We start from the raw sequence: 57,671 nt of genomic DNA on the forward strand, positions 1-57,671 counted from the left end.
ATGGTGATGGTGCCGCCGCGAACCAGGAAGCTGTCGAGGCCGCCGAAGGAATTGAACTGCGGCGTGCCTGTGGTCAAGGTGGCGCGGCTGGCGTTGATGAAACCGCCGCCGTCGACCGCGATGCCGGCCGGGTTGGCGATGATCACTTCGGCGCGTTGGCCGCCGACTTCGAGGTAACCGCGCAGGCGGCTGGCGTCGCCGCCGTTGACCTCGTTGAGGATGATCCGCGCCGGCCCGGTGGCCAGATTCGGATTGCCCTGCACCCAACCGCCGAGTTGGGTCTGGACGTTGCCGCGGCTGTTGTTGAGGATCGCGCCTTCGGGACCGACATTGAACTGCTGGTAGACGTTGCGGCTCACACCGGCCGCCGACGGTGTCTGGATGTTGACCAGGGGCACGCCGTTGGGCGCGGTCAGCAGCACCGGGCGCTGCGTCGCGGGCGCTTCCGGCGCCGCGATCATTTGTCCCTGGCTCGGCGAAGCCGATAGTGCGGCGACCAGGACCACCGCCGCAGTCAGCGGTGTGGTGGCGCGGTGCGCGCACGCGCCCTCGCCGTCCTTGGCGAGTGCCGGCTTCGTCCCGGAAGCCGACGCGTTCGGTTGCGTGCCGTGAGCACGCGCACGGGCGATGCGAGGCGGAAGGCGGGTCATGGTCTGTCGTCCTTGAAAGAATGGCGCGTCGCCGCCGTTGGCCTCGCACCCCGCAGGGCATGAGCTGGCGTTCGCCTATAGAGACGAGGCAACGGCGGCGATCCCTACCCCGCCCCCTGCAATCGCCGTGACGTGCGACTCAGGTCACACTATCGCGCCGGTAACGGCGTGGAGACGAAGGCCCATCGCACAGCCTTCGCGGCCGTTCGGCCCCTCCGAACAGGCCGAGAGCCGCAAGCGAACGAGCGCCGTCCGGCCGACGACTGTGCCGTTATCCGCATCCGGAGCGCGTAAGCGATGCAAGCCGCGTCGGCGCGCGGGTCCGACCATGGCCCGGGTCCTGTCCGGAGGCGCCATGCCCGTCGTCGAATTCGTCAGCCGCTCGCCCTCGCCGCTTGAGGCACTGTCGTGAATCGCCCGAACCTCGAGGTCGCCCTGCTCTGGTCGGCCCTGGCCTTGTTGGCGCTGGCCTATGCCTGGCGCTGGTACGCGCTGGAGCGCGCCCGCCGCCAACGGGATCGCGATGCGGACGCGGGTGTGTCGCCGTGGGCCAGTCCAGGCGATGGGCTGACCGGCTTCGTCGCCAACTTCTTCGACACCCTGGGCATCGGTTCTTTCGCCACCACCACTGCGATCTTCAAGTTGCGTGGCCGGGTCGCCGACGATCGCATTCCAGGCACCTTGAACGTCGGCCACGCGCTGCCGACCATCGCCCAGGCGCTGATCTTCATCGCCGTGGTCAGCGTCGACTTCGTCACTCTGGCCGGGATGATCGCCGCCGCGGTCGCCGGCGCCTGGGCCGGCGTGCGGGTGGTGGCGCGGCTGCCGAAACGCGCGATCCAGATCGGCATGGGCATCGCGTTGTTGGTCTCGGCGCTGTTGTTCCTTGCCACCAACCTGCAATGGCTGCCGGGCGGCGGCGACGCCTTGGGCCTGCACGGCGCGACGCTCGCCTTCGCCATTGCCGCCAGCTTCGTGCTCGGCGCATTGATGATGCTCGGCATCGGGCTGTACGCGCCGTGCCTGATCCTGGTCAGCCTGCTCGGCATGAACCCGCTCGCGGCGTTCCCGATCATGATGGGCGCCTGCGCGTTCCTGATGCCGGTCGGCGGCGCGGCCTTCGTGCGCAGCGGCCGCTACGACCTGCGCGCGGCCTTCGGTCTGACTTTGGGCGGCATTCCCGGGGTCTTGATCGCGGCCTTCCTGGTCAAGTCGCTGCCGTTGGAATGGCTGCGTTGGCTGGTGCTGGCGGTGACGCTGTACGCCGCTGTGCAGATGCTGCTGTCGGCACGGCGTGCGCGGGCGGAGGCATCGGGTTCGCTGAAAGCCGAACGTGCCTGAGCGGCGGAGGCCTCATTCCGCCAATAGCGCCACCACTCGCGCTTCAACTCGGATACGAACCCATCGCGAAAGACCTGCGTGCATGCACTTCAGTTAGCCGGCGAGATCTCGTGACGCCAACCCGGCGACCCGGCACGGGCCGGGTCGCGCAGGCCGCGCCGGCGGCTAGGGAACGTTGCACTGGAAGACAAAAGTGACTTGGTTGCTGCCGGGCGCCGCGGACAAGGTGCCGAGCGTCACCCCAGCCGACAGCATGCCGAAGGTCAACGGCCCTGCCGGGCACGCGCCCGGTGGTCCGCTGCAAGTGACTGCATTACCGGCCGGACAAACGATACCCGGCCCCGCCGCGTCGCTGACGAGTGCTCCCACCACCGGATCCGGGCCTACGTTGGTTACGACCACGGTATAGGTCGTCGGCGCTCCTCGCGTCACCGTATCGCCGACCTGGTCGACATCGCCGTTCACGCCTGGCGTATTGGTCTTGGTGATCCGCAGGTCCGCTTGCCGGCGGGTATTGGTGATGGTGCAGACGATCGCGGTGTCGTTGTCGCCGACGGTCAGCGTGTTGCCCGACAAGCCACTGGTGCCGGTGCAGGCCCAGGCGCTCGGGTTGTACAGGCCGACGTTGCCGGCACCCAGTATCTCGGACAAGGTGAATACAGTGCCGGTATCGACCACGACCGCCGTACCGGTGTCGGTCTCGTTCGCGCTGTTGGCGACCGACGTCAGCGTCGGGTTCACGATGCCGCCGGTGGCGCTGAGGCTGGCACTGTCGTTGACGACCGCGCCGCCCCAAGTCTTGGCCAGCGCCACCGACGCGGTCTTGCGCACGTTGGTGAAGCTGCAGGTGAAATCGGTGCCGGCCACCACGTCGGCGGAGGGAATGGTGAAGGTGGTGCCGCTCAAGCTGCCGACGTTGGCGATGCCGTTGCTGCAGGTCGCGCTGGCGAGCTGATAGATCGCCGGCAACGCGTTCTCCTGGATCGTGATCGCCGTGGCCGGCGCGACGATGCCGAACGGTTGGATGCCCGCGGCAGCATTGCCGTCGACTTGCGCCGTGCCCGATGCCGGCGTGCTCACCGTCGCGGCGGTCAGCGCGGTATTGGTCAGGGCGAAACCGAATGTCGCTGCCGCGGCCGGGCTGGTGGTCTTGCTCAGGGTCAGGCAACCCGGGTCCACCACCGCCGTCGCGGTGTTGTTGGCGGTGCCGCCTGGCGCGGGCGTGACGAACAAGGCCTGCGCGCTGGTGGCTTCCTGGATCGGCGCGACCACCGCGACCGTGCTGGTGTTGGTGGTCGCCGCGCACTGCGCCGGGTCGAGCGTGCCGGTGATCGTGTAGGTCAAAGTGCCGCCCGCGGCCGCATTACCGGCCGGCAAGGTCGCGGTCGCCGCGATAGCGCCGGTGCCGCTGGCAGCCGGACACACCGGCGTGGGCGTGCCGCTGGCAGCGCAGGTCCACGAGAACGCGGTGAAACCGGCCGGCAACGCATCGGCAATCGACACTTGCGCGTCGTGCGCAGCGAGATCGCTGCCCGTGCCCACGGTCGGACGCGCGGTGTTGTTCTGGTAGGTCACGGTGAACACCGTGCTGCCGCCGGCTGCGGGGCTGGCGTTGCCGACGGTCTTGGTGGTGCGCGTGTCGACGTCGTTGTCGAGGATGGTATAGGTCGAGGTCTGCACGAACGGCGGGCCGCAGGTGGACGTGCTGGCGATGGTGTAGACCGCGGGATTCGGCTGCACACTCATCGTGATGAATTCGTTGTTCTCGACGACGGTGTCGTTGACGATGACGATGCCGGTCGGGAACTGGCTGCCGACGTTGCCGTCGTAGTTGCCGGCCGGGATCGTCATGGTGAAGGTGTTGGTGCCCGACGGCGTGGTGTAGTCGCTGCCGAGCGTCGCGGTGCTGGCTGCCGTGACTTGGATGATCACGTTCACAGGCGCGGCGATGGTACCGGACACCGCAACGACCGGGCCGCTGCCGGTGGTGACGGATTCCGATCCCGAGTTGGTCGCGGTTTTGAACTCCAGGTACGGGGTCAGGAAGATCTGGATCTCATCGAGCAGATTGCCGACGCTGTTGTTGCCGGTGGAGGTGCTGATGGCTTCGAAGCCGAAATCGTGGATCGCGGACGTACCGGTCCAGGTGAAGGTGCCGGTGTAGTCGGCCCAGGTATTGGTCGTCGTCGGCGCAGCGCAGCTTGCGGTGCCGATCAGCCCGCCGCCGCAGGCCTGCACGGTGCCGGCACCGGTGGTGTTGGTCGCGAAGCGGCCGATCTGGTTGACCGTCGAATCGATGTTGAACGCCATCACGTCGAGGCCGGTGCCGCCAGGGTCTCTGGCCCGGTGGCTCAACTGCCACCGCACCTGCTCTCCGGTAACCAGGCACACGCGCTGAAACAGGCGTGAGGCCGTTTGCGCATTGAGCTCGGCGAGGTTACTGCCGGCGCGCGACGGCACCCCGAGGAAGCCGTTGCTCCACAGTTCGATCAGCGGGCCGGTCTCGCCGCTCGGAGGGCTGGTGCAGCCGCCCCCGCCGGTACCGACCGGATGGGTGGTCGTCCAGCCGGTCACCCGCGAATCGATGGTCTGGGTGGAGCAGCCCGCGGGCACCAGGATGGGCTCTTCGAAGCCGAGATTGATGAAGCTGCGCTGGATCTGCGCAGTCGCCGGAAACGCCAACAGCGGCAGCAATGCCAAGGCCACTGGACAGGCAAACAGGCGCCGGCCGCGCGTACTGGCGGACAGGCATCGACGACGATGGTTGAACAAACGGCACCCCCTCGTTGCACAGGCCAATCAGTGAGTCAGCGTCGAGCAACAACCGTGCAGCTCGATACGTGCGCTTCAGGACAGCGCTGCCACGGAGCCCCCAGGGGCGCAGCGACTCTCGATTGGTGACTTGCCCAGGCGTCCCGGTCACGGGCATTTCTGTGACTTATATCCCAGTTTTGCACCCCTCTCAATCACGAAGTGCCTTTCTTTAGTCGATTTACTTCATTCGGTGTGCTTTTTGCGCAAAGACACACGGAGTAAACGACCGGTCATCGCGGATGGACGGTCGTCCTTGCCTTGCTCCCGTCCGCCTCCCCGGTTTCGATCGAAGCCCGTCGCCGGCCCGAACGCCCGTGGAGGCCTGGCATATCGGCCCGAAATCACCGGCGACCCCATCTGTGTATCGATACCTGCTTCGACCGACGGTGCCACACCTGCCAGCTGAAGCCTGCACCGCCTGTCGGCGCCCGCTCCCCCGTCGACGCCAGCCGAGTCCTAGCGTTCCTGCGGGTCGGCCCACGGCGCCTTCTCGAACTTGCGCACCAGGTAATCGATCAGCACCTGCACGCGGGCCGGGCGGATGCGGCCCGGCGGCGTGACCACGTGCAGGGCGATCGGCGGCGGCGCCCATTCCGGCATCACCACTTCGAGCTTGCCGTTGCGCAGTTCGCGCCAGACCAGGAACTCGGGTTGCAGCGCCAGACCCTGCCCGGCGAGCAAGGCCGGATTCAAGGCTTCGGCATTGTTGACCCGCAACGGCGTGGCCACGCTGATCGAGAAATCGCCGTGACGCTTGTGGCTGAAACGCCAGGCGTTGCCGAAACGCGAATAGGTGTAGAACAGCGCGTCGTGATCGGCCAGTTGCCGCGGATGCTTCGGCCGTCCGCGTCGTTCCAGATAGGCCGGCGACCCCACCAACAGGATGCGCACGCCGCACAAACGCCGCGCCAGCAGGCTCGAATCGGCCAGGGTCGAAATCCGCAGGGCCAGGTCGTAGCCGCCGCCGATGAGGTCGGTGACGCCGTCGTCGAACACGATCTCCAGGGCGATGTCGGGATAGCGCGCCATGAACTCAGGCAGCAGCGGCGACAGGTGAGCGATGCCGAACGACATCGGCGCGGCGATGCGCACCTGCCCGCGCGGGCTCGCGGCCTGGGCGGTGATCTCGGCCTCGACCGCTTCGCCCTCGGCGAGGATGCGGCTAGCGCGTTCGAGCGCGCCGCGGCCGCTCTCGGTCAGCGACATCTTGCGCGAGGTGCGATGGAACAACACCGTCTTCAGCCGCGTCTCCAGGCGGGTGATCGCCTTGGACACGGTCGCCTGCGACAGGCCGAACTCGGCGGCCGTACGTGCGAACGAGCCGGTTTCGGCAACCTTGGCGAAGATCGCCCAGGCTTCCAGGTCGGGCAGTTTCTGCATGGCGGGCGTCCATATCAATTTTGGAAAGAATGACTTTCTATTGGTTCCATTCTAAACCTGATCGCATCGGCCTATCGTTCTCCTCAAGCCACACGGCACTCATCCACGAGGACACGGACATGATCGAACTTCGCCCCTACGACAGCCTCGGCGGCGCCGACCACGGCTGGCTCGACGCCAAGCATCACTTCTCGTTCTCCGGCTACCGCGACCCCGAGCGCATGGGCTGGGGCGCGCTGCGGGTCTGGAACGACGACACCATCCAGGCCAACACCGGCTTCCCGCCGCATTCGCACGCCGACATGGAGATCATCACCTACGTCCGCGACGGTGCGATCACCCACCAGGACAATCTCGGCAACCGCGGCCGCACCGAAGCCGGCGACGTCCAGGTGATGAGCGCCGGCACCGGCATCCAGCACGCCGAATACAACCTCGAATCCGACACCACCCGCATCTTCCAGATCTGGATCATTCCCGATCAGCGCGGCGGCGCGCCGACCTGGGGCAGCAAGCCCTTCCCCAAGGGCGACCGCGCCGGCCACTTCGTCACCCTGGCCAGCGGCATCGACGGCGACGAAGACACCTTGCCGATCCGTGCCGATGCGCGCGTGCTCGGCCTGACCCTCGCGGCCGGCGAATCGGCCGAATACGTTTTCGCCGACGACCGCTATGGTTATCTGGTGCCGGCCAAGGGCAGTGTCGAGGTCAACGGCGTGCGCCTGCAGGCTCGCGACGGCGCGGCGATCCGCAACGAAGGCGCGATCCGCGTCGTCGCCATCGACGACGCCGAGTTGGTCCTTGTCGACACCGCGCCCTGATCTCGGCTTTCGCAGTTGACGCTACGCGTTCAAAACGACTCCCTGCGACACCGGTCAACGCCGGTGTCGCCCGCATCGACCACACTCCCTTCTTCCCCACCGCACAGGAGCGACACCATGGGCACTTTCACCACTAAAGACGGCGTGCAGATCTATTACAAGGACTGGGGCCCGCGCGACGGCGAGCCGGTGGTCTTCAGTCACGGCTGGCCGCTCAGCGCCGACAGTTGGGAAGCGCAGATGCTGTTCCTGGCCGAGCACGGCTACCGCACCATCGCCCACGACCGCCGCGGCCACGGCCGCTCCAGCCAGCCCTGGGACGGCAACGACATGGACCACTACGCCGACGATCTGGCGCAATTGCTCGAGCATCTCGACCTCCAGGGCGCGACGCTGTTCGGCTTTTCCACCGGCGGCGGCGAAGTCGCGCGCTACATCGGCCGCCACGGCACCAAGCGGGTCAAGAAGGCCGGTTTGATCTCGGCGGTGCCGCCGCTGATGCTCAAGACCGACGCCAACCCCGGCGGCCTGCCGAAGGACGTGTTCGACGGCCTGCGCGCCGGCTCCATCGCCGACCGCTCGCAGTTGTACCAGGACCTCGCCGGCGGCCCGTTCTTCGGCTTCAATCGTCCCGGCGCGAAGAAGTCGCAGGGCATGATCGATTCGTTCTGGGTCCAGGGCATGCAGGGCGGCCACAAGAACACCTTCGACAGCATCAAGGCGTTCTCGGAAACCGACTTCACCGAAGACCTGAAGAAGTTCGACGTGCCCACCCTGATCCTGCACGGCGACGACGACCAGGTCGTGCCGATCGACGCGGCGGCGCGCGCCTCGGCCAAGCTGGTCAAGAACAGCAAGCTGGTGGTCTATCCCGGCGCTCCGCACGGTTTGACCGACACCCACAAGGAAAAACTCAACCAGGACCTGCTGGACTTCCTCAAGTCCTGATCGCAAGCGCCGCGCCGGGGTTCCGGCGCGGCTTTCTCTCGCCAGGCATGCGGATTGCAAGCCCGGCGCCCTGCTTCGCCTCAGGCCGCCGGCGCCGCCAACGCCGTCGCGATCCGCACTTCGCCCGACAGGACTTTGTGGATCGGGCAGGCATTGGCGACCTGCAGCAGGCGTTCGCGCTGCTCGTCGCTGAGTTCGCCGCTCAACGCAATGCGGCGGCGGATATCGGTGCCCTCGGCCGGCTTGCCGTCGGGGTTGAAGCTCAGTTCCACTTCGACCGCGCTCAGCGGCCACTGCTTGCGCGCGGCATACATGCGCAAGGTGATCGCGGTGCAGGCGCCGAGGCTGGACAACAACAAACGCTCCGGCGACGGGCCACTGTCGGCGCCGCCCTGTTCGGCGGGTTCGTCGGCGAGCCAGCGGTGGTCGAGGTCGTCGCTGAAACGGACCTGATACGGCGCGCCGTCGCTGGCGGCATGGACGGTGGCGATGGCGGGCATGCAGGGCTCCGGAACGATGGAAGATCGAGCGGTTATCGCACGCGCCCCGCGAAAGCAGAAGGGTTCGCGGTGGAACGCTGCATCGAGGCTCGAGGGCTTGGCAGGCGTGGCGTAAGGAAACCCGCTAGCGGAATCGAGCCTGCAACATCGAGTGCACGGTTCGGCGCGAACCGGCCGCTGGCGGGAACCGCCGGCATCGAGCTCGCCGGCGCAACTAGACGGGGCCGAAACGCCTCGGTTCTGGCCGTTCGCGCCGACCAATTGCGTACCCCTTCTTGGCGGCCGCGACGAGCGCGGCGAATCCGTGCGCCCGACCGGCGCGACACTCGGCTAAGAGGACAACGGCATGACCCAGGACAACAGCACGGGCAATTCCTTGATCGAGGATTTCGGAACGCGCGACATCGTGCTCGAAGTGGTCGCCGACACCGCGACCCAGGACGGAGCGCCCGAGGTCCAGGTGACCTTGCTGGTGGCCGGGGTGCTGATCTCGGGCACGATCGTCAGCTTCAAGCGCTACGCCCAGCATCACCCGATCACCGCGCGCATCCACGAAGCGGTCGAAGGCCTGGCCGCGAGAGCCTCCAACGAAGAAGGCACGGTCCGACCGGGGCCGCCGCTGTATCTGCATCTGAAGGATGCGATCTACTACACGCCCGGTGCGCCGCAGGCGTTTCCGTCGGACCGCGGCGTGTTCTGCCGTGTCGCCTTGAAAGACGTGTCGGCGTTCAACTTCGGCAATGTCGTCTGGCCCGAACCGAGCTGATCGGGCGGATCGACCGCGCCTTGCCCCGCGTCAAGCGATGAAGCGGCGATCGTGCCCCGGGCGTATCAGGGATTCAGCCACGGCGCCGACACCGTCCAGAAAATGATGTCCGCGCCGAGATAGTCCTGGGCAAAAGCGCTGAACTCCTCGCGGGTGAACGGCTTGCCGGTTTTATCGTTGTTGTAAGTCAGGGTCGGCTCCTGGACCGCCATCGCGACCAAGGACAGTTGCTCCCGATAACGATGAAAGAACGGATAGGCGTTCTTCATCTGTCCTTTCTTGTAGGGGACGATGTCCGGCCCACCGAGACCCACGCCGTGCTTGGCCGCGTACTCGAACAAGCGGCCCATGTAGTCGTGGTCGTTGTTCCACTCACAGGGCCAGAAGTTGACGTACTGAACCACATGCGATTGCTTGAACGCATGCCGCGCCGCGGCGAGGTTCTCCATCTCCGCAGCGAAATATTTGTCGCAGGTGAAGCTGGTCTTGTCGCGTTTGTAGTCGATGTCGATCGCGGTTTCAGGCAGATTGATGCCCTGGATACGGCCGTCGTAGCGGGCGGCCAGGGCTTGCAGGAGCTTCTGGAAGCGGGCCCTGACCTCCGGGTTCCATTGCTGCGTCGCCCAACCCGAAGCCGGCGGCTTGTTCTCGCCGGGGTTGTCGATCTGGGCCACGAGGCCGCCACCGAAAGCGGGATCGGTCAACAGATAGGCCGGGATGTTTCTGGCGCCCGGCTCGAAGAAGCGATCCTGGATCTGGATGAACAGTTTCTTGTGCAAGCGCTCGACCTGTTTCAGGTCGGCGTCGATGCGGCTGAAGTCGTACTCGCCCTGCCCTCGTTCCAACTGTTTCCAGTTATAGACGATCTGCACGCCCTCGATATCCGCACGCGCGAGGTAATGCTGGTGTTCGGCGAAATCGCCGGCGCTGGTATAGATGTAATCAGCCGGCGCCTGCGCCGCATGAGCGAGCGAGCCTGTGGCGATCAAGGCGAACGCCAGGGCTCCGGACCGGAACGGGTGTTGGGACATGCGCTGCGACCGGTTACGAACCATGCCACGATGGTACTAGGCGACCGGCCGGGCGAATGAATCGATGTTCACACGCGATGCGCCAGAGGTTTGTAGCGCCCGCGCCGCAGCACGCCGCTCAGAACGCCGGCGCGCTATGCCATTGCCACGCGCTGTCGATGATGTCTTCCAGGCGGGTATAACGCGGGGCCCAACCCAGTAGCGATCTCGCCGCATCGCTGGCCGCGACCAGCACCGGCGGGTCGCCGGCTCTGCGGGGCGCCAGCGAGTAAGGGATGCGGCGGCCGGCGATGGCCTCGGCCGCGCGTATCACCTGCAGCACGCTGAAGCCCTGGCCGTTGCCGAGATTGAAACGATGCGCGCCCGGCGTGCTGTCGAGCCAACGCAAGGCGCGGATGTGCGCGTCGGCGAGGTCGATCACGTGGATGTAGTCGCGCACGCAGGTACCGTCGACGGTGTCGTAGTCGTCGCCGAACACCTGCAGCGCCTGCGCTTCGCCGAGGGCCGCGCGCAACACGTTCGGGATCAGATGGGTTTCCGGATAATGCGATTCGCCGATGCCGGCATGGGCCGCGGCGCCGGCGGCGTTGAAGTAACGCAGCGACACCGAACGCAAGCCGTAGGCCTGCGCGGCGTCGGCGAGCATGCGCTCGACCATGAGCTTGCTGGCGCCGTAAGGATTGATCGGGTCGGTCCGATGCGCCTCGTCGATCGATACCGAGTCCGGCTCGCCATAGACCGCGGCTGTCGAGGAAAACACCAGGCGACCGACGCCATGACGCTGCATGGCCTGCAACAGATTGAGGCTGCCTACCACGTTGTGCCGGTAGTAGTCGTACGGCGCGGCGACCGATTCGCCGACCAGCGAGCGCGCGGCGAAATGCATCACCGCATCGACCGGACGCTCGAACGCGGCATCCAGCGTTTCGGGTTTGAGCAAGTCGGCGGTGATCCAGCGGCCCCAACGCAAGGCCTCGCGATGACCGGTGCTGAGGTTATCGAGCACGCTGACTTCGAAACCTTGATGAGCGAGCGCGTAAGCCGCGTGCGCACCGATATAACCGGCGCCGCCGCAGACCAGGACGTGACAGGAATCGTGTGAGGGAGCAGTGAACGGAACCGGTGCGACGCCTGGGGGATGAGTCACGAAAGCCTCTGGAAACTGAAGGTTTTTCCTGGCCTGCCCTTGTGGCTCCGAGCATGCCGTGGGAGTATGCGTCGGACTAAAACTGTGATGCAAATCACTTAATTATCTTCATATTTATGAATGAACTGGTCGGATAAGGAATCGAATCGGCCGGCTTCCAAGCTCGCGCGATTCCAGCGCGCGGCTCGTGTAGTTGCAGCCTGCAAGGACGCGTCGTGCTGATTCGCCAGACCCTGCTGTACCTGCCCGCACAACTGCTCGGCCCGCTCGCGCAGTTGGCGGCGATCGTGTTGTGGACGCATTGGCTCGATCCGAACGAGTTCGGCCTGTTCACCCTGGCCCTGGCGATGCAGGAAGCGGTGTATCTGCTGTTCCTGGCTTTCTGGTCGTATTTCCTGCTGCGTTTCCTGCCTGGCGCCGATGCGCTTCTGCGCGAACGCATGGACGTGATCGAGAGTTGGGTGTTCTTCGCCAACGGCGTGCTGCAGGCGGCGGTCCTGCTGATCCTGTTGCGTTATGTCTCGCACGATTGGCCGTCGCCGGCCCTGTGGACGACGTTGTTCGTGTTCACCTTGACTCGCTCCTACTGCACGCACCTGGCCGAGCGCGCCAAGGTCGCCGACGCCATCGGCGTCTACACCGCTTTGCAGAGCGTCGGCCCGGTCGCCGGCCTGGCGATCGGCTGGATCTGGGCCAGCCTGGCGGCGAAAGGCCCGGCTCAGATCGGCCCGCTCGAAGTGCTGGCCTCTTACGCGATCGCGCAAAGCCTGTCCTTGCTGTACGCGGTGTCGCGCCTGCGCATGCGCCTGCAACTGCGCAAGCCGGACCGGACCACCTGGCGCCGCATCTGCCTCTACGGTCTGCCGCTGGCGATCAGCGGCGTGCTCGCGTGGGTGCCCGGCAACGGCATTCGCTTCGTTGTCGAGCACGGCATGGGCCTCGCAGCGGTCGGCCTGTTCTCGGTCGGCTGGACATTGGGACAACGCGCCTGCGCGTTCGCGGCGATGCTGGTCACCGCCGCCGCGTTCCCGATCGCCTTGCGCCTGGAAGCCCAGGGCGAGAAGCATCGGGCGCTGGAACAGGTCGCCCTTAACGGCGCCCTGCTCTGCTCGGTGCTGGTGCCGACCGCAGCCGGCCTGATCCTGCTCGTCGAGCCGCTGTCGCGTGCCGCGGTCTCGGCGCCGTACATCGCGACCACCTTGAGCATCCTGCCGCTCGCGACCCTGGCCGGGCTGATCAAGAACCTGCGCAGCCACTTCGCCAACCAGCCCTTCCTGCTCGCGCAGAAGACAGCTTGGACGCTGGCGATCGACGTACTCGAAACCGCCCTGTTCCTCGCCGCCGCCGCCATCGGCCTGCGCACGATGGGCCTGGTCGGCGCCGCCGCTGGCGCGCTCGCCGCGGTGAGCGTCGGCGCGCTGGTCTCGTTCGTCATCGCCGTGCGCAAACTCGGCATGCCGATGCCCATCGCTCACCTGGCCCGCATCGCGCTGGCGAGCGCAGTCATGGCCGCAAGCCTGTCGGCCTTGCCGCCGCTCGCCGGCTGGACCGAACTCATCGCCACCGTCGCACTCGGTGCGACGGTGTATGCCGCAGCGCTCGCGCTGACCTATCGCGGTCAGCTCGGCCAGTTGCGCAGCGCGCTTCGTCCCAACTCCCCTTAGCGGAACGCCGTCATGCTCGAACCCACCACGCATCCCTTGAGCAATCTCGGCCCGCAGTCGCCGGCGCAATGGCAAGCCGCGCCGCTGCTGTTCGAGCACCGCCTGCACCTCGACCCGCGTTTCAGCCGCGAGGCCATCGCCCGCACCATCGAGCGTTATCCGCGCCGTCATTACTCGATCGTGCACATGGGCGAACAAGGCGCGAACGGCAAGCGGGTCTGGCGCGAAGGCGAGTTCGGCGGGCTCGACGGCGAGCGCGTACTGGAAGCGATCGAACGCGGCCGCCTGTGGCTGAACCTGCGCAACGGCCAGGACCTGGAACCGCACTGCCTCGAAGTGCTGATAGGCCTATTCGGCGAAGCCGGCACGCTGGCGCCGCCGCTGTCGAGTTACGACCACCGCATGGGCTTGCTGGTGTCCTCGCCCGGCGCGCAGGTGTATTACCACGCCGACCTGCCCGGCCAGGGCCTGTTGCAGTTGCACGGCCGCAAACGCATCTACGTCTATCCGCCGCGCCTGCCGTTCCTGAGTGCAGAAGGCCTGGAAAACATCGCCCTGAGCCAGCTCGAAGTCGGCCTGCACTACGACCCGGCCTTCGACGCGCAAGCCGCGGTGTTCGACCTGGAACCCGGGCAAGGCCTGTTCTGGCCGCTCAACTCGCCGCACCGGATCGAGAACCACGACTGCCTCAACATCTCCATGACCCTGGAGTACTGGACCGAGGAGATCCGCCGCAATCACATGATCAACCTCGCCAACGCCATCCTGCGCCGGCATCTGGGCTACACGCCGCATACGCGCAAACTCAGCGGGCCTTCGTTTTATGCCAAGGCCGCACTGCAGGCGGCGTGGCGCCGCAGCGGGCGCCTGGATGCCTTGCGGCGTACGGCGCGGCCGGTCGATTTCCGGCTCGATGCCGAAGTGCCCGGCCGCATCGTCGATCTGGCGGAGCCGGCACGGTGACGGCGAGTGCGCAGGCGATCGGTCGAGCGAGGCAAGACTATGTCGCGACGATCGAGACCGATGTGGCGACCGCCCTACAGCGCTGGCGCGAATGGATCGACGACGGCGCCTCGACCACCGTGTTCCAGAGCGAGCCTTGGCTGTCGGCCTGGTACGCCACCCTCGGTGCGCAGACCGGGCGCAAGCCCTTGCTGGCGAGCATCGCGCGGCGCCGCGACGGATGCGTGCTGATGGCCCTGCCCCTGGTCGCCGAACATCGCGGCGGCCTGCAGCGGATCGGGCTCGCCGATCTCGGCGTCAGCGACTATGCCGCACCGCTGCTGATGCCCGCTTGCCCCGACGATGCGTCGCAAGTCCGCGCGATGTTCGCCGCCCTGCGCAAGGCCTTGCCGCACGCCGATCTGCTGGCGATCGAGAAAATGCCCGAAACCGTCGGCGCGCGCGCCAACCCGTTGCTGCATCTGCCCGGCGTGCGCGCATCGGCCTTGTTCGGCAACCCGGCCACGGTCGGCGACGACTTCGACGCCTGGCGCTTCAGCCGCGAGAAAACCCATCGCAAGGAACTGGAACGCTCCTGGCGGGTGTTCACCCGTCATCCGGAGGCACGTTTCGAGCAAGTGTCCGACGCCGTCCAGGCGCAGCGGGTCATGGACGCATTGGAACAACAGCAACGCAGCGCGATCTCCGGCAAGGGCTGGGCCTATATCCTCGATGAGCCCGGCTATCGCGACTTCTACCGCAAGCTGGTCGACGACGGCCTCGCTTGCGGCGAGGTGGTGCTGACCGCGCTGATGGCCGGCGACGAAGTCGTGGCCGCCCTGCTCGGCCTGCGTCGCGGCGGCGAGTACGCGATGATCCGCATCGGCAGCGCCGCCGGCGAATGGCGCAGTTGCTCGCCCGGGCGCCTGATCATCGAACGCACCATGGCCGCCCTGCATGCGCAGGGCGTGCGCCGTTTCGATTTCACCATCGGCGACTACGCCTACAAGAAAGGCTTCATGCCCGAGCAACTGGACTTGTTCGATCTGGCCGTGCCGCTGTCATGGAAGGGCCGTCCGCATACCCTGTGGATCGGGCTTCGCCATCGCCTCAGGCAATGGTCGCACGCGCATCCGCGCCTGCACCGCGGGCTGGCGCAAGCGCGCGATGCCTGGACGCGCGCCCGCGCCGGGCGCAAGGCTGCGTCTTAAGCCGAACCGGTCGGGGCGATCCGCGCGAACAAGGCGAGGTATTCCTCGACGCTGCGTTCGACGGTGAACTCCAGGGCCCGCCGCGTCGCTTCGGCCTGATCGCCCGGGCGTTGCAAGCGGCTTTCGATGGCCGCGGTCATCGCCGAAACGTCGCCGACCGCGACCAGGGCGCCATAGCGGCCGTCGCCAAGAATCTCGCGCGGGCCGACCGGGCAGTCGCTGCTGATCACCGGCGTGCCGCAAGCCATCGCCTCGATCAATACGTTGCCGAAACCTTCGAACAACGAAGCCAGCACGAACACGCGCGCCTGCCGCATATAGGCATAGGGATTGGCGCGCTGGCCGAGCAGGCGCACCCGCTGGCCCAGCCCGAGTTCGTCGATCAAGGCCTGCAAGGCCGACCGCTCCGGTCCTTCGCCGATGATCGCCAGGCGTGTCTGCATCGGCATGCGCACGCCGGCGAAGGCGCGGATCAGGCCGGCGAAATTCTTCTCCGGGCTCAGGCGCCCGACCGACAGCACCAGCGGGGCGGCATCGACGCCGAACCAGGGGTCGTCGACCGCCTGATGGGCGAGCGAGTTCCAGTCGCGACGCAACACCGGGTTGGGAATGACTTCCAGCCGAGCCCGCGTGCCCTTGGCCAGGCGCGGCGCGAAGTCGTCGCGCACGCCCCGCGAGACCGCGACCACCGCGTCGGCGAGGCGATAAGCCCAGGGCATCAGGCGCAGGGTCGCGCGATAACGCGCAGAAGGATCGAGCTGCCGCATCGACGACACCGGCGCGTGCTCGGTGAGCACGACCCGGGTCGCCCCGTCCGCCCATCGCGCCGCGACCGCAGCGACGATATTGCTATGAGTCAGGGCGGATACCAGGACGTCGGGACGGCGCCGGCGCAACAGCCGAGCCAGCCGGGTCGCCGCCGACAAGGTGCGATCGGCGTCGAGCGAGATCAGCTCGATATCGCCGGCCAGCGCCCTCGCCTCGGTGTCGCCGCGATGGACGACGAAGGCCACCTCCATGCCGCGCGTGCGCAGGCCCTGGGCCAGGCGCAGCAGCGAGATCTCGGCGCCGCCGACCTTGAGCTGGGGCAGATACAGCAGCGCGGTGCGCATGCGCGAGGCGCCGGCAGCGTGCGGGCTCATTCGCCGGCTCCGCCCGGCGAGCGCCAACCGCGGCAGCGCAGCTTGCGGCCGAGCTCGTGCAGATTGAACACGTAACGTTTGCCGTCGACGAGCGTGCGTTCGCCCCAGGACGACACGGTGTGCAAGCCATGCGGATTCGGCCCGCGCGGATCGGGACGGCAACGGCGTACCACCTGTTCGCGATAGCGCCGCGGCGTACACACCTCGATGCGGTTGATCGCGATGGCCGCACCGTAGCCCGCGCTGCAGTCCTGCGCCGGCCGATACAGCGCGCCTTGGTGCAAGAACGGCGTGCCGGCCGGGCGCGAGCTGCAATGATCGAGCTTGACCGGATGCAGCGCATGCGGATGCCACGGCCCGCTCAGGTCTTCGGCGTAACTCAGGCACAGATTGTCGAAGGCGCCCAGGCCGAGATCGGTATAGGCCAGCCAGAACAGGCCCTCGTGCCGAAACAAGCTGGCATCGGCGGCGGCGACACCGTCCAGCAACACCGCCACCGGCCGCCATTCGCCGTCGGCCTCGATCCGGTACAGCTCGCAACGGCGGTTCGCCGAGGTTTCCGGGATCGCGTACAGGCCGCCGTCGTGCTCGAACAGATACGGATAGGACAGATGCATCGGCAACTGCAGCCGCGCCGGCCCGGCCCGGACGATGCGGTCGCCGCGATCGAGTTCGATCGCCTCGATGCGGCCGAGTCCATCGCGATAGTCGTAGACCTCGCAATACAGACGGTGGCGGTCGCCGGGAATGCCGAAAGGATCGGCGCGGTAGTGGGTCGAGCCGCGTCGGCCGAGCCAGCGGATCTTCGAGGCCAGCGGCGTCTGGATCAGCTCGTGGATCGGCGCATCGATCACCCCGATCATCCAGCTTTCGCTGAGCCAACGCGCCACCAGCCGGCGCCGCCAGGCCAAGGCCCTGCCGCGCAAGCCGCGCACCGCTCGCCGCAACGGCGTCGGCGCAGGCTGCGGTGCGAATGCCGCCGTCGTGGGCAGTGCCGCGCCGACGATCAGTTCCTGCACCGCGCCGCGCAGCAGGGTCGCCACTTCGCCATAGATGCGCTCGAACGAACGCGGATAGTCCGGGTCGGCGAAAAAGCGTACGGCATCGAGCACGCTGGCGCCGTCGCGCACCAGCAACAGTTCCCCGCCGAGACCGGCGCTGATCGCCGCGTGACAGGGCCAGGCCGCGGCGAGATGGATGCCCTGCGCATCCAGCGGCTGCCACACGCCATGCCGACTGGCGGCGCGCCAGGCCTGCCATTGATCGCCCGCAGCCGAATCGATGCCGGCCAGGTCGATCACCGCGTCCCAGCACGAATCGCCGGGCGATTGCAGGTCCGCCGACGGTGCCGGCGTCTCGGCGAGCATCGCGGTCGCGCGTTCGAGCCGGCTCCAATCGGGCCGATAAGAATCCGCCACGCGGACACGGCGCACGTCGACCTGCACGCCGGGAATGCTGCCGAGGGCGGCGCGCGCCAGCTTCTGCCAGGCGCGATGACGATCCGCCGGCAGCAGCACCGCGATCCGCAACCTTGCCGCAGCCTGGGCGGAGTCGGCTTCGAGCGGGTCCGGGCGCCGATTGACCGGACGGCCCGCCGACTCGCTCGCCGGCCTGGATTCAGAGTCGATCATGCAAGGCGCGTGGCAGATGAGAGCGATGTTTGTTGAGGATGGAGCCGAACACCTGGGCGTTGACCGCGGCGAGATCGTCGAGCAGCTTGCGGATCGCCGAAGCGCGCGTGACCTCGGCTTCGACCACCACGATCACGCCGCTGGCGCGGGCCGCTGCGACCAGGCCGAACGCCGGCTTGGCGTCGACCACGATCTCGTCGAAGCGCTCGCACAGACCGCTCCACACCGAGGCGTCTTCGATCGCCGCGTAATTGTCCTGATAGCCACGGGCGTCGCTGGACAGCCGGGCATGGGTGACATCGCCGTTCGCATCGTCGTCGTAAGCGGCCGTAATCGAAGCGCCGGCGCGATCCAGCGCTTCCTCGACCAGGCTGGGCCAGGCGCGCTCGCGGTCGAGGTCGTCGGACAACAGCAGGACCTTGCGCTTGCGCAGGCGTGCCGAGGCTTCGGCGTAGGCCCGTGCCAGCGAGCTGACGCCCTCGCCCGGGCGCGCGGCGATGAATTGCACGATGCGCCGGCCGCCGCCCGCCATCTGCGCATCGAGGCGCTGCACCAGGCCGGCCATGCGTTGCTGGGGCTGCGCAAACAAGGGCTCGGCATCGAAGGACATGGACGAGCACTCCCTGGGATTTCCATCGGTATCGACGCCGAGCGCAGCCGCGCCCAAGGTTTCGCGCTCGTCGCCGCTGTCGCAGGCCAGGCGCAGCACCCGCCACAGGAACCGACCGCCGCCGAGCACGTAGCGACGCCATAACCGGCGCGGCTCCTTGAGCAATCGGTACAGCCATTCCAGGCCGATGCGCCGCAGCCATCGCGGTGCGCGAGGGAAACGTCCGGCCATGAAATCGAGGATTGCGCCGCCATTGACGATCAGCGCCGGCTGTTCGAGTTCGCCGGCCAGGCGCGCGGCGATGCGTTCCTGGCGCGGCATGCCCATGCCGAGAATCACCAGGTCCGGACGCGCGGCGGCGATGGTCGCCACGCAACGGTCCTCGCCGCCGAAGCCGTCGATCGAGCAGACCACGTCCAGGCCCTGCTCGCGCAGTCGCTGCACGGCGCGTTCCAGATACGGCTGGTCGGTGCCCGCCACCGCGACGCGTCGGCCGGCAAAGGCCGCGACCAGTTGCGGAATCAGGTCGGTGCCGTTCATGTTCAAGCCCGGTGCGCGCGCGAGCAGGCGCAGGCAAGCGGCCATGCCGACCCCGTCGCGCAGCAACAGCTCGCTGCGCAGCAAATCCTCGCAAAAGGCCGGATCGGTCCAGGCCAGATTGAAGGCGTGCTGGTTGAGGAACGACACCACGGCGGTGCGCTTGGGCCGGCGCAGTTCGTCGATCAAGCGCCGCTGCCGACGCGAGTCGGCGACGATGTCGAGACGATCGAGCAATGCCCGGATGCGCGGCATCGCCGCGACGGAGTCGTGTTTGTCTGTCATGCGAAGGCGCCTTCCGCGCGTAATTCTTCATAGATCGCGGCGACCTCGCGGGCCATCGCCAGGTCGGAGTAGCGTTCGCGCTGGCGTTGCAGACCAACCCGCGCCATCGCCTGGGCGCGCCGCGGTTGCTCGATCAAGGTGGCCACGGCGTAGGCGAAAGCGCCGGCATCGCCTGGCTCCACCAACAGGCCGGCGCGGCCGTTGCCCAACACTTCCGGAATGCCTTCGTTGTCGGTGGCGACCACCGGCAGCCCGACCGCGAGCGCTTCGATCAAGACCATCGGCAGGCCTTCGCCGTACAGGCTCGGCAAGGCGAACAGATCGATCCGCGCCAGCTCGGCGCCGATGTCGCGGGTAAAACCGGTCCAGACGATGTGCTCGGCCACGCCCTGGGCCTTGGCGTACGCCAGCACCTGCTGCCGGTAGGCCTCGCTCTCGAAACCGCCGACCGCGCGCAAGCTCACCGGCCGGCCGGCGGCGCGCAAACTCGCCAAGGCCTCGATCAAGACCTCGATGCCCTTGCGCGGGCGGAACAAGGCGACCATGCCGAGTACCCATTGCGACTGCGGCGGCCGCCACTCGCGCACCTCGGCGACCGCCGGCACGCCGTTGGCGACGGTGCGAATCAGACCGTCCTCGTAACCGATCCGGCGCAAATAGTCGCGGGTGCTGTCGGAGACCGCGATCAAACGGTCGGCGCGCCGCAGGCTGAAGTGCTGGATCGCGCTGTTGATGCGGTTGCGCACGGCGCTCTCGGTGTCGCGGTCGGTGCGGCTGTGGACGTGGTGCACCATCGGCTTGGAGGCGCGGTGGGCGGCGAAACGGCCGATCAGCGCCGAGCGCGCGGTATGCGTATGCAGCAGGTCGTAGCCGCCCTCGCGCAACAGCCGCGCCACCTCGCGGGCCGGCTTGAAATCCAGGCGCGAACGCATCGGCACGGTCGTCAACGCGCTGCCGCTCGATTCGCGCACCCGTTCGAAGGCGCCGGCCTTTAGGCAGGCGAAATCGACCTGCCAGCCGAACCTGGGCAATTGCTGGGCGAGCAGATCCTGCACGCGTTCGGCGCCGGCGTAATGCTCGCCATTGATCAAGTACAAGGCCCGGCCCGGGCGCGGCGTTGCGTTGACGATGCCGCTCATGCGCGGGCTCCGATACGTGAGAATGCTTGCCGCGGCGCGATGCGGCGTTCGGCTGCGGCAGCGTGTGCGCCGAGCGCGCGATAACCGGCGACGCCGCACAGCACCGCGAACAACAAGGTCAGGGCGCTGGTCTTGGAGGCCAACGAGTTGGTGGTCGAGGCGGTGACGAGAAACACCAGCAAGGTCCAGCGGCCCCCGCTGCCGGCGCGTCGCCACAGCAGCCAGAGCGCGCAGAGCAGGCCGAGCGCGAACACGGCGAAACCGAACACGCCCAGTTGCAGCAGCATGAACAGCCAGAAATTCTCGATCGCCTCCAGGTTGGCGCTGAGACCGACCCGCGCCGAGACCGCGTGGATCTGCGCTGGCGAGATGCCGAACAAGACATCGAAGCGGTCGAGATGATCGAAGACGCTGAAGATGCGCAGACGCACCGTGGCGCTGTCGTCCAGGTACAGCCCCTCGAAGATGCGTGCACCCAACCCGCTGCGCCAGACCAGGGCCATCGCCATCGGCAAGGCCAACAGCACCGCGATCGACGCGCCGACGATGTGCAGATAGCCATAGCGCCCGGCACGCAGCCCGTGCAACGCACCCCAAGCGGTATAAGCCAGCAAGGCCAGCGTGGTCAGCACGAAACTGGTGCGTCCGCCGAAGGCGAGCAAGGCCAGCACCAGGAACACAATCAGCGAGGCGCGCCACAGCGGCGACATCGGCCGGTCGAGCGAGGCCAACAGGACGATGCTGGTGATCAGCGCGTTCTCGAGCGGATGGCCCAGCAACGCGGTGGCGCGGAATTTGTCCTCGATGACCGGTACGCCGCCGGCGACCGTATACGGCACCAGGTGATGTTGCACGACGGCTTCGACCAGGCCGAGCGCGGCATTGGCGGTCACCATGATCAGGATCAGGCGGAACAGGCCGCGCAGTTGCGCAGCGTCCAGGCGCAGCAGGATCAGGGCGATCGCCGCCGGCATCATCAAGGTGTCGATGAAGAAGGCCGAACCGGATGCGCCGTAACGCAGTAGCGAATAGACGAAGCCCGACAGCATCGCAAGCAGGTACAGGCCCAGCAGAGGCTGCCCGGCGAGGCGGCGCAGCAAGGCGACGAGCGGATTGCCCTGCCCGGCCAGCGACAAGGCCAGCGCGATCGTCAGCAGATAGCTGCCGGGATGCAGCTTGAACACGAAGCTGCCATAGGGCGCGTCGTAAGGAATGCCGATCACCGTCAACAAGGCCGGCGACAGGCACAGGTAGGCCAGCAGGCTCAGGACCAGGAACACGCAGCTGGCACGGTCGAAGGCGCTTCCTTGGCCGTCGTACGCCTTCATCGTGCGCGCCGGCCCTGCTCCAACCGGCCCTGCTCCAGCCTGCCCAGTCCCAGTGCGCGCAACGCCGGTGCCTCGAGCTCGCCGCGCTCGCGGCCTTCGGTGTTGCTGCCGCTGGCGATGCCGAAATCGTCGGCATAGTTCCACAGCGACCAGCCCCAGCCGTTGCTCTCGGCGAGGGCCCGCACGTCGCCGATCCAGGCATAGCGCGACGCCGGGTCGACGCCGTCGCGGATCACCCCGAACTCGCCGCAATGCACGCGCACGCCGTGCTCGCGCGCCCAGGCCGTCAGCGGCCGCCATTGCGCGGCGATGCGCCGGCGGTTCCAACCGCTCCGGAAATACTCGGCGAGCTCGTCGGTGGCGCGTTCGGCCGCGACCTTGCCGTCGCTGCGCGGCAGCTTGAGCCGCGCCTGCAGCGCCGGATAGCGCACGCCGCGCCAGTGTCCGGCGGTGGTCCAACGGTCGCCTTGCATCCAGCTCGCGCCCTGGTGGGTGAAGATGTAAGGCAGGTAGTAATGGAAGCTGTAGATCAGGTTCGGATCGTCGAGCGGATCGAGTTCGACCAGGCCTTCCAGGCTGCCGCCCTTGCGGCCGCTGACGATCAGCGCATGCGCCGGCAACACCTCGCGCACCGCGCCGACCAGGCGCTGCTGATATCGGCTCCACAGATAGCCGCCGGCGATGCCGTAATAGCCCGGTTCGTTGAACAACTCGAAAACGACCCGTTTGGTCGGCGTGCGCTTGAACTCGCCGGCCAAGGTTCGCCACATCGCGATATAGCCGTCCGACCACTGCGACTCGGCTTCGATCGCCTGCTTGGTCTGCTCGTTAGGATGCAGGTCGACGATCACGTCGAGCCTCGCCTCCAGCGCCGCGTCGACCGCGCTGCGCAAGCGCGCCAGTCCGCTCAGCTGGGGCCCGCGCTGCGGCGCCCAACCCAGCGCGACCGGATCGACCGGCAGGCGCACGTGGTCGAAGCCGGCCTCGTGCAGCTTGCGCAGCTCCTGCGCCGTCACCGGCGGCCCGCCGCTGGCTTCGAGCCAACGGCTCAGGTTGACACCGCGTTGCAGCGACTGAGCATTCGTCGCCGTGGCGATCATCAGCCCGACCATCAGACATGCGAGACGGAACGCCCGTCCCGGGGCCGTATGGCGGTGTCGATGCCGCGTCGGCGCGCTCGCCGCGCTCATCCGCGTTCCACCATGGGCACGGTCGCCAGCACCGGCAGGCCGAAGCTGCGTTCCAGCTTCTCCGGCGAAAGGAAGCTCGAACGCAGCGCTTCCGACAGGAAGGCGACGATCAGGGCCACGCCGAGGCTGAGAAAGAAGCCGATCGCCAGGATCGGCAAGCGCACGCTCTTGGGTTTGAGCGGCCAGCTCGCGGCCTGCAACACGCTGACGCTGGTGCGCTGTTTCCGGTCGCGCGCCTCGGCGATGCGCGCGCTTTCGAGCTTGCGCGCGTAGTTGGCGTAGCTGTCTTCGAGCAGTTTCTGCTCGCGGGCGAGGCCGGCGAATTCGGATTGCTGGCGGGTCAGTTCGGCGGCGCGGCGTTTGAGCTGGTCCAGGCGTTCCTGCAAGGCTTTGCGGCTGCCGGCGAGCGCGGACTCGTCCGAGGTCGCGCGCAGCAGATCCAGCTCGGCGGCTTCGCGCACCGGGTTGCGCCCGGTGCGTACCGTGGTCGGCGGCGTGCGGCGTTGCTGTTGGATGAAGGACTCGGCCTTGGACACGTCCTTGCGCGCATTCACCACCAGCGGGTTGTCGTCGAGATAGCGCGAACTCAGCCCCTGCTCTTTCAACTGCAGGTCGAGCAACTGGCGCGGGATCTGCGGGTCGCCGAGGGTTTCGCTGAACTGGACCAGGTTGGCCGGGGTCTTGCTGGCGATCTGCTTGAGGGTCTTGGCGCGCGCATTGGCGATGCCGGCCTGCTGGCTGGTCTCGTTGAGGCGGGTTTCCAGGTCGTTGCCCTGCTGCACCATCAAGCCGAGCTGCTGCTCGTAATTGACGATGCCGTGCGCCTGCTTGAACTCGGCCAGGCGCTTCTCCGCATCTTTCAAGCGCAGCTCGACCCCGGCGACCTGGCCTTCGAGGAAACGCACCTGGTCGTCGGAGAAGATCGCGCGGCGGCGGTCGAGATAAGTCGCGACCAGGGTACGCAGCGCCGACTGGGCGATGGCCGGGTCGGGATGGGTGAAGCGCAACTGGATCACCGTCGCGCCCTTGAGCAATTGCGCGTCGAGGTTCTCGCGGAACAGTTCGACTGCCTGGTCGAGCTTCGGCCGGCGCGCGTCGTCTTTCTGCTGGGCGATCGAGGGATACAAGCGTCCCATCCCGATCCGCACGACCACTTCGCGGATCAGATCGCGGCTGGCCAGGATTTCGTTCTCGGCGCTCAGCGCTTCGCTGCGGTCGAACATCAGCGGCGTGGCGCCGCCGCTGCCGTTGCCTTCGGAGGTGTCGGCGACGTAGACGTATTCATGCCCGAGCCGGACCAGGAGGCTGGCATCGGAGACGTAACGCGTGGTCGGCAGCAAGGAGGCGATCAGCACCAGGGCGAAGCTGATCGCGAACGCGAGCCCGATCCGGCGCCGGTCCCTGAAGGCGGTGCCGAGCAACTCGCGCAGCGAAAACGCCGAGGAAGGTCGCGAATGGGATGGGACTGTGAAGGCGTCCTGCGATGCGCTGTCCATTCAGTAGCCCGAGCGATTGTCGTTGAGGTCGTAGGAGAAGCCGACGTTCACCGGCAGGTTCCGGCGGATGTACTGGTCGATCCACTTGTTCAGGCGCGACACGTGCGAGGGCACCGCCAACACCACGTCGAAGGGCTGCAGCAGCGGGTCGTTGGCGGCGTCGGCGCCTTGGCGGGACTGCGAGGCGACATCGACCCGGATCACTTGGGCGCGGCCGTCGTCGCCGCGGCGCAGGATCACCACGCGGTTCGCTGCGGCGGTGTCGCGCAGGCCCTGGGCGACGATCAAGGCCCGCATCACCGTCAGCGACGGCAACAGCGGCTGTGCACCGGGACGCCCGACTTCGCCGCCGACGAAGACCTGCTGGCGGGCGAAGCCCTTCTCCACTTCCACCGATACCTCCGGCTGGCGCAGGCTGCCGGCATAGGCCCGTTTGAGCGCCACGGCGAGTTCGGCCGGAGTGAGTTCGGCGGCCGGCACTTCGCCGACCAGTTGCAGGTGGATGCGGCCGTCGGGCCGCACCGTCACGTTCTCGTTGAGCTCGGGCACATAGAAGAACTTGAGCGCGAGTTCGTCGCCCGGCGCGATGCGGTAGGCGGTCGAGTTCGATGCGGCACCTGGCGTGGACACGGTGCCGGGCGCGGCGTGCTCGGCGATTTGCGCCGCCGCGGACAGCGGCAGGATGAGCAACAACAACGCAAGACACACCCGATGAAACCCAGACACCGGTCGCGATAGTGTGTAACGAAGCACATCTGCATACGCCGCGACGGCCTGCATCCCTGCCCTGTTTCCGTGTTCGATCGGCGCTGGTCGGCCGGTCTTCCGGAAGCGTTTGCTCATGCCTTCAATCCTGACCTGACAACATACATTGCGAACGTCCAGTAACATACTGATTAATAACTAGTATATGCCGCCATCCGTCGCGATGCGGAACTTCATCGCGGAATGCATTATGTGACGTACATCACGAATATGCGGACCTTAGCATCCCCGTGTCGAGATCGGGCGAAGACCGTCTGGCGCGATGCTCGATCGCCGATCAGGCTGCTGAACGAGCAACCGTTCGATGCCCGATCTTCGGTGCAGGGTTTCAATAAGCCGCTTCGGCCGAGAGCACCGCCGGCACGGTGCGCAGCAGGATCGACAGGTCCAGCCACAGAGACCAGTTCTCGATGTATTCCAGGTCGTACTCGACGCGCTTCTGGATCTTTTCGAGGGTGTCGGTTTCGCCGCGATAGCCGTTGATCTGGGCCAGACCGGTGATGCCGGGCTTGACCCGATGGCGAGCGACGTACTCCTCCACCGCGTCCTCGAACAGCACGTTCGCCGCCTTGGTCGCGGTGGCGTGCGGGCGCGGCCCGACCAGGGACATGCTGCCGCCGAGCACGTTGAACAGCTGCGGCAGTTCGTCGAGGCTGGTCTTACGGATGAAACGGCCGACCCGGGTCACGCGCGGATCGTCGCGACCGGTCTGGCGCTCGGCGTGCGCGTCGCGCAGGTGGTGATGCATCGAACGGAACTTGTAGACCTCGATCAGGCGCTGGTTGTAGCCGTAGCGCTTCTGTCGGAACAGCACCGGCCCAGGCGAATCGAGCTTGACCGCGACCGCGACCAACAGCAGCAAGGGCGACAAGGCGAGCAACGCCAGCGAGGACAGGATCAGGTCTTCGCACCGCTTATAGACCGGCGACCAACCCTGCAGCGGCGGCTCGGCGACGACGAACATCGGCACCCCGCCGACCGGCACCATGCTGCGATGGGCGAAGCGGAAGGTGCTCATGTCGGGGATCAGCAGCACCTGCACCGACAAGCGGCGCAGACGCTGGGCCAGGGCCTCGTTGCGGCCCTGCGCACCGGCCGGCAAGGCCACCAGGATCTGGTCGACGCGGCCGTCCCGGACCAGGCCTTCCAGCGCATCCAGGCCGCCCAGGTGCGGCAGCGACGGCGGCGGCGCTTCGCGCAGGCGATGCACGGCGCGATCGTCGATGTAGCCGATCAGGCCCGAGACCACGTCCGGGCGGTGATGGACATGATCGGCCAGACGCATGGCGTTGTCGGTCATGCCCAGGATCACCGAGCGCTGGATGAAATGGCCCTGGCGAATGCGCCGCTGGAAGAAGGCCAGCATCGCCATCCGGCTCAACACGAAGCCGGCCAGGCTGAGCCCGTACCACAGCGACAGCAGCTCCAGCGGCACCGCGGCGATGAAGCGGAACAGCAGGTGCAGCAGCACCATCAGGCCGAACGAAGCGCTCCAGGCGATGAAGGTGCGGCGGATCAGCAACAGGTTGCTGAACATGTCGCGGCCATACATGTCGAAGCTGTTGAACACCAGCAGGCACAACAGCCCGGAGAGCATCGACATCGCCAGATAACTGCGCACCGCGACGGCCTGATCGACCTGCAGCAAGGCCACCACCAGCACGCTGGGCGCCGCGGCGACGACGAAATGGATCAGGCGCGCCATCGCTACCGTGTAGCGGATCGCCGTCGGCTTGGCGAAGGCGAATATGGCGTTGGAAAACGGAAGTCGCATCTTGAATCGCAATGCCCACTGCAGACGGGAACAGGGGCATACGGCGGTCGACGTCCCTGCCAATGTGCTCCAGGCTCGGATTCTGTGGGGCCAATGTGTGACGAGATCGCGAAGAAATTGCCGAGATTCGTCACGTTCTAATGTGCTTCGAAATACATTGATCGATGCAGCACGCGCCCGATACGGCGCGGCCTCGCCGATGAATACGCTGAACTCGCCGCGAGTGTTCGCGTCGTCGCCGAGCGCATCGCGATGCGGATGTGCTTAGCCACACGCCTGCCATATGCGGACGTTAGGGTTTCGCCACCTCGTGCCGAGCCAGCGCCATGCACGCCAACGATCCGCATCGTCGTCGTTTCCTCGTCCGTTCCGGCAACGCCCTCGGGCTCGCCGCCGCCAGTTGGGCCCTGCCCGCCGGCGCCGCGCCGGCCATCCTCACCGCCGAGTCGGCGCGTCCGCGCCTCGACTACGGCATCCAGTTCGGCGACGTCGGCGCACGCCAAGCGACGGTCTGGGCGCGCAGCGACCGCGCCTCGCGCATGTGGGTGGAAGTCGCCGACAACGAAGCTTTCCGTCGCGCCCGTTCGCTGCGCGGTCCGCTCGCGAGCGCCGCCTCCGACTACACCGCCCGCCTCGATCTGCCGTTGCCCCACGGGCCCGCGCAACGCTTCGTGCGGGTCGCCTTCGAGGACGCACGCAGCGGCATACGCAGCGCCTGGACCGAAGGCCGCCTGCGCAACGCGCCGCAGGGGCGCGCCGATGCGCGCCAGATCCGCTTCGTCTGGGGCGGCGACGTCGCCGGCCAGGGCTGGGGCATCAACCGCGAATTCGGCGGCATGCGCATCTTCGAAGCGATGCGCCTGCGCGACCCCGACTTCTTCCTGAACTCGGGCGACACGGTCTATGCCGACGGCCCGATCCAGGCCGAAGTCGCGGCCGAGGACGGCCGCGTGTGGCGCAACCTGGTCGCCGAAGGCGTGCACAAGGTCGCCGAGACGCTCGACGAATACCGCGGCCGCTATCGCTACAACCTGCACGACGACAACCTGCGCCGCTTCGCCGCGCAGGTGCCGCAGCTGTGGCAGTGGGACGACCACGAAGTCGTCAACAACTGGTCGGCGTCGAAGGACCTTAGCGCCGACGCCCGCTACACGGTCAAGGACGTCGCGGTGCTGGCGCGCCGCGCCCGCCAGGCCTTCCTGGAGTATTCGCCGCTGCGCCTGGACTGCGGCAGCGAACGCACGCGTATCGACCGCGTGGTCCGTTACGGCCCGCAGCTCGACGTGTTCATGCTCGACATGCGCAGCTATCGCGGGCCCAACACCGCCAACCTGCAGCCCGGGCCGGACGCCGACACCGCCTTCCTCGGCCGGCGCCAGTTGCGCGAGCTCGCCCAGGGCCTGCGCCAATCGCGCGCGACCTGGAAGATCGTCGCCGCCGACATGCCGCTGGGCTTGCTGGTGCCCGACGGCGTCGACGCGCAGGGACGTGCGCGCTGGGAAGCCGTGGCCAACGGCGACGACGGCCTGCCGCGCGGACGCGAACTCGAATTCGCCGAACTGCTGCGCGCCATTCGCGAGGTGCGCAACGTGGTCTGGCTGACCGCCGACGTCCACTACTGCGCCGCGCACTACTACGACCCGGGTCGCGCCGCGTTTCAGGACTTCTCGCCGTTCTGGGAGTTCGTCGCCGGCCCGCTCAATGCCGGCTCGTTCGGCCCCAATGGATTGGACGGCACGTTCGGCCCGCAGGTGGTGTTCCAACGCGCCGCCCCTAAGGCGAACGCCTCGCCTTTCGCCGGCTACCAGTTCTTCGGCGAAGTGAACATCGATGCCGATAGCTCGGCATTGACCGTGGACCTGCGCGGGCTCGACGGCGTCAGCGTGTTCAGCAAGCGCCTGCAGGCGCAGTGACCGGCGCCCGCACGGCTTAGGCGCCGCTCGCACGCGCGAGCGCGCGCCCGGATGCGGCGGCCGCGGGTTGGAACGCAGCGATGCGCCGGCCGCCGTGGCGGCGGAGGAAGGCTGCGCTTAGGATGCTTGGCCAGCTTCCGGAGCCGAGCCCGCCATGACCGACTTGCGTGTGTACCAGATCGACGCCTTCACCCGGCAGCGCTACCAAGGCAACCCGGCCGGCGTGGTCGCCAACGCCGAAGGGCTCAGCGACGAACACATGCAGTTGATCGCGCGCGAACTCAACAACTCCGAGACCGCCTTCATCCTGCCGGCCGAAGCCGCCGACCACGACCTGCGCGTGCGTTTCTTCACGCCGACCACCGAAGTGCCGGTCTGCGGCCATGCCACCGTCGCCGCCCACTTCGTCCTCGCCCTCGAACGCGGCCTGCCGGCGAAGCCCTGTCGGCAACTGACCGGCGCCGGCATCCAGGTCATCGAGACCCTGCGCAGCGACGACGGCTTTCGCATCGCCATCGAACAGAACCGGCCGAGCTTCGAGCCGAAACTGTCGCGCACGCTCGCCGCCGAAGTCGCGGCGGCCCTCGGCGTCGACGCCCGCGCCCTCGACCCGCGTTGCCCGGTGCAGTTCGTCTCCACCGGCCACGGCAAGTTGCTGATCGGCCTGCGCGAGCTCCGGCAATTGCAGGCGCTGGTACCGGACGCCGCGCAGTTGATCGCGCTCGGCCCCAAGGTCGGCGCCAAGGGTTTTTTCGTCTTCAGTTTGGACAGTGAAGACGATGCCCTGACTCATGGCCGCATGTTCGCGCCGGCGATCGGCATCGCCGAAGACCCGGTCACCGGCAATGCCAACGGCCCGCTCGGCGCCTATCTGGTCAAGCACGGTTTGCTCGAAGCCCGCGACGGCGTCGCCCGGTTCCGCGCACGCCAACAAGCCGGCAACGGCCGCGGCGGCCAGATGGACGTGACCGTCCGGGTCGAACGCGGCGAGCCGAGCGGCGTGCGCATCGAGGGCGATGCGGTGACCTGCTTCTGGGCGACCTTGCCGCGCACGTTCTGAGGCGCGTCGATAGCGTCTTTCGGGTTGCTCCGCCATAGCCGGCGGCGAAAGAACCCGGCAAAGCAAATCCCCCCAGCCCCCTCTTTCAAAGGGGGGAGCAGTCATGCAGCTTGGACCAGACCGGATATCGCCCCTCTCGCCGAATTACCCCCGTTTGGAAAAGGGGGGCTGGGGGGATTTGCTCTTGTCGCCATAAAGTCGCCCTGGAGCAGATCGCCTCAGCTTTCATCGGCGAGCGGATCGATGCCCCGCCAATCGATGGTCGCGCAGGACCTCGATAGCCTACGCCGCAAACCGCGATGGTTTCGACATATCGAGCGATCCGAAATCGACTGATCCGAATTGGCGCTGCCGCCGCCGAAACGATTCGGCGTGCACTTGCAATCGGAAACTGAGACGCAGCGCGTGAAGGCCGTCGCTTCTCGACCATCGCGCTTCGCGATTTTCCATATCCTTATTGCCGACGTCGGTCACGGATCGATAATTGGCGAATTTCCCCGGTAAAAAAGCAATTTCCGCATACTCGATAAAGCCGTCGAAAGGCATTCACGCGGCAATCACGATCCGGATTCTGTGACCATGCACGAACGATAATGCGATATGCATCGCTACTTCGATCGACAAACTCGCTGAGTCGTTGACCGCCCTGACAACAGGACGTAACACTGTCTGGGCAAGATGCAATCCAAGGTTTCGTCGAACAACGCCTCGCGCACTAAAAACAACAACAGCGAGCCGTTCCATTCCGATCCGTCCGCACTCCGCCGCATGGAATGCGCGACGATATTATTCGTGACACGGAGCAAGTCGATTGAAAAACCCCAGCGCTATCGCCGCGGGATCGGTCCTACCCACGATCCCATCGATTCGGATCCTTCCACCGCAGGCGCCCATGCGCTCGGCCCGGTCGAACGGCACCGTGCCCGAACCTTGTCCGGGATGATCTGTCCGGAATGATCTGTCCGGAATGATCGGCAGGCCATAGCGCGGCGGCAGCGTCGATTCGCATCGAATCCGCTGCCGATCAAACCCTGAGCAACACAACGTGCCGATCGGCATGCGTTATGCGCGTGCCGCAAGAGTTCATCGCGCCGATTCGGTGCGCGATCGTCTGTGGCCGCAGTCCGGCCGGGCGAAGAAGACCAGCCGAAGAAAAACCAGTGCAGTCACCTCACCGCCGTCCTTTCGTGGAGTTCGCATGAGCAGTTCCTACAGCGACTTGTGGCGCCTGATCCGCACCGGCAAACCGTCCCTCGCGCTGCTGTCGCTGGCGGCGCTGACGGCGATGGCCTCGGTCGCCGGCACGCTCTGGTTTCCGATCCAGACCAAGCAACTGATCGACGATTTCGGCAACGGCGGCATCGACCCGAGCCGCATCGCGATCCTCGCCGGGATCCTGATCGCGGCCAACCTGGTCGGCGCGATTTCCGCCTATCTGCTGGCGCGGGTCGGGTACCAACTCGTCGCGCGCCTGCGCGCATCGTTGGTCGACAAACTGCTGAGGCTGCCGATCGCGTCCTTCGACAGCGAAAGCAGCGGCGAGCGGGTCAGCCGGGTGGTCCGCGATTGCGAGTCGATCTCCGAGCTGACCACGCGCCAGGCGATCAATCTGCTGACCGGCGTGCTGCTGCTCGGCGGCTCCATCGTGGTCCTGCTGCTGCTCGACGTGCGCCTCACCCTGACCTTGCTCGGCTCGATCGGCGCGGCCTTCGTGGTGATGATCCCGATCGCCTTCCTGCTCGACGGCCTGTCGCGCCGCATCCAGGACCGCACCGCGCGGCTCAGCGGCATCCTCACTCACGTGTTCCAGGAGATCCGCCTGGTCAAGGCCTTCACCGCCGAACCGCGCGAACGCGAGCGCAGCGAAGAAGAGATCGAAGGCCTCAAGCAACTCGGCTGGCGCGTGGCGCGGGTCAACGCCGCGCTGGAACCGCTTATGAGCCTGGCGATGACCCTGGCGATCATCGTGATCCTGGTCTACGGCGCTTCGCGCGTCGCCGCCGGCGAGATCACCATGGGCACGCTGACCGCCTTCATCCTGTACATCTTCAACGTCGCCAACCCGCTGGTCCAACTGACCAACTTCACCGCCGAGCTGCAGAAGGCGAAAGGCGCGTCGGGGCGGATCAGCGCGATCCTCGCCGAGCCCGAGGAAGAACCCCGCCCCGGCCGCGCCGAGCGCCGCAGCGGCGGCATGCTGGAATTCCGCAACGTCTCCTTCGGCTACGCCGGCCGCGACACCACCGTGCTGCACGGCATCGACCTGCAGTTCGCGCCGGGCACCACCACCGCCCTGGTCGGTACCAGCGGCAGCGGCAAGACCACGATCCTGTCGCTGATCGAACGCTTCTACGAGCCCAGCGGCGGCGAGATCCTCTACGACGGCCAGCCGATCTCCGGCTTCCCGCTGGTCGACTGGCGCGGCAGCATCGGCTACGTCGCCCAGAACGCGCCGATCATGCCCGGCAGCGTGCGCGACAACATCGCCTACGGCCTGGCCGGCGAATTCTCCGACGAAGCCATGCGTTCGGCCGCCGAGCGCGCCGGTGCGCTCGACTTCATCGAACGCATGCCGCTGGGCTTCGACACCGTGTTGATCGAACAGGGCAACAACCTGTCCGGCGGTCAACGCCAGCGCATCGCCATCGCACGCATGTTCCTGCGCGACCCGGACTTGCTGATTCTCGACGAGGCCACCTCCAACCTCGACAGCGAAACCGAACACCAGGTCAAGTTGGCCCTGGAATCGCTGATGCAGGGGCGCACCAACATCATCGTCGCCCATCGCCTGTCCACGGTCATGCACGCCGACCGCATCTGCTTCCTCGACAGCGGCCGGATCTCCGGCGTCGGCAGCCACGGCGAACTGATCGCCACCCACCCCTATTACGCCCGCCTGGTCGAGCGCCAGTTCCAGCGGGCGCCGGAGCCGGCCTTACTCGAAGCCGACTGACCCGAGCCGTACGACTCCGCCGACGGCCCTCGCGCCGTGCGGCTATGCCGCGCCCGGCCCGCCGGTGCGGCGCACCGAACGAAACGACATCCAGCGCTCCATCTTCAGCCCATCGGTGAGTTCATGAGCAAGGCAAATCCGCGTCCCCTGTCGGCACCGCAGTCGGAAATGTGGTTCGCTCAGGCGTTCGACCCGGACAACGCGTACTACGACACGCGCGGTTACGTCGACATTCGCGGTCCGCTCGACGTCGAGGCCTTGAATCGCGCGGTAGACGCCTTCGCCGCCGAGGCCGACACCTTGCGGCTGCGTTTCGAGCACCGCGTCGACGGGCCGGTGCAATGGCTCGGCGAGAGCCGAGCGTCGATCCTGCAGATCGTCGACCTGTCGATGCACGCCGACCCGATTGCCGAGGCGCATACGCGGATGCTCGCGGACGCCGGCCAGGTCTACGACCTCGCCGCGACACCGTTCAACCAGATCCTGTTCACCCAAATCCTGTTCAAGCTGGGCCCGGCGCATCACCAGTGGTACCAGCGTTATCACCACATCGTCATGGACGGCTACGGCTATTCGCTGGCGACCGCGCGCATCTGCGAGCGCTACAACGCCCTGCGCCAGGGCCTCGAACCGGCCGGCGAACTCGCCAGCGTCATGGAGCTGGTCGACGACGACCTGCGCTATCGGCAATCCGAACGTCACGCCAAGGACGCGCAGCACTGGCAGGACTATCTGCTCGACGCCCCGGAGCGGGTCGGCCTGGACGGCCGCACGCCGCGGCCGTCGGCACGCTTCTATCGCCGCAGCGCGCCGATCCCGCAAGCCTTGGTCGACCGCTTGTTCGAAGCCGAGCAACGCACCGGCGTCAAATGGCCGCAGTTGATGACCGCCGCGGTCGCCGCGTATCTGCAGCGGATCGCCGGCCGCGACGAGATGCTGTTCGATTTCCCGGTGGCCGGACGTTCCAAGGCCGCTCGCGGCATTCCCGGCACCGTCGCCAATGTCCTGCCGCTGCGCCTGTCGTTCGCCAAGACCGCAACTTTGCATGAACTGGCGAGCGCGACCGGCCGCGAGATCGGCAAGGGGCTGCGTCACCAGAACTACCGCGGCAAGGACATCCTGCAAGCGCTCGCCGACGGCGGCCAACAGCGCTGCTTCGGCCCGCGCATTAACATCATCCCCTTCGACTACGCCTTCGATTTCGACGGCCAGACCGGCATCCTGCATTCGCTGGCCAACGGCGTGGTCAACGATGTCGCGGTGAACCTGGAAGGCCAGATCGGCCGCGACGGTTGCCTGCTGCATTTCGACGGCAATGCCGAGAGCTACGACGAAGACGAGATCGCCGCGCATCTGCGGCGCCTGCTGGCCTTCGTCGCCGCGGCGGCGGCCGATCCGCAGCGGCCGCTCGCCGCGATCGAGCTGCTCGATGCGGCCGAGCGCCAGCGCCTGCTGCTGGACTGGAACGACACCGCGCATGAGGTCGAGCCCGAATCGGTCGCAGCCGCGTTCGAGCGCCAGGCCCTGGCGACGCCGGATGCCATCGCCGTGGTCGGCGAGCACGGCGCGCTCAGCTATGCCGAACTCGACCGCCGCGCCGACGCGCTCGCCCACGAACTGCTGCAACGCGGCGCCGTGGCCGAGCGCGGCATCGCCCTGTTGCTGCGCCGTTCGCCCGACTTGGTCGTCGCGGTGCTCGCCGTGCTCAAGACCGGCGCGTATTACGTGCCGCTGCACGAGCAGCATCCCGATGAGCGCCTGGCCCAGGTGCTGGCCGAGACCGACGCGACGATACTGATCGCCGATGCCAGCCTCGATGCGCGCGCTCTGTCGCATCCGAACCTGCTGCGGCTGGATCTGATGGGGCCGGATCTGATGGGGCCGGATCGTTTCGATTCCGTCGAACGCGCCGAGCGCATCGATCGCCGCCTGATCAAGACCGGGATCCATCCCGAACAGCTCGCCTACACGATGTTCACCTCGGGCTCGACCGGCGTGCCCAAGGGTGTCGCCGTGCGCCAACGCGACATCGTCGAGTTCGCCCGCGACCGTCGTTTCGGCGACGGCCACGAGGTCGTGTTGCTGCATTCGACCCACGCCTTCGATGCATCGACCTACGAGTTGTGGGTGCCGTTGTTGAACGGCGGGCGCATCGTCGTGGCGCCGACCGAGGCCGCCGACGGCCGCGATTTCCAACGCCTGATCGAGCGCTTCGCGGTGCGCAGCCTGTGGCTGACCGCGGGCCTGTTCCATGAATTCGCCGAGTCCACGCCGGAACTGTTCGCCTCGCTGCGGCAAGTCTGGGCCGGCGGCGACGTGCTGTCGGCCGATGCGATCCGCCGTTTGCAGGCGCGCCATCCGCGGTTGCGCATCGTCAACGGCTATGGCCCGACCGAGACGACGACCTTTGCCCTGACCTGCGAAGTACCGGTGCTGGCGGTCGACGCCGAACGCGTGCCGATCGGCGCACCGCTCGACAACATGCGCGCGTACGTGCTCGACGCCTCGTTGCGGCCGGTGCCGGTGGGCGTACCGGGCGAGCTGTATATCGCCGGCGCCGGCGTCGCCCGTGGCTATCTCAAGCGACCGGCCCTGAGCGCCGAGCGCTTCGTCGCCAACCCGTTCGAGCACGGCGGCCGCATGTACCGATCCGGCGACCGAGTGCGTTGGCGCGGCGACGGCCGCATCGATTACCTCGGCCGCGCCGACCAACAGATCAAGCTGCGCGGCTTCCGCATCGAGCTGGGCGAGATCGAAGCCGCCCTGGCCCGCGCCGGCCATGCGCAGAGCGCGGCGATCCTGCGCGAGGACCGGCCCGGCCAACCGCAACTGGTCGCCTACGTGGTCGGCGACGCCGTTGACGGCGACGCCCTGCGCGACGCCCTCGCCGCCCGCCTGCCCGAGTACATGCTGCCGAGCGCCTTCGTCGCCGTGCCGGCCTTGCCGCTGACCGGCAACGGCAAGCTCGATCGCAAGGCCTTGCCCGCGCCGCAAGTCGAAGGTCGCAGCCATCGCGAACCGCGCGACGAGCGCGAGCGCGTGCTGTGCGAGTTGTTCGCGCAGGTACTGGGCGTGGAACGCGTCGGTATCGACGATCATTTCTTCGCTCTCGGCGGCCATTCGCTGCTCGCGACCCGGCTGATCGGCCGGGTCCGCGCCGCGCTCGAGGTCGAGCTCAGCCTGCGCATGGTGTTCGAGGCTCCGACGGTCGAAGCCCTGGCCCGTCGCTTGAACGAAAGCGCACCGGCGCGACCGGCACTGACCCGGCGGACGCGTCCGCTGCAGTTGCCGCTGTCGTTCGCCCAACAGCGCCTGTGGTTCCTGCACCAAATCGAGGGGCCGAGCCCGACCTACAACATTCCGCTGGCCCTGCGCCTGGACGGCGAGCTCGATCGCGAAGCCTTGCGCCTGGCGATCGCCGATCTGCTCGAACGCCACGAGAGCCTGCGCACCGTGTTCCCGGACGGCGACACGCCGCAGCAGCGCGTGCTCGATGCGGCGGTAGCGCCGTTCGAGGTCGTCGACTGCGACGAGGCCGAGCTCGACGAGGCGCTAGCCCGTGCGGCGAGTCACGGCTTCGACCTGAGCCGCGAGATTCCCTTGCGCGCCAGCCTGTTCCAACTTGGGCCGCAACGTCAGGCCGTGTTGTTGCTGATGCATCACATCGCCGCCGACGGCGCATCGCTGGCGCCGCTGGCCGACGACCTCGCTCAGGCCTATACCGCCCGTTGCGAGGGCCGCGCGCCGACTTGGTTGCCGCTCCCGGTGCAGTACGCCGATTACAGCCTGTGGCAGCGCCGATTGCTCGGCGACTTGGACGATGCCGCTAGCCTCGCCGCACGCCAACTCGCCTACTGGAGCGAGGCCCTGGCCGAACTGCCCGAACGCATCGAACTGCCGACCGACCGGCAACCGCCGCAGACCCCGAGCCACCGCGGCCATACCCTGCGTTTCGCCATCGCTGACGAAACCTGCGCGGCCCTGCAGGCCTTGGCACGGCGCCACGGCGTCAGCTTGTTCATGCTGTTGCAGAGCGCGCTCGCCGCGACCCTGAGCCGGCTCGGCGCCGGCAGCGACATCGCCATCGGCACCCCGGCCATCGGCCGCGACGATCCGGCGCTGGAGCGCCTGGTCGGCATGTTCGTCAACACCCTAGTGCTGCGCACCGACACCTCCGGCAACCCGAGTTTCGCCGAGTTGATCGAGCGCGTGCGCCGCTTCGACCTGGCCGCCTACGCACAGCAGGACCTGCCGTTCGAGCAATTGGTCGATGCTCTCAACCCGGTCCGCAGCCTCGGCCGTCATCCGCTGTTCCAGGTGATGCTGTCGCTGCAAACGGCCGCACCCGCGTTGCCGGCCCTGCCCGGCCTGCGCAGCGAACTGCTGGCTTTCGACGCGCCGGTCGCCAAGTTCGATCTCAGCTTCGATTTCACCGAGCACCACGCCGACGGCGCCTCGCGCCTGAGCGGCCTGCTGGAATACGCAACCGACCTGTTCGACGAAGCCACGGCGCGATCGATCGGCGACGGCCTGATCCAGGTTCTCGCGGCGATGGCCGCCGATCCGCAACAGCGCATCGGCGACGCGGGCCTGTTCGATGCTGCACAGCGACAACGTTTGCTCGAAGCCTCGCGCGGCGACAGCGTCGAAGTGGAAGCGACCGCCTTGCCGCAGTGGTTCGAACGTCAGGCCGCGGCCACGCCGGACGCGATCGCCCTGGTCTGCGGCGACGACGAACTCGACTACGCCACCCTCGAACGGCGCGCGAACCGTCTCGCCCATCTGCTGATCGGCGAAGGCGTCGGCGCCGAAAACATCGTCGCCCTGGCCCTGAACCGTTCCGCCGACAGCGTCGTGGCGATGCTGGCCGTGCTCAAGGCCGGTGCCGCCTATCTGCCGCTCGACCTCGAACATCTCGGCCCGCGCCAGCGCGAGATGCTGCTGGATGCGGCGCCGACGCGCGTGCTCGCCCATGCCGACATCGCCGCCCGCCTCGGCTCCGATCTGCCGCTGCTGGTGCTCGACGAGGCCGCGTTCGAGGCGCGTCTGCAGTCCATGCCCACGCAGGCACCGACCGATCTCGAACGAGTACGGCCGCTGCACCCGCAACACCCGGCCTATCTGATCTACACCTCGGGCTCGACCGGCAAGCCCAAGGGCGTGCTGGTGGCCCACGCCACGCTGTCGCATCTGTTCCAGCACCAACGCAGCACCCTCTACAGTGCGGTCGCGGGCGACAACGACACCACGCGGGTGCGTTTCGCCCTGACCGCGACCTTCGCCTTCGACACCGCCGTCGAAGGCCTGCTGTGGCTGTGCGCCGGCCATCAGTTGGAATTGATCGACGACGACACCCGCCGCGACGGCGAACTGTTGATCGCACGCCTGCGCGAGCGCCGCATCCATGCCGTCGACCTGACCCCGTCGCACTTCGAACCGCTTCGCCAGCGCGGCTTGCTCGATCCCGCACATTGGCACCCGCGCAGCGTGATCCTCGGCGGCGAAGCCATCGCCGCGGCGCAATGGCAGGCCTTTGCCGAACGCGACGACGTGCGCGGCTACAACGCCTACGGCCCCACCGAGTACGGCGTCGATGCCGCGTTCACCGCGATCGAGCGCGAGGCCACGGCGCCCTCGGTCGGCCGTGCGATCTGGAACACCCGCGCCTACGTGCTGGATGCCTGGCTGCAGCCGGCGCCCGAGGGCGTGGCCGGCGAGTTGTACCTGGCCGGCCCCGGCCTGGCGCGCGGCTATCTCGAGCGCGCCGCACTCACCGCCGAACGCTTCGTCGCCGACCCCTTCCATGCCGGCGAACGCATGTACCGCAGCGGCGACCGCGCACGGCGCCGTCGCGATGGCCGCCTGGAAGTGCTCGGCCGCGCCGACGATCAAGTCAAGATCCGCGGCTTCCGCATCGAACTCGGCGAAGTGCAGGCCGCGCTCGCCGAACTCGGCTACGCCGGCAACGCGGTGATCGCACGCGAGGACAGCCCCGGCCATAAGCGCCTGGTCGCCTATGTGGTCGGCGACGCCATCGATACCCAGGCCGTGCTGCGGCAACTGGGCGAGCGTCTGCCCGACTATCTGCGCCCGGCCGCAGTGATCGCCCTCGACGCCCTGCCGCTCACCCGCAACGGCAAACTCGATCGCCGCGCCTTGCCGGCGCCGAGCATCGAGACAGTGCGCGGCGCGGCGCCGGAATCGGCGCAGGAGCGTTTGCTCGCGCGCTTGTTCGCGCAGGTGCTCGGCCTGGCCGAGGTCGGCGTCGACGACGGTTTCTTCGCCCTCGGCGGCGACAGCATCAGTTCGATCCAGTTGGTCGGCCGTGCCCGTCAGGCCGGCCTGCGCCTGAGCGCCCGCGACGTGTTCCAGCACCAGAGCGTGCGCTCGCTGGCCGCGGTCGCGACGCCGCTCGACCCGGCGGCGACGCCGGCGCAGCCGACGGTCGACCCGGTCGGCGAGCTGCCGGCCACCCCGATCGTGCGCGACCTGTTCGAGCAGGACGGCCCGTTCGGGCAGTTCCAGCAGTCGATGCTGCTGCGCGTGCCGGCCCTGCGCGAGGCGCCCTTGCTGAGCGCGCTGCAGCGCCTGATCGATCATCACGATGCGCTGCGTCTGCGCCTCGATGCCGGCTTAACCTTGCACGTCGGCGCCGCCGGCAGTGTCCAGGCGCGCGAGTTGCTGCGACGCATCGACATCGATATCGACGGGTTCGATGCCGCCGCGCGCAAGCGGCTCATCGAAACCGAGGCCCAGGCTGCGCAGGCCCGGCTCGATCCTCGCGACGGCCGCATCCTGCAGGCAGTCTGGTTCGACGGCGGCGACGATTCGCATCTGCTGTTGACCGTCCACCACCTCGCCGTCGACGGCGTGTCCTGGCGCATCCTGGTGCCCGACCTGCGTGCGGCCTGGGAGGCCTGCGCCGAGGACCGTGCCGCGTCGCTGGCGCCGGTGCCGACCTCGTTGCGGCAATGGGCACTGGCCTTGCCGCAGCTCGCCGAACAGCGGCGCGCGGAGTTGCCGTTCTGGCGCGCGATGCTCGACGGCGATGCCGGCGCGGTCGCCGCGCGTCCGCTCGACCCGCAACGCGACACCCTAGCCGGCCAACGCAGCCTGAGCCTACACCTGGACAGCGAGAGCACGCGCTTGTTGTTGACCCGCGCGCCCGAGCTGATCCATGGCCGCATCAACGACGTCCTGCTGACCGCGTTCGCGCTGGCCCTGTCGGCTTGGCGCGGTGCGAGCCACGGCAACGGCGGCGAGGCTTCGGTGCTGTTCGACCTCGAAGGCCACGGTCGCGAAGCCGGCCTGCTCGACGGCGCCGATCTGTCGCGCACGGTCGGCTGGTTCACCAGCCTGTTCCCGCTGCGCCTGCACCTGCCCGAAAGCGGTGCGCAGGCCGCGCTGCGCGGCGGCAAGCCGCTGGAACGCGCACTCAAGTCGATCAAGGAGCAACTGCGTGCGCTGCCGGACAACGGCATCGGCTACGGCCTGTTGCGCCATCTGGACGACGAGGGCCGCTACGCACTGGCCGGTTGGCCGTCGCCGCAGGTCGGCTTCAACTATCTGGGCCGCTTCGATCTCGACGCCGGCAGCGACGCTCTGTGGAGCGCCGCCGAGCCGAGCCTCGCGCTCGGCAGCGGCGGCGATGCGGCAATGCCGCTCGCGCATGCGCTCGAACTCAATGCCCTGACCCTGGCCGGCGACCACGGCCCGGAGCTGTGCGCGAACTGGAGCTGGGCCGGCGAACTGCTGCGGCAAGACGAAGTCGAAGCCTTGGCGGAGCATTGGTTCGCGGCGCTGCGCGCGATCGCCGTCCATGCCGCCGCCAGCGACATGCGCCGGCTGACGCCGTCGGACCTGGAGCTGGTCGCGCTCGACCAGGACACGATCGAACGCCTGGAGTCGAGCCAGGCCCTGGCCGAGGTGCTGCCGCTGTCGCCGCTGCAACAGGGCCTGCTGTTCCACACTTTGTACGATCGCTCCGCGCCCGACGCCTATCTGACCCAGATGGTGTTCGAGCTCGACGGCACCCTCGACGGCGATCGCCTGGAACGCGCCGCACGCGACCTGCTCGCCCGCCATCCGCATCTGCGTGCGGCCTTCGTCCACGACGGCCTCGACCAGCCCTTGCAGCTGATCCCGCGCGACAGCCTGCTGCCGTGGGAAGTGATCGACCTGACCCCGCTGACCGCGGAACGCCGCGACAGCGAACTCGAACGGCTGCTCGCCGACGACGCCCAGCGCAACTTCGACCCGGCGCAGTCGCCGCTGCTGCGCTTCACCCTGCTGCGTTGCGCCCGCGACCGCCACCTGTTGGCGTTCACCAGCCACCACCTGCTGCTCGACGGCTGGTCCTCGCCGATCCTGATGCGCGAGCTGTTCGCGCTGTATCGCGACGGTGCCGAGGCCGCGCTGCCGCGGGTCACGCCTTATCGCGACTACCTGCGCTGGCTCGCCGGCCGCGATGCCGCCGGCGCCCGCGAAGCCTGGCAGGCGGCATTTGCGGGCTTCGACGAACCCACCCGCATCGCCGCGGCCACGACCTCCACAGCGACCGCAGCGGAAGTGCGCCGCTACTTCGCCGATGCCGCGCTTACTGCGCGCCTTGAAACGCAGTCCCGCAAGCTCGGCGTGACCCTGGCCAGCTTCGTCCAGGCCGCCTGGGGCCTGGTGCTGGCACAGCTCGCCCATCGCGACGACGTCGTGTTCGGCGCCACCGTGTCCGGACGCCCGCCCGAACTGGCCGGCGTCGAGGACATGATCGGTCTGTTCATCAATACCCTGCCGCTGCGCCTGCGCCTGCAGCGCGACGAAACCGTCGGCGCCCTGTTGCAGCGCCTGCAGCAGGAACAATCGGCGCTGCTCGACCACCAACACCTCAGCCTGACCGAGATCCAGCAGTCGGCCGGTCATGCCGAATTGTTCGACACCCTGGTGGTGTTCGAGAACTTCCCGATCGGCGCCGACGCCACCGGCACGCTCGAAGTCGGCCCGCAATTGAGTGTGCGTTTCCATGGTCACCGGGGCGGCGATGCTTCGCATTACCCGCTCGGCCTGGTCGCCGTGCCCGGGCGCGAACTCGCGCTCAAACTGAGCTATCGCCCGGATCTGTTCGACGCCGCGACCATCGACCGCATCGCCTCGCGCTGCCTGCTTGCGCTCGACGCGCTGGCCGGCGATCCACAGGCGCGGGTCGGCGCCATCGAGCTGTTGCCGAGCGAGGAACGCCGGCAAGTCCTGCAGCAGTGGAACGACACCACCCATGCCTTCCCGGCACTGCCGCTGCCGGCCCTATTCGAGCAACAGGTCGCGCGTACGCCCGACGCTGTCGCCGTGGTGTTCGAGGGCGAGCGCCTGAGCTATGCCGAACTCGATGCCCGCGCCAACCGCCTCGCCCACCGCCTGATCGCCGACGGCATCGGCCCGGAGAGCATCGTCGGCGTGGCCCTGCCGCGTTCGGTCGAGCTGATCGTCGCCCTGTACGCGGTCAGCAAGGCCGGCGCGGCCTATCTGCCCCTGGATACCGATTATCCGGTCGAGCGCCTGGCCTACATGATCGGCCACGCCGCACCGGTGCGCGTGCTGACGCGTTCGGACGTCGCCGCGAAACTGCCGGCGCAGGCCGCGCTGTTGTCGCTCGACGATGCCGCGCTGCTCGCCGCCCTCGCGCAGACCAGCGACCGCGCGCCGACCGATGCCGAACGGGTCCGCCCGCTCGAACTCGATCACCCGGCCTACGTGATCTACACCTCCGGCTCGACCGGACGCCCCAAGGGCGTGGTCAACTCGCACCGCGGCATCGTCAACCGCCTGGCCTGGATGCAGGCCGAGTACGGCTTGCGCGGCGACGATGCGGTGCTGCAGAAGACCCCGTCGAGCTTCGACGTGTCGGTATGGGAGTTCTTCTGGCCGCTGCTGGAAGGCGCGCGCCTGGTGGTCGCCCGACCCGACGGCCATCGCGACCCGGCCTACCTGGCCGAACTGATCGAGCGCGAAGCCATCACCACCGTGCACTTCGTGCCGTCGATGCTCGACGTGTTCCTGTCGGAACTGGCCATGCGCGGCGCCGATGGTGCGGCCGGCTGCGCCGGCTTGCGCCGCATCCTGTGCAGCGGCGAAGCCTTGTCGGGCGAGCTGCGCAACCGCGTGCGCGAGCAACTGGCGCGGCCGCTGCACAACCTCTACGGCCCGACCGAAGCTGCGGTCGACGTCAGCGCCTGGGCCTGCCGCGCCGACGAGACCGGCGCGCAGGTGCCGATCGGCGCGCCGATCTGGAACACCCGGCTGTACGTGCTCGATGCCGCGCTGCGGCCGGTGCCGGTCGGCGTCGCCGGCGAGCTGTACCTGGCCGGCGTCGGCCTCGCCCGCGGTTATCTGGCCAATCCGGCGCTCACCGCCGAACGCTTCGTCGCCGATCCGCATGCGGCCGACGGTTCGCGCCTGTACCGCACCGGCGATCTGGCGCGCTGGCGCGCGGACGGCCAGGTCGAGTACCTCGGCCGCGTCGACCATCAGGTCAAGCTGCGCGGCCTGCGCATCGAACTCGGCGAGATCGAAGCGGCGCTGGCCCAACTCGGCCATGCCCAGCACGCGGTGATCGCGCGCGAGGACCGGCCCGGCGACAAGCAACTGGTCGCCTATGTCGCGGCCGAGTCGATCGACGTCGAAGCGTTGCGCCAAGGCCTGGCTGCGCGCCTGCCCGAGTACATGCTGCCGAGCGCTTTCGTGCGCCTGGACATCCTGCCGCTATCGCCGAACGGCAAGCTCGACCGCAAGGCGCTGCCGGCGCCGGACTATGCCCCGCATGCGCATTCTCGCGGGCCGCGCGACGCCACCGAAGCCCTGCTGTGCGCGCTGTTCGCACAAGTGTTGGGACGCGAGCGCGTCGGCATCGACGACAGTTTCTTCGCCCTCGGCGGGCATTCGCTGCTGGCCACGCGCCTGATCGGCCGGGTCCGCGCCACCTTCGACGTCGAACTGCCGATCCGCGCCTTGTTCGAGGCGCCGAGCGTGGAAGCCTTCGCCCGCCGCCTCGGCGAAGGCGGGCGTGCGCGCCTGCCGCTGTCGGTGCAGGAGCGTCCGCAACCGCTGCCGCTGTCGTTCGCCCAGCAGCGCCTGTGGTTCCTGCATCAGTACGAAGGCGCCAGCGCCCTCTACAACCTGCCGCTGGCGCTGCGCCTGCACGGCGAGTTGGATGCGGCCGCCCTGCATGCGGCAATCGCCGACCTGGTGGAACGCCACGAAAGCCTGCGCACCGTGTTCCCCGGCGGCGACACGCCGCAGCAACAGGTGTTGACGAAGGTCGCAGTCGAACTGCATGCGTTCGACTGCAGCGAAGCCGACTTGCCCGAACGTCTGAGCGCGGCCGCGGCCCATGCCTTCGATCTCGAACGCGAGATTCCGTTGCGCGCGAGCCTGTTCAAACTGGGCACGCAGGATCACGTGCTGCTGCTGTTGCTGCACCACATCGCCGCCGACGGTGCCTCGCTGGTACCGCTGAGCGAGGACCTGGCCGAAGCCTACGCCGCACGTCTGCAAGGGCTGACGCCGGCCTGGGCGCCGCTGCCGGTGCAGTACGCCGACTACAGCCTGTGGCAACGGCGCGTGCTCGGCGCCGGCCCGGCCTCAGGCGCCACCGACGACGACAGCGTGTACGCGCGCCAGCTCGCCTGGTGGACCCGTCGTCTCGCCGCCCTGCCCGATCAGTTGAGTCTGCCGAGCGAGCGCCCGCGTCCGCAGGTCGCGAGCTACCGCGGCGCATCGCTGTCCCTCGCGATCCCGGTCGATCTGCATCGCAGCCTCGCCACACTCGCCCAGCGCCGCGGCGCGACCTTGTTCATGGTGCTGCAATCGGCGCTGGCTACGATGTTGACCCGCCTCGGCGCCGGCACCGACATCCCGATCGGCAGCCCGGTCGCGGGCCGTACCGATGCCGCGCTCGACGACCTGGTCGGGCTGTTCCTCAACACCCTGGTGCTGCGCACCGACACCTCCGGCAACCCGGCCTTCGAGCAGTTGCTCGAACGCGTGCGCGACGCCGACCTGGCCGCCTACGAACACCAGGACCTGCCGTTCGAGCAACTGGTCGAAGCGCTGAACCCGGTGCGCTCGCTGGCCCATCACCCGCTGTTCCAAGTGATGCTGGTGCTTCAGAACAACCCGCCGCCGCAAGCGGCGCTGGCCGGCCTGCGTTGCACGCCGCAGCCGATGGCGCTGGCCTCGTCGAAGTTCGACCTGAGCTTCGATTTCAACGAATGCTTCGATGGCGACGGCGCCCCCGCCGGCATCGACGGCACCCTCGAATACGCCCTCGATCTGTTCGACGAGGACGGCGCGCAAGCGCTGGCGCAGCGCCTGCTGCGCGTGTTGGCCGCGGTCGCGGCCGATCCGTCGCTGCCCTTGGACCGCATCGAGCTGCTCGATACCGCCGAGCATCGGCGCTTGCTGGTCGAGGCCAACGCCACCGCACGCACGCAGCCGGGTCTGACCCTGCCGGCGCTGTTCGAGGCCCAGGTCGAACGCACCCCGGATGCGACCGCCGCGGTTTGCGCCGAGGCCCGCCTCAGTTACGCCGAACTCGACGCGCGCGCCAATCGCCTCGCCCACCTGTTGATCGCGCAAGGCATCGGCCCGGAGGACATCGTGGCGATCGCCCTGCCGCGTTCGCTCGACATGCTGGTGGCCTTGCTGGCCACACTGAAGGCCGGCGCCGCTTATTTGCCGCTGGACCCGGACTATCCGGCCGAACGCCTGGCCTATATGGTCGAAGACGCCGGCCCGGCCTGTCTGATCGGCGACGACGACACGCTCTCGTTGCTCGCCGAGGCCGAGGTCGCCTTGCGCTGGTCGCTCGACGCGGCCGACCTGCGCGAGCGTCTCGCCGGCGCCCCGGCGCACGGCCCGCGCCAGCACGAACGTGTGCGCGCCCTGCATCCGCGCCACCCGGCCTACGTGATCTACACCTCCGGCTCGACCGGCCGTCCCAAGGGCGTGGCGATCGAACACCGCGCGCTCGAGAACTTCCTGTGCGCAATGCAGCACGAGCCCGGCCTCGACGCCGGCGACCGCCTGCTGGCGCTGACCCCGATCTCGTTCGACATCGCCGGGCTCGAGCTGTACCTGCCCTTGCTGTGCGGCGCCGAACTGCACATCGCCCCGCGCGAGATCGCGACCGACGGCGAGCGCCTGCGCGAGCACATCGCCGCGATCGCGCCGAGCGCGATCCAGGCCACCCCGGCGACCTGGCAGATGCTGCGCGCCGCCTTGTGGACGCCGGCCGCCAACCTGCGCGTATTGTGCGGCGGCGAAGCGCTGCCGGCGGAACTCGCCGACTTCCTCGCCGCCGATGCCGCGGCGCTGTGGAATCTGTACGGCCCCACCGAAACCACGGTCTGGTCGCTCGCCAGCCGCGTCGCCGCCGGCGAGGCGGTGCGCATCGGCGCGCCGATCGACAACACCCGCGTCTATGTCCTCGATGCCGCGCTGCGGCCGGTACCGAGCGGCGTCGCCGGCGAGTTGTACCTGGCCGGAGACGGTCTGGCGCGCGGCTACTTCCGCCGGCCCTCGCTGAGCGCCGAACGTTTCGTCGCCGACCCGTTCCAGAACGGACGGCGCATGTACCGCACCGGCGACCTGGCACGCTGGGGCTTCGATGGCCGTCTGGACTTCCTCGGCCGCCTCGACCATCAGGTCAAGATCCGCGGCTTCCGCATCGAACTCGGCGAAATCGAAGCGGCCCTGGCCCAGCTCGGTCACGCCCGTAACGTCGTGGTCGCGCGCGAGGACCGCGAAGGCCTCAAGCGCTTGGTCGCCTATGTGGTCGCCGACGGCCTCGACGGCGCCGCCCTGCGTCAGGCGTTGGGCGAGCGCCTGCCCGAGTACATGCTGCCCTCGGCCTTCGTTGCCCTGGACGCGCTGCCGCTGACGCCGAACGGCAAGATCGACCGCAAGGCCCTGCCGGAACCCGGCGAAGGCGACCGCGCCGCCGAGACCTATCGCGCTCCGCAGACGCCGCAGCAAAGCCTGCTGTGCGAGCTGTTCGGCGAGGTGCTCGGGGTCGAACGGGTCGGCCTCGACGATCACTTCTTCACCCTCGGCGGCCACTCGCTGCTGGCCACCCGCCTGGTCAGCCGGATCCGCGCCGCACTCGGCATCGAACTGCCCTTGCGCGCCCTGTTCGAGGCACCGACCGTGGCGAGCCTCGCCGCGCGTTTGCCGCAGGCCGAGTTGGCCCGCCCGGCGCTGCGTCCGCAAGCGCGTCCGGCGCTGCTGCCGCTGTCGTACGCGCAGCGTCGTCTGTGGTTCATCCAGAAGTTCGAACAACACGCGGGCATGGGCGACAGTGGCGCCGCCTACAACATCCCGATGCCACTGCGCCTGTCGGGGCGGCTGGATCTGGACGCCTTGCGCGCCGCGCTGAGCGATGTGGTCGCGCGTCACGAAAGCCTGCGCACGATCTTCCCGGAGGCCGACGGCACGCCTTACCAGCAGGTGCTGACGATCGCCGAAAGCGCTCCGCAGTGGTCGCTGGTCGAAGCCAATCCCGACAACCTGGCCGAGCTGCTGCATGCCGACGCCATGCACGTGTTCGATCTCGCTCACGAGACGCCGCTGCGCAGCAGTCTGTTCCGTCTCGACGAGCAGGAACACGTGCTGCTGGTGGTGCTGCATCACATCGTCGGCGACGGTTCCTCGCTGGCGCCGCTGGCGCGCGACCTCGGCCAGGCCTATGCCGCGCGTCTGCAGGGACATTCGCCGACCTGGGCGCCGCTGCCGGTGCAGTACGCCGATTACACCCTGTGGCAGCAACGCCTGCTCGGCAGCGAGCAGGACCCGGACAGCCTGATCTCGCAGCAGTTCGGTTACTGGAAGGCGCAACTGGCCGACTTGCCCGAGCGCATCGAGCTGCCGACCGACCGGCCGCGTCCGTTGGTCGCCAGCTATCGCGGCCGGCAATGGGCGCTGAGCATCGATCCCGAACTGCACGCGCGCCTGCTCGACCTCGCTCATCGCCACGAAGCCAGCTTGTTCATGGTGTTGCAGGCCGGCCTCGCGGCATTGCTGCACCGCCTCGGCGCCGGCGACGATATCGCTCTCGGCAGCGCCATCGCCGGGCGCAACGACCAGGCCCTCGACGATCTGGTCGGCTTCTTCGTCAACACCCTGGTGCTGCGCGCCGATCTGTCCGGGCAGCCGAGCTTCGAGACCTTGCTCGGCCGGGTCCGCGCCACCGCACTCGCCGCCTACACCCACCAGGACGCGCCGTTCGAGCGCCTGGTGGAACTGCTCAACCCGACCCGCTCGACTTCGCACCATGCGCTGTTCCAGGTCGGCATGGTCCTGCAGAACGTCAGCGAAGCCGAGCTGCGCCTGCCCGGCCTGACCGTGTCGATGCATAGCGCCGACTTCCGCAGCGCCAAGTTCGATCTGTTCTTCAACCTCGGCGAACGCCTCGCCGCCGACGGCGTGCCGGCCGGCCTCGACGGCGTCATCGAGTACGCCACCGATCTGTTCGACGAAGCCTCGATCGAACGCCTGTGGCAGCGTTTGCTGCGCCTGCTCGATGCCGCCGCCCGCGACCCGCGGCGCAGCATCGCCGCCATCGACCTGCTCGATAGCGACGAACGCCAGCGCTTGCTCGGCGACGCGAACCGCACTGTGCTCGGCGACGCGCACGGCGCCATCGCCGACGCCACCATTCCGGCCCTGTTCGAGCGCCAGGTCGCGCGCGATCCGGAAGCGCCGGCCTTGCTGTTCGGCGACGCCTGTATCAGCTACGGCGAACTCGACCGCCGCGCCAACCGCTATGCGCATGCGCTGATCGCCCTGGGCATCGGCCGCGAAGACCGCGTCGCCATCGCGCTGCCGCGTTCGCCCGAGATGGTCGTCGCCGTGCTCGGCATCCTCAAAGCCGGCGCGGCCTATCTGCCGCTGGACCCGGACTACCCGCCGGAACGCCTGGCCTACATGCTCGCCGACGCGAAACCGGCGCGATTGATCAGCCGGCGCGAGATCGAAGCGCGCCTGCCCGAACACGGCGTGCCGACCTGGCTGCTGGATCTGCCGGAAACCTTGCAGACCCTCGCCGCGCAAGCGACCGGTGCGCCGCAGCTCGCTGCCGCGTCGCCGGCCGATGCCGCCTACGTCATCTACACCTCCGGTTCGACCGGGCGGCCCAAGGGCGTGGTCGTCACCCATGCCGGCGTACCGAGCCTGCTCGCCAGCCAGATCGCCGCCTTCGAGGTCGGCCCGGGTTCGCGCGTGCTGCAGTTCGCCTCGTTGAGCTTCGATGCGGCGTTCTGGGAACTGTGCATGGCGCTGCTGTCGGGCGCGGCCCTGGTCGTCGCCGAGGCCGACCGGCTGTTGCCGGGCGAGGCCCTGGTCGAGACCATGCAACGCCATCGCGTCACCCATGCGACCTTGCCGCCGGCCGCGTTGTCGGTGCTTGGCGCCGATGCACTCGCGACCTGCAGCGACCTCATCGTCGCCGGCGAGGCCACCGCGCCGCAGTTGGTCAAGACCTGGTCGCAGGGCCGGCGCATGACCAATGCCTACGGCCCGACCGAAACCACGGTGTGCGCGACCATGAGCGCGCCACTGGCGGGCGCCTCGGTGCCGCCGATCGGCACGCCGATCCTCGGCAGCCGCGTCTACCTGCTCGACGCCGGCCTGCAGCCGGTGCCGGTCGGCGTACCGGGCGAGTTGTACCTGGCCGGCAAGGGCCTGGCGCGCGGCTATCTGCATCGCCCCGCACTGAGCGCCGAGCGCTTCGTCGCCGATCCTTACCTCGCCGGCGAGCGCATGTACCGCAGCGGCGACCTGGCGCGCTGGCGCGACGACGGCCAACTCGAATTCATCGGCCGGGTCGATCATCAGGTCAAGCTGCGCGGCTTCCGCATCGAACTCGGCGAGATCGAGGACGTGCTGCAGCGCCACGCCGCGGTCGCGCAATCGATCGTGGTCGCACGCGAAGACGTGCCGGGCCATAAGCAACTGGTCGCCTATGTCGTGCTCGAACACGAACGCGACGCCGACCGCGACCAGGGCCAGGAATCGCGCCTGATCGGCGAGTGGGAAACCATCTACGAGACCCTGTACGGCGAAGAACCGCCGCAAGCGGTCGAGTTCGGCGAAAACTTCCACGGCTGGAACAGCAGCTACGACGGCTCCGAGATCGCTCTCGAACAGATGCGCGAGTGGCGTGCGGCCACGGTCGAACGCATCCTCGAACTGCAGCCGCGGCGCGTGCTCGAAATCGGCGTCGGCAGCGGCCTGATCCTGTCGCAGGTGGCGCCGCACGTCGAGGCCTACCACGGCACCGATCTGTCGGCGGCGACCATCGAACGCCTGCGCGGCGAGATCGAACGGCAACCGCAACTGGCCGGCAAGATCGAACTGCATGCGCGGCCGGCGCACGAGATGCACGGCCTCGGCGACAGCCTGGCGAGCGACGGCCAGGACGGCCGCTTCGACACCATCGTCATCAACTCGGTGCTGCAGTACTTCCCGAACGGCGACTATCTGCTGGAAGTGATCCGCCAGGCGATGGACTTGCTGACGCCGGGCGGCTCGCTGTTCCTCGGCGACGTGCGCAACCTGCACCTGCAACGCAGCTTCGCCACCGCGATCCAATTACACCAGGCCGATGCCGACACCGACGCGGCGACCCTGCAGCGACGCATCGAGCAGATCCTGCTGGCCGAGAAGGAACTGCTGGTTGCGCCGGAGTTCTTCAGCCAACTGCCGCACCGGCTGGACACGATCGCCGCGGTCGACATCCAGACCAAGCGCAGCGCTTACGGCAACGAACTCAGCCGCCACCGCTACGAGGTGGTGCTGCGCAAGGGCCCGCTGCCGCTACGCTCGCTGGCGTCCTTGCCGGTGCGCGCCTGGGGCGCGGATTTCGACGGCTTCGATGCCGTCGCCACCCATCTGCTCGACCACCAGCCCGCCGGCCTGCGCCTGCGCGGCGTGCCCAATGCGCATCTGCAACCCGAGCTGGACGCACTGCGGGCCCTGGCCTCCGGCACCGCCATCGCCGAGGTGCGTGCGCAGCTGATCGCCGCGGGCAGCGCCATTGAGGCGGCCAGCGAAGCGCTGGTGCAACTCGGCCGCCGCCTCGGTTACCGGGTCGCGACGACCTGGTCCGGCGGTACCATCGGCGAGGGGCTCGACCTGCTGTTCGTGCGCGCTGAAGACGCCGCCGCGCCGGCGGTGTGGACCGATCTATACCTGGCGAACGCACCGCGCGAGCTCGCCATCTGCACCAACAACCCGGCCAGCTTCGACCAGTTCAGCGACCTGCGCCGCCATGTCGCCGCGCAACTGCCGGACTACATGCAGCCGGTGATGGTGTTGCTGCCGTCGATGCCGCTGACCCCGAACGGCAAGATCGACCGCAAGGCGCTGCCGGCTCCCGATTTCACCCCGACCCACCACCGCGCCGCGCGCAACGACCGCGAGCAGGTCCTCGCCGAACTGTATGCGCAAGTGCTCGGCCTGCCGCGGGTCAGCATCGACGACAGCTTCTTCGATCTCGGTGGCGACAGCATCATCTCCATCCAACTGGTCAGCCAGGCGCGCAAGGCCGGCCTGCTGATCACCCCGCGCGACGTGTTCCAGCACCAGAGCGTCGCCGCACTGGCCTTGGTCGCCCGCGATGCCGACGAGGCCGCACCGGCCCTGCTCGACGAACCGCTCGGCGAACTGCCGGCGCTGCCGATCCTGCGCTGGTTCCTCGACCGCGAGGTCGCCCTCGACGGCTTCAACCAATCGGTGCTGCTGCGGGTGCCGGCCGGCCTGGCCGAAGCCGAGCTGCGCGATGCGCTCGCCGCCTTGCTCGATCACCACGACGCCCTGCGCCTGCGCCTGGGCCGCGACGACGCCCAGGCCTGGCGCTTGCGCGTACCCGAACCCGGCAGCCTCGACGCCGCGGCCTGCCTGCGGCGCATCGACGTCGCCGGTCTCGATGGCACGGCGCTGAAGGCCCGCATCGATGCGGCTGCCGCCGAATCGGCGCAGGCCTTGTCCTGCGAGCGCGGCGATTTGCTGCGTGCGGTCTGGTTCGACGCCGGCGAGCACGGCGGCCGCCTGTTGTTGACGATTCACCACCTCGCCGTCGACGGCGTGTCCTGGCGCATCCTGATCCCGGACCTGCGCGACGCGGTCGAGGCGATCCGTGCCGGCCGTGCGCCGGCGTTCGCGCCGCGCAGCCATTCGCTGCGCACCTGGGCGCAGCAATTGTCCGACGACGCGCATTCGCCGCAGCGCCTGGCCGAGCTGGCGCATTGGTCGGCGACGACCGATGGGTCCGACCCGCCGCTGTCGCCGGTCGCGCTCGATCCCGCACGCGACACCGGCGCCAACAGCGAGCACTTCAGCCTCAGCCTGCCGAGCGAGGTCACCGCGGCCCTGCTGACGGCGTTGCCGGCGCGCTTCCACGCCCGCATCAACGACGTGCTGCTGAGCGGCTTCGCCCTCGCTGTGAGCGACTGGCGCCGCCGCCACACCGGCGCGGCAGTCGATGCACTGCTGCTCGACCTGGAAGGCCACGGCCGCGAGAGCGATCGCAACGGGCTCGACCTGTCGCGCACGGTCGGCTGGTTCACCAGCCTGTATCCGCTGCGCCTGTCGCTGGACGAGATCGACCTGGAGCGCGCCTTCGCCGGCGACGGCGAGCTCGAACGCTTGCTCAAGCGTGTGAAGGAGCAATTGCGCGCGGTGCCCGACCACGGCCTCGGCTACGGTCTGCTGCGTCATCTCAACGCCGATACCGGCGCGCTGCTCGCCGCGCAGCCAGCCGCGCAGATCAGCTTCAACTACCTCGGCCGCTTCGGCGTCTCGGAAACCCGCGATTGGGAACAGGCCGAGGAAGAAGTCGCCAACAGCGGCGGCGATGCGATGCCGATCGCCCACGCGATCGAACTCAACGCCCTCACCCAAGACCGCGCCGACGGCCCCGAGTTCGTCGCCACCTGGTCGTGGCCGCGGGCCTTGTTCGACCGCGCCCAGATCGTCGACCTGGCCGAAACCTATGCACGCGCCCTGGGTGCATTGGCGTCGCTGCTCGAACGCGAAGACGCCGGCGGCCTGACCCCGTCCGACCTGCCGCTGGTCGCACTCGACCAGACCACCATCGAAACCTTGGAACGCGAACACGGCGGCGCCCACGCGGTCGCCGACATCCTGCCGCTGACGCCGTTGCAGCAAGGCCTGCTGTTCCACGCCCTGTACGACCACGAAGGGCCGGACCCCTATGTGGTGCAGGTGCATTTCGATCTCAACGGCCCGCTCGACGAAGCGCGCTTGCGCGACGCCGCACGCCGGCTGATGCAGCGCCATCCGCACCTCGGCGCGGCCTTCGTCCATCGCGGGCTGGAAACGCCGGTGCAGCTGATTCCGCGCGACGTGCCGCTGGACTGGCGACGGGTCGATCTCGACACGGTGCCGGCCGCGCAACGCGAAGCCGAAGCAGCACGGGTCGCCGAGACCGAGCACCTGCGCCGCTTCGAGCTCGATCGTGCGCCCTTGCTGCGTTTCACCTTGGTACGCCTCGCCGATGCGCACCACCGTCTGCTGATCACCAACCATCACATCCTGCTCGACGGCTGGTCGCTGCCGGTGCTGGTGCAGGAGTTGTTCGCGCTGTATGGCGGCGCCGAGCTGGCGCGTGCCACGCCGTACCGCGACTACCTGGCGTGGCTGGGCCAGCGCGATCCGGCCGCGGCCGAACAGGCCTGGCGCGAAGTGCTCGCCGACATCGAAGAGCCGACCTTGTTGCTGCCGTCGCGTCCAGCGGCGTCGGGCGAGCAATCGCATCACGCCCTCGATCTGCCCGAGCCGTTGTCGCGCACCCTGGCCCAGTTGGCGCGCCGCCACGGCCTGACCCTGAACACCCTGGTGCAGGGCGCCTGGGCGCTGTTGCTCGGGCGCATGCTGGGCCGCGACGACATCGTCCTGGGCACCACGGTCTCCGCGCGTCCGCCGGAGCTGCGCGACGTCGCCCAGATGATCGGCCTGTTCATCAACACCGTGCCTTCGCGCGTGCGCCTGCAGGCCGGCCAGAGCTTCATCGACCTGCTGCTGCACCTGCAGGCGCAACAGGCCGGCCTGATCGAACACCAGCACCTCAACTTGTCCGAGCTGCAACGCCTGGCCGGCTTCGAGCGTCTGTTCGACAGCCTGTACGTGTTCGAGAACTACCCGATCGATCACGACGGCCTGGAGTCGGCGCTCGGCGAGCTGCGCATCAGCGGCTTCCACAGCAGCGACGCCACCCACTATCCGCTGAGCCTGCTGGTCACGCCGGGCGCGCGCCTGTCGTTCCGTTTCAACTACGACCCGGCGCGTTTCGACGCGCTCAGCATCGAGCGCCTGGCCGAGCGCCTGTCGCGTTTGCTCGATGCGATCGCTGCGCATCCGCAGCGCGCCCTCGAACAGTTCGACCTGCTCGACGACCGCGAGCGCCGCCGCGTGCTCTACGACTGGAACGGCAACGAAGTCGAGCTGCCCGTGCAGACCGTGCCGCAATGGTTCCAGCAACGTGTCGCCGCCGCGCCCGAGGCGGTCGCCGCGGTCTGCGCCGGCCACGAGTACAGCTATGCCGAACTCAACCGCCGCGCCAACCGCTGCGCGCATGCGCTGATCGCGCACGGCGTCGGCCCCGAGGACCGCATCGCCATCGCCGTACCGCGCTCGCTCGACACCGTGGTCGCCGTGCTCGGGATTCTCAAGGCCGGCGCGGCCTACCTGCCGCTCGACGCCGACCACCCGGCCGAACGCCTGGCCTGGACCCTCGCCGATGCGCGCCCGCGCAAAGTGATCGCCACCCGCGCCAGCGCGGCGCGCCTGCCCGCCGACTCCGAATTGCTGCTGATCGATGACGACCACGGCTTCGGTGCCGAACTGGTGCATGCGCCGAGCCACAACCCGGACGACCGCGAACGCATGCGCGTGCTTGATCCGCGCCATCCGGCCTACGTCATCTACACCTCGGGTTCGACCGGGCGGCCGAAGGGCGTGGTCGTCACCCACGCCGGCATTCCCAGCCTGACCCACAGCCAGATCGAACGCTTCGGCCTCGACGCCGCCAGCCGCGTGCTGCAGTTCGCCTCGATGAGCTTCGATGCCGCGGCGATGGAGATGCTGATGTGTTTCGCCGCCGGCGCGACCTTGGTGTTGCCGCCGCCGGGTCTGCTGCTCGGCGACGCGCTCGCCCGCACCCTCGACGAACAACGCATCAGCCACACCCTGATTCCGCCGAGCGCGCTCAGCAGTCTCGACCCGAGCGCGCAGACCTGGCCGAGCACCCTGATCGTCGGCGGCGAAGCCTGTCCGCCGCACGTCGCCGCGGCCTGGTCGGCCGGCCGGCGCCTGGTCAATGCCTACGGCCCGACCGAAATCACCGTCTGCGCGGCGATGAGCGGGGTGTTGTCGCCGGCCTCGCTGGCCGGCGCGGCGCCGCCGCTCGGTACGCCGATCGCCAACACCCGCTTGTACGTGCTCGACGCCATGCTGCGTCCGGTGCCGGCGGGCGTGGCCGGCGAGTTGTACATCGCCGGCGCCGGCCTGGCCCGCGGTTATCTCGACCGCCCGGGCTTGAGCGCGGAACGTTTCGTCGCCGACCCGTTCGTGATCGGCGAGCGCATGTACCGCAGCGGCGACCGCGCCCGTTGGCGCGAGGACGGCCAGCTCGACTACCTCGGCCGCGCCGACCAGCAGATCAAGCTGCGCGGTTTCCGCATCGAGCTGGGCGAGATCGAAGCCGCGCTGGCGCAATGCGGCCATGCCGGCAACGCGGTGATCGTGCGCGAGGACCGGCCCGGCCATCCGCTGCTGGTCGCTTATCTGGTCACCCACGAAGCCATCGACGAGGACGGCCTGCGCCGGCGCCTCGGCGAACGCCTGCCCGAGTACATGGTGCCGTCGGCTTTCGTCGCCCTGCCCGCGCTGCCGCTGACCGCCAACGGCAGCAAGCTCGACCGCAAGGCCTTGCCGGCGCCGGAGTTCGCCGCGCAGCCGGCCTCGCGCGGCCCGCGCAACGCCGCCGAAGCTATCCTGTGCGCCTTGTATGCGGAAGTGCTCGGCCTGGAACGGGTCGGCGTCGGCGACAGCTTCTTCGCCCTCGGCGGCCATTCGCTGCCCGCCACCCGTCTGATCGGCCGCATCCGCGCCACCTTCGGCGTCGAACTGTCGATCCGCACTCTGTTCGATGCGCCGACCGTGGAAGCACTGGCGCGGGCCTTGCCCTCGGGCGGCGGCCGGCGGGCGCCGCTGATCGCGCAACCGCGGCCGCAGCGCTTGCCGCTGTCGTTCGCCCAGCAACGCCTGTGGTTCCTGCATCAGTTCGAGGGGCCCAGCGCGACCTACAACATCCCGCTGGCCCTGCACCTGGACGGTGAACTCGACCGCGACGCCCTGCGCGCCGCGCTCGCCGACCTGGTCGCGCGCCACGAAAGCCTGCGCACGGTGTTCCCCGCGACCACCGTCGCGGGCGAAGCGCCGAGCCAATGCGTACTGGCCCAGGCCGAGGCTCCGCTGTCGATCGCGAACACGGACGACGAACGCCTGCGCGCCGACCTGTCGCAGGCGGCCGCCTACGCTTTCGATCTCAGCCGCGAATTGCCTTTGCGCGCGCATCTGTTCGCGCTCGACGCGCAGCGCCACGTGCTGTTGTTGCTGCTGCACCACATCGCCGGCGACGGCGCCTCGCTGGCGCCGCTGTCGCGCGACCTCGCCCAGGCCTATGCCGCGCGCCTGCGCGGCCGTGCCCCGGACTGGTCGCCGCTGCCGGTGCAGTACGCCGATTTCAGCCTGTGGCAACGCCAAGTGCTCGGCGACGAGGGCGACGCCGCCAGCCTGCTCGCGCAACAAGCCGAGTACTGGAAGCGCACCCTCGCCGATCTGCCGGAACTGATCTCGCTGCCGAGCGACCGGCCGCGGCCGCCGACCTCGAGCTACCGCGGCGGTCACCTGTCGCTGCCGCTCGACGCCGCCCTGCATGCGCGCCTGGCCGCGCTTGCCGGGCGCCACGGAGCGACCGTGTTCATGGTCCTGCAGGCCGCCCTCGCCGCCACCTTGAGCCGGCTCGGCGCGGGCGACGACATCGCCCTCGGGACGCCGATCGCCGGCCGCTCCGACGCCGCGCTCGACGATCTGGTCGGCGTGTTCCTCAACACCCTGGTGCTGCGCAACGACACCTCGGGCAACCCGAGCTTCGCCGCACTGCTCGGCCGCGTGCGCGAGACCGACCTGGCCGCCTACGAGCACCAGGACCTGCCGTTCGAGCGTCTGGTCGATGCGCTCAAGCCCACCCGCTCGATGGCCCATCACCCGCTGTTCCAGGTGATGCTGTCGCTGCAGAACCACGCCCAGGCCGAGCTGGAATTGCCCGGCCTGCGCAGCCGCAGCGCCGAGTTCGACCTCGACATCGCCCAGTTCGACCTCAGCTTCGACTTCACCGAACTGCACGACGAACGCGGCGCTGCGGCCGGCCTGCACGGCATGATCGAGTATGCCGTCGACCTGTTCGACGCCGACACCGCCCGCCGCATCGGCGTCTACCTGGAACGCATGCTGCGTGCGGTCGCCGCCGACGCCGGCCGCGCCATCGACGATATCGAGCTGCTCGAT

The 57,671-nt window shown here is 68.4% G+C and carries 28 protein-coding genes (2 of these 28 cut by a window edge); 12 read left to right on the forward strand and 16 right to left on the reverse strand.

The window, feature by feature from the left end; translation table 11 throughout:
- On the reverse strand, positions 1-650 hold the 5' end (the start) of the coding sequence (locus tag LC490_RS23530; protein ID WP_223621815.1) for a hemagglutinin repeat-containing protein. 9,877 nt of this gene lie to the left of the window's left edge; the window shows 650 of its 10,527 coding nt (coding positions 1-650); it begins with the start codon at positions 648-650; its stop codon lies beyond the left edge, outside the window.
- A 408-nt stretch (positions 651-1,058) separates the two neighbouring features.
- On the opposite strand from LC490_RS23530, the gene LC490_RS23535 reads away from it, so the two are divergent.
- Positions 1,059-1,991, forward strand: coding sequence for a sulfite exporter TauE/SafE family protein (locus LC490_RS23535; protein ID WP_223621816.1), 933 nt, complete (start codon positions 1,059-1,061; stop codon positions 1,989-1,991).
- Between the two features lie 165 nt (positions 1,992-2,156).
- On the opposite strand, the gene LC490_RS23540 is transcribed toward LC490_RS23535, so the two are convergent.
- The gene (locus LC490_RS23540; RefSeq protein ID WP_223621817.1) at positions 2,157-4,691 is read right to left on the reverse strand and encodes a DUF11 domain-containing protein; all 2,535 of its coding nucleotides are present in this window, start codon (positions 4,689-4,691) and stop codon (positions 2,157-2,159) included.
- Positions 4,692-5,261: 570 nt separating this feature from the next.
- Positions 5,262-6,185, reverse strand: a complete 924-nt coding sequence (locus LC490_RS23545; protein WP_031370145.1) for a LysR family transcriptional regulator — start codon at positions 6,183-6,185, stop codon at positions 5,262-5,264.
- A 119-nt stretch (positions 6,186-6,304) separates the two neighbouring features.
- Here LC490_RS23545 and LC490_RS23550 point away from each other — a divergent pair, with 119 nt between their 5' ends.
- Both LC490_RS23550 and LC490_RS23555 read left to right on the forward strand, forming a co-directional pair.
- Positions 6,305-7,006 carry a pirin family protein gene (locus LC490_RS23550; RefSeq protein WP_031370146.1) on the forward strand — a complete coding sequence of 234 codons (702 nt, stop codon included), beginning with the start codon at positions 6,305-6,307 and terminating at the stop codon, positions 7,004-7,006.
- Positions 7,007-7,123: 117 nt separating this feature from the next.
- A complete protein-coding gene (locus LC490_RS23555) occupies positions 7,124-7,954 on the forward strand; it encodes an alpha/beta hydrolase (RefSeq protein ID WP_031370147.1) in 831 nt (276 codons plus the stop codon).
- Positions 7,955-8,034: 80 nt separating this feature from the next.
- On the opposite strand, the gene LC490_RS23560 is transcribed toward LC490_RS23555, so the two are convergent.
- Positions 8,035-8,454 carry an OsmC family protein gene (locus LC490_RS23560; protein WP_223621818.1) on the reverse strand — a complete coding sequence of 140 codons (420 nt, stop codon included), beginning with the start codon at positions 8,452-8,454 and terminating at the stop codon, positions 8,035-8,037.
- Between the two features lie 346 nt (positions 8,455-8,800).
- Between LC490_RS23560 and LC490_RS23565 the strand changes: the two genes are divergently transcribed.
- Complete coding sequence (locus LC490_RS23565; protein ID WP_223621819.1) at positions 8,801-9,220, forward strand: hypothetical protein; 420 nt, start codon at positions 8,801-8,803, stop codon at positions 9,218-9,220.
- A 65-nt stretch (positions 9,221-9,285) separates the two neighbouring features.
- On the opposite strand, the gene LC490_RS23570 is transcribed toward LC490_RS23565, so the two are convergent.
- Positions 9,286-10,251, reverse strand: coding sequence for a hypothetical protein (locus LC490_RS23570; RefSeq protein ID WP_031370151.1), 966 nt, complete (start codon positions 10,249-10,251; stop codon positions 9,286-9,288).
- A gap of 118 nt (positions 10,252-10,369) precedes the next feature.
- Positions 10,370-11,398, reverse strand: a complete 1,029-nt coding sequence (galE, locus tag LC490_RS23575; RefSeq protein WP_223621820.1) for a UDP-glucose 4-epimerase GalE — start codon at positions 11,396-11,398, stop codon at positions 10,370-10,372.
- A gap of 215 nt (positions 11,399-11,613) precedes the next feature.
- On the opposite strand from galE, the gene LC490_RS23580 reads away from it, so the two are divergent.
- The 3 genes from LC490_RS23580 to LC490_RS23590 all read left to right on the forward strand — a co-directional run bounded on the left by LC490_RS23580 (position 11,614) and on the right by LC490_RS23590 (position 15,215).
- Positions 11,614-13,062 (forward strand): oligosaccharide flippase family protein, encoded by a 1,449-nt coding sequence (locus LC490_RS23580; RefSeq protein WP_031370153.1) that lies wholly within the window; start codon positions 11,614-11,616, stop codon positions 13,060-13,062.
- A gap of 12 nt (positions 13,063-13,074) precedes the next feature.
- Complete coding sequence (locus tag LC490_RS23585) at positions 13,075-14,025, forward strand: cupin domain-containing protein (RefSeq protein ID WP_223621821.1); 951 nt, start codon at positions 13,075-13,077, stop codon at positions 14,023-14,025.
- Positions 14,026-14,087: 62 nt separating this feature from the next.
- On the forward strand, positions 14,088-15,215 hold the full coding sequence (locus tag LC490_RS23590; RefSeq protein WP_223621822.1) for a GNAT family N-acetyltransferase: 1,128 nt from the start codon (positions 14,088-14,090) through the stop codon (positions 15,213-15,215).
- Here the strand turns inward: LC490_RS23590 and LC490_RS23595 are convergent.
- The 9 genes from LC490_RS23595 to LC490_RS23635 form a co-directional block, all read right to left on the reverse strand.
- Positions 15,212-16,357 (reverse strand): glycosyltransferase, encoded by a 1,146-nt coding sequence (locus LC490_RS23595; protein WP_223621823.1) that lies wholly within the window; start codon positions 16,355-16,357, stop codon positions 15,212-15,214. The genes LC490_RS23590 and LC490_RS23595 overlap by 4 nt on opposite strands.
- Positions 16,354-17,988, reverse strand: coding sequence for a hypothetical protein (locus LC490_RS23600; RefSeq protein ID WP_223621824.1), 1,635 nt, complete (start codon positions 17,986-17,988; stop codon positions 16,354-16,356). Before LC490_RS23600 ends, LC490_RS23595 begins: the two co-directional genes overlap by 4 nt.
- Positions 17,975-19,420: a WecB/TagA/CpsF family glycosyltransferase gene (locus LC490_RS23605; protein ID WP_223621825.1), complete on the reverse strand. Its 1,446-nt coding sequence runs from the start codon at positions 19,418-19,420 to the stop codon at positions 17,975-17,977. Before LC490_RS23605 ends, LC490_RS23600 begins: the two co-directional genes overlap by 14 nt.
- On the reverse strand, positions 19,417-20,559 hold the full coding sequence (locus LC490_RS23610) for a glycosyltransferase (RefSeq protein WP_223621826.1): 1,143 nt from the start codon (positions 20,557-20,559) through the stop codon (positions 19,417-19,419). Before LC490_RS23610 ends, LC490_RS23605 begins: the two co-directional genes overlap by 4 nt.
- Positions 20,556-21,887 carry a VpsF family polysaccharide biosynthesis protein gene (locus LC490_RS23615; protein WP_223621827.1) on the reverse strand — a complete coding sequence of 444 codons (1,332 nt, stop codon included), beginning with the start codon at positions 21,885-21,887 and terminating at the stop codon, positions 20,556-20,558. The genes LC490_RS23610 and LC490_RS23615 overlap by 4 nt, the downstream gene beginning before the upstream one ends.
- Positions 21,884-22,999: a glycoside hydrolase family 5 protein gene (locus tag LC490_RS23620; RefSeq protein WP_223621828.1), complete on the reverse strand. Its 1,116-nt coding sequence runs from the start codon at positions 22,997-22,999 to the stop codon at positions 21,884-21,886. Before LC490_RS23620 ends, LC490_RS23615 begins: the two co-directional genes overlap by 4 nt.
- A gap of 74 nt (positions 23,000-23,073) precedes the next feature.
- On the reverse strand, positions 23,074-24,573 hold the full coding sequence (locus tag LC490_RS23625; protein WP_223621829.1) for a hypothetical protein: 1,500 nt from the start codon (positions 24,571-24,573) through the stop codon (positions 23,074-23,076).
- Positions 24,574-25,269, reverse strand: coding sequence for a polysaccharide biosynthesis/export family protein (locus LC490_RS23630; protein WP_223621830.1), 696 nt, complete (start codon positions 25,267-25,269; stop codon positions 24,574-24,576).
- 397 nt (positions 25,270-25,666) lie between these two features.
- The gene (locus tag LC490_RS23635) at positions 25,667-27,112 is read right to left on the reverse strand and encodes an undecaprenyl-phosphate glucose phosphotransferase (RefSeq protein ID WP_223621831.1); all 1,446 of its coding nucleotides are present in this window, start codon (positions 27,110-27,112) and stop codon (positions 25,667-25,669) included.
- 326 nt (positions 27,113-27,438) lie between these two features.
- On the opposite strand from LC490_RS23635, the gene LC490_RS23640 reads away from it, so the two are divergent.
- Positions 27,439-29,025 carry an alkaline phosphatase D family protein gene (locus LC490_RS23640; RefSeq protein ID WP_223621832.1) on the forward strand — a complete coding sequence of 529 codons (1,587 nt, stop codon included), beginning with the start codon at positions 27,439-27,441 and terminating at the stop codon, positions 29,023-29,025.
- Between the two features lie 154 nt (positions 29,026-29,179).
- The gene (locus tag LC490_RS23645; protein WP_223621833.1) at positions 29,180-30,085 is read left to right on the forward strand and encodes a PhzF family phenazine biosynthesis isomerase; all 906 of its coding nucleotides are present in this window, start codon (positions 29,180-29,182) and stop codon (positions 30,083-30,085) included.
- A gap of 282 nt (positions 30,086-30,367) precedes the next feature.
- On the opposite strand, the gene LC490_RS23650 is transcribed toward LC490_RS23645, so the two are convergent.
- The gene (locus LC490_RS23650) at positions 30,368-30,631 is read right to left on the reverse strand and encodes a hypothetical protein (protein ID WP_223621834.1); all 264 of its coding nucleotides are present in this window, start codon (positions 30,629-30,631) and stop codon (positions 30,368-30,370) included.
- Between the two features lie 132 nt (positions 30,632-30,763).
- Between LC490_RS23650 and LC490_RS23655 the strand changes: the two genes are divergently transcribed.
- The 3 genes from LC490_RS23655 to LC490_RS23665 form a co-directional block, all read left to right on the forward strand.
- Positions 30,764-31,042, forward strand: coding sequence for a hypothetical protein (locus LC490_RS23655; RefSeq protein ID WP_152566013.1), 279 nt, complete (start codon positions 30,764-30,766; stop codon positions 31,040-31,042).
- A 241-nt stretch (positions 31,043-31,283) separates the two neighbouring features.
- Complete coding sequence (locus LC490_RS23660; RefSeq protein WP_223621835.1) at positions 31,284-33,038, forward strand: ABC transporter ATP-binding protein; 1,755 nt, start codon at positions 31,284-31,286, stop codon at positions 33,036-33,038.
- Positions 33,039-33,161: 123 nt separating this feature from the next.
- Positions 33,162-57,671: the 5' portion of a non-ribosomal peptide synthase/polyketide synthase gene (locus LC490_RS23665; RefSeq protein ID WP_223621836.1), read on the forward strand. The gene runs 3,360 nt beyond the window's last position; only the first 24,510 of its 27,870 coding nucleotides appear in the window; it begins with the start codon at positions 33,162-33,164; the stop codon falls past the right edge of the window.

The organism is Lysobacter sp. ESA13C, from assembly GCF_019970005.1.
Classification (GTDB): domain Bacteria; phylum Pseudomonadota; class Gammaproteobacteria; order Xanthomonadales; family Xanthomonadaceae; genus Lysobacter; species Lysobacter antibioticus_B.

What these genes read in the sequence shown, in the direction of transcription:
- LC490_RS23545 (WP_031370145.1), bottom strand. Translation starts at nt 6,185, where the DNA reads ATGCAGAAACTGCCCGACCTGGAAGCCTGGGCGATCTTCGCCAAGGTT.
- LC490_RS23550 (WP_031370146.1), top strand. Translation starts at nt 6,305, where the DNA reads ATGATCGAACTTCGCCCCTACGACAGCCTCGGCGGCGCCGACCACGGC.
- LC490_RS23555 (WP_031370147.1), top strand. Translation starts at nt 7,124, where the DNA reads ATGGGCACTTTCACCACTAAAGACGGCGTGCAGATCTATTACAAGGAC.
- LC490_RS23560 (WP_223621818.1), bottom strand. Translation starts at nt 8,454, where the DNA reads ATGCCCGCCATCGCCACCGTCCATGCCGCCAGCGACGGCGCGCCGTAT.
- LC490_RS23565 (WP_223621819.1), top strand. Translation starts at nt 8,801, where the DNA reads ATGACCCAGGACAACAGCACGGGCAATTCCTTGATCGAGGATTTCGGA.
- LC490_RS23570 (WP_031370151.1), bottom strand. Translation starts at nt 10,251, where the DNA reads ATGTCCCAACACCCGTTCCGGTCCGGAGCCCTGGCGTTCGCCTTGATC.
- LC490_RS23585 (WP_223621821.1), top strand. Translation starts at nt 13,075, where the DNA reads ATGCTCGAACCCACCACGCATCCCTTGAGCAATCTCGGCCCGCAGTCG.
- LC490_RS23595 (WP_223621823.1), bottom strand. Translation starts at nt 16,357, where the DNA reads ATGAGCCCGCACGCTGCCGGCGCCTCGCGCATGCGCACCGCGCTGCTG.
- LC490_RS23600 (WP_223621824.1), bottom strand. Translation starts at nt 17,988, where the DNA reads ATGATCGACTCTGAATCCAGGCCGGCGAGCGAGTCGGCGGGCCGTCCG.
- LC490_RS23605 (WP_223621825.1), bottom strand. Translation starts at nt 19,420, where the DNA reads ATGACAGACAAACACGACTCCGTCGCGGCGATGCCGCGCATCCGGGCA.
- LC490_RS23610 (WP_223621826.1), bottom strand. Translation starts at nt 20,559, where the DNA reads ATGAGCGGCATCGTCAACGCAACGCCGCGCCCGGGCCGGGCCTTGTAC.
- LC490_RS23615 (WP_223621827.1), bottom strand. Translation starts at nt 21,887, where the DNA reads ATGAAGGCGTACGACGGCCAAGGAAGCGCCTTCGACCGTGCCAGCTGC.
- LC490_RS23620 (WP_223621828.1), bottom strand. Translation starts at nt 22,999, where the DNA reads ATGGTCGGGCTGATGATCGCCACGGCGACGAATGCTCAGTCGCTGCAA.
- LC490_RS23625 (WP_223621829.1), bottom strand. Translation starts at nt 24,573, where the DNA reads ATGGACAGCGCATCGCAGGACGCCTTCACAGTCCCATCCCATTCGCGA.
- LC490_RS23635 (WP_223621831.1), bottom strand. Translation starts at nt 27,112, where the DNA reads ATGCGACTTCCGTTTTCCAACGCCATATTCGCCTTCGCCAAGCCGACG.
- LC490_RS23640 (WP_223621832.1), top strand. Translation starts at nt 27,439, where the DNA reads ATGCACGCCAACGATCCGCATCGTCGTCGTTTCCTCGTCCGTTCCGGC.
- LC490_RS23645 (WP_223621833.1), top strand. Translation starts at nt 29,180, where the DNA reads ATGACCGACTTGCGTGTGTACCAGATCGACGCCTTCACCCGGCAGCGC.
- LC490_RS23650 (WP_223621834.1), bottom strand. Translation starts at nt 30,631, where the DNA reads ATGCCTTTCGACGGCTTTATCGAGTATGCGGAAATTGCTTTTTTACCG.
- LC490_RS23655 (WP_152566013.1), top strand. Translation starts at nt 30,764, where the DNA reads ATGCAATCCAAGGTTTCGTCGAACAACGCCTCGCGCACTAAAAACAAC.
- LC490_RS23660 (WP_223621835.1), top strand. Translation starts at nt 31,284, where the DNA reads ATGAGCAGTTCCTACAGCGACTTGTGGCGCCTGATCCGCACCGGCAAA.